This is a genomic window from Pseudonocardia sp. ICBG1293, from assembly GCF_020131355.1.
Lineage (GTDB): Bacteria > Actinomycetota > Actinomycetes > Mycobacteriales > Pseudonocardiaceae > Pseudonocardia.
On sequence record NZ_JAHLEL010000044.1, the window covers coordinates 1 to 57,671 of the forward strand.

51 protein-coding genes (1 of these 51 running past the window's edge) are annotated in these 57,671 nt (G+C 73.7%); 28 read left to right on the top strand and 23 right to left on the bottom strand.

Translation table 11 applies throughout. From position 1 onward, the window contains the following. From KPF47_RS20030 to KPF47_RS20045, 4 genes are all read left to right on the top strand, one after another. The coding region (locus tag KPF47_RS20030) for a L,D-transpeptidase (protein WP_224390257.1) at nucleotides 1–575 on the top strand (575 nt) is incomplete at its 5' end. 135 nt (nucleotides 576–710) lie between these two features. Further along, entirely contained in the window at nucleotides 711–1,151 is a 441-nt protein-coding gene (locus KPF47_RS20035; RefSeq protein ID WP_224386205.1) for a tautomerase family protein, read from the top strand. Nucleotides 1,152–1,228: 77 nt separating this feature from the next. Further along, nucleotides 1,229–1,846 (top strand): TetR/AcrR family transcriptional regulator, encoded by a 618-nt coding sequence (locus tag KPF47_RS20040; protein WP_224386206.1) that lies wholly within the window; start codon nucleotides 1,229–1,231, stop codon nucleotides 1,844–1,846. Between the two features lie 89 nt (nucleotides 1,847–1,935). Continuing rightward, nucleotides 1,936–3,720, top strand: coding sequence for an MFS transporter (locus tag KPF47_RS20045; protein WP_224386207.1), 1,785 nt, complete (start codon nucleotides 1,936–1,938; stop codon nucleotides 3,718–3,720). Between the two features lie 213 nt (nucleotides 3,721–3,933). Here KPF47_RS20045 and KPF47_RS20050 read toward each other — a convergent pair whose 3' ends face one another. After that, nucleotides 3,934–5,538 (bottom strand): AMP-binding protein, encoded by a 1,605-nt coding sequence (locus KPF47_RS20050; RefSeq protein WP_224386208.1) that lies wholly within the window; start codon nucleotides 5,536–5,538, stop codon nucleotides 3,934–3,936. 228 nt (nucleotides 5,539–5,766) lie between these two features. On the opposite strand from KPF47_RS20050, the gene KPF47_RS20055 reads away from it, so the two are divergent. Next, a complete protein-coding gene (locus tag KPF47_RS20055; RefSeq protein WP_224390252.1) occupies nucleotides 5,767–7,104 on the top strand; it encodes an acyl-CoA dehydrogenase family protein in 1,338 nt (445 codons plus the stop codon). Nucleotides 7,105–7,108: 4 nt separating this feature from the next. Here the strand turns inward: KPF47_RS20055 and KPF47_RS20060 are convergent, their stop codons facing one another. Together KPF47_RS20060 and KPF47_RS20065 are read right to left on the bottom strand one after the other, a co-directional pair. Beyond that, nucleotides 7,109–7,600 (bottom strand): MarR family winged helix-turn-helix transcriptional regulator, encoded by a 492-nt coding sequence (locus tag KPF47_RS20060; protein WP_224390253.1) that lies wholly within the window; start codon nucleotides 7,598–7,600, stop codon nucleotides 7,109–7,111. A 45-nt stretch (nucleotides 7,601–7,645) separates the two neighbouring features. Further along, on the bottom strand, nucleotides 7,646–8,416 hold the full coding sequence (locus KPF47_RS20065) for an enoyl-CoA hydratase-related protein (protein ID WP_224390254.1): 771 nt from the start codon (nucleotides 8,414–8,416) through the stop codon (nucleotides 7,646–7,648). 52 nt (nucleotides 8,417–8,468) lie between these two features. Here KPF47_RS20065 and KPF47_RS20070 point away from each other — a divergent pair, with 52 nt between their 5' ends. From KPF47_RS20070 to KPF47_RS20080, 3 genes are all read left to right on the top strand, one after another. After that, nucleotides 8,469–9,608 carry an MBL fold metallo-hydrolase gene (locus KPF47_RS20070; RefSeq protein ID WP_224390255.1) on the top strand — a complete coding sequence of 380 codons (1,140 nt, stop codon included), beginning with the start codon at nucleotides 8,469–8,471 and terminating at the stop codon, nucleotides 9,606–9,608. 218 nt (nucleotides 9,609–9,826) lie between these two features. Beyond that, nucleotides 9,827–10,171, top strand: coding sequence for an Lsr2 family protein (locus KPF47_RS20075; protein ID WP_224390258.1), 345 nt, complete (start codon nucleotides 9,827–9,829; stop codon nucleotides 10,169–10,171). A gap of 96 nt (nucleotides 10,172–10,267) precedes the next feature. Continuing rightward, entirely contained in the window at nucleotides 10,268–11,803 is a 1,536-nt protein-coding gene (locus KPF47_RS20080; protein ID WP_224390259.1) for an acyl-CoA synthetase, read from the top strand. A gap of 105 nt (nucleotides 11,804–11,908) precedes the next feature. Here the strand turns inward: KPF47_RS20080 and KPF47_RS20085 are convergent, their stop codons facing one another. Continuing rightward, nucleotides 11,909–13,195: an MFS transporter gene (locus tag KPF47_RS20085; RefSeq protein WP_224390260.1), complete on the bottom strand. Its 1,287-nt coding sequence runs from the start codon at nucleotides 13,193–13,195 to the stop codon at nucleotides 11,909–11,911. A 113-nt stretch (nucleotides 13,196–13,308) separates the two neighbouring features. Between KPF47_RS20085 and KPF47_RS20090 the strand changes: the two genes are divergently transcribed. Together KPF47_RS20090 and KPF47_RS20095 are read left to right on the top strand one after the other, a co-directional pair. Continuing rightward, entirely contained in the window at nucleotides 13,309–14,820 is a 1,512-nt protein-coding gene (locus KPF47_RS20090) for a long-chain-fatty-acid--CoA ligase (protein WP_255660142.1), read from the top strand. A 47-nt stretch (nucleotides 14,821–14,867) separates the two neighbouring features. Beyond that, complete coding sequence (locus KPF47_RS20095) at nucleotides 14,868–15,512, top strand: MOSC domain-containing protein (RefSeq protein ID WP_224390262.1); 645 nt, start codon at nucleotides 14,868–14,870, stop codon at nucleotides 15,510–15,512. Here the strand turns inward: KPF47_RS20095 and trpS are convergent. Continuing rightward, nucleotides 15,484–16,551: a tryptophan--tRNA ligase gene (gene trpS, locus KPF47_RS20100; protein ID WP_224390263.1), complete on the bottom strand. Its 1,068-nt coding sequence runs from the start codon at nucleotides 16,549–16,551 to the stop codon at nucleotides 15,484–15,486. The genes KPF47_RS20095 and trpS overlap by 29 nt on opposite strands. Nucleotides 16,552–16,735: 184 nt before the next feature. On the opposite strand from trpS, the gene KPF47_RS20105 reads away from it, so the two are divergent. From KPF47_RS20105 to KPF47_RS20125, 6 genes are all read left to right on the top strand, one after another. Next, nucleotides 16,736–17,884 carry a GTP-binding protein gene (locus tag KPF47_RS20105; RefSeq protein ID WP_224390264.1) on the top strand — a complete coding sequence of 383 codons (1,149 nt, stop codon included), beginning with the start codon at nucleotides 16,736–16,738 and terminating at the stop codon, nucleotides 17,882–17,884. A gap of 11 nt (nucleotides 17,885–17,895) precedes the next feature. Next, the gene (locus KPF47_RS20110; RefSeq protein ID WP_224390265.1) at nucleotides 17,896–19,332 is read left to right on the top strand and encodes an aspartate aminotransferase family protein; all 1,437 of its coding nucleotides are present in this window, start codon (nucleotides 17,896–17,898) and stop codon (nucleotides 19,330–19,332) included. A 106-nt stretch (nucleotides 19,333–19,438) separates the two neighbouring features. After that, nucleotides 19,439–20,428 (top strand): ABC transporter substrate-binding protein, encoded by a 990-nt coding sequence (locus tag KPF47_RS20115; protein WP_224390266.1) that lies wholly within the window; start codon nucleotides 19,439–19,441, stop codon nucleotides 20,426–20,428. A gap of 164 nt (nucleotides 20,429–20,592) precedes the next feature. After that, nucleotides 20,593–22,335 (top strand): ABC transporter ATP-binding protein, encoded by a 1,743-nt coding sequence (locus KPF47_RS20120; RefSeq protein WP_224390267.1) that lies wholly within the window; start codon nucleotides 20,593–20,595, stop codon nucleotides 22,333–22,335. Next, complete coding sequence (locus KPF47_RS40270; protein ID WP_308015440.1) at nucleotides 22,332–22,823, top strand: ABC transporter transmembrane domain-containing protein; 492 nt, start codon at nucleotides 22,332–22,334, stop codon at nucleotides 22,821–22,823. The genes KPF47_RS20120 and KPF47_RS40270 overlap by 4 nt, the downstream gene beginning before the upstream one ends. Beyond that, entirely contained in the window at nucleotides 22,760–24,133 is a 1,374-nt protein-coding gene (locus tag KPF47_RS20125; protein ID WP_308015441.1) for an ABC transporter ATP-binding protein, read from the top strand. Before KPF47_RS40270 ends, KPF47_RS20125 begins: the two co-directional genes overlap by 64 nt. A gap of 93 nt (nucleotides 24,134–24,226) precedes the next feature. On the opposite strand, the gene KPF47_RS20130 is transcribed toward KPF47_RS20125, so the two are convergent. Next, on the bottom strand, nucleotides 24,227–25,609 hold the full coding sequence (locus tag KPF47_RS20130; RefSeq protein ID WP_224390268.1) for a lysine N(6)-hydroxylase/L-ornithine N(5)-oxygenase family protein: 1,383 nt from the start codon (nucleotides 25,607–25,609) through the stop codon (nucleotides 24,227–24,229). A gap of 131 nt (nucleotides 25,610–25,740) precedes the next feature. Between KPF47_RS20130 and KPF47_RS20135 the strand changes: the two genes are divergently transcribed. After that, a complete protein-coding gene (locus KPF47_RS20135) occupies nucleotides 25,741–26,964 on the top strand; it encodes an IS701 family transposase (protein ID WP_374108783.1) in 1,224 nt (407 codons plus the stop codon). Between the two features lie 715 nt (nucleotides 26,965–27,679). After that, nucleotides 27,680–29,029, top strand: a complete 1,350-nt coding sequence (locus KPF47_RS20140) for a GGDEF domain-containing protein (RefSeq protein WP_224390269.1) — start codon at nucleotides 27,680–27,682, stop codon at nucleotides 29,027–29,029. Nucleotides 29,030–29,037: 8 nt separating this feature from the next. Here the strand turns inward: KPF47_RS20140 and KPF47_RS20145 are convergent, their stop codons facing one another. The 5 genes from KPF47_RS20145 to KPF47_RS20165 all read right to left on the bottom strand — a co-directional run bounded on the left by KPF47_RS20145 (nucleotide 29,038) and on the right by KPF47_RS20165 (nucleotide 33,580). Next, complete coding sequence (locus KPF47_RS20145; RefSeq protein WP_224390270.1) at nucleotides 29,038–29,667, bottom strand: TetR/AcrR family transcriptional regulator; 630 nt, start codon at nucleotides 29,665–29,667, stop codon at nucleotides 29,038–29,040. 32 nt (nucleotides 29,668–29,699) lie between these two features. Beyond that, nucleotides 29,700–30,851 carry an acyl-CoA dehydrogenase family protein gene (locus tag KPF47_RS20150; RefSeq protein ID WP_224390271.1) on the bottom strand — a complete coding sequence of 384 codons (1,152 nt, stop codon included), beginning with the start codon at nucleotides 30,849–30,851 and terminating at the stop codon, nucleotides 29,700–29,702. 30 nt (nucleotides 30,852–30,881) lie between these two features. After that, a complete protein-coding gene (locus tag KPF47_RS20155) occupies nucleotides 30,882–31,643 on the bottom strand; it encodes a 3-hydroxyacyl-CoA dehydrogenase (RefSeq protein ID WP_073574552.1) in 762 nt (253 codons plus the stop codon). Between the two features lie 35 nt (nucleotides 31,644–31,678). After that, a complete protein-coding gene (locus tag KPF47_RS20160) occupies nucleotides 31,679–32,827 on the bottom strand; it encodes an acetyl-CoA C-acyltransferase (RefSeq protein WP_224390272.1) in 1,149 nt (382 codons plus the stop codon). Between the two features lie 138 nt (nucleotides 32,828–32,965). Continuing rightward, on the bottom strand, nucleotides 32,966–33,580 hold the full coding sequence (locus KPF47_RS20165; protein WP_224390273.1) for a Pr6Pr family membrane protein: 615 nt from the start codon (nucleotides 33,578–33,580) through the stop codon (nucleotides 32,966–32,968). Nucleotides 33,581–33,713: 133 nt separating this feature from the next. Between KPF47_RS20165 and KPF47_RS20170 the strand changes: the two genes are divergently transcribed. Then, nucleotides 33,714–34,613 carry an SAM-dependent methyltransferase gene (locus tag KPF47_RS20170; RefSeq protein WP_224390274.1) on the top strand — a complete coding sequence of 300 codons (900 nt, stop codon included), beginning with the start codon at nucleotides 33,714–33,716 and terminating at the stop codon, nucleotides 34,611–34,613. Nucleotides 34,614–34,713: 100 nt separating this feature from the next. Here the strand turns inward: KPF47_RS20170 and KPF47_RS20175 are convergent, their stop codons facing one another. The 12 genes from KPF47_RS20175 to KPF47_RS20230 form a co-directional block, all read right to left on the bottom strand. Beyond that, nucleotides 34,714–36,087 (bottom strand): dicarboxylate/amino acid:cation symporter, encoded by a 1,374-nt coding sequence (locus KPF47_RS20175; protein ID WP_224390275.1) that lies wholly within the window; start codon nucleotides 36,085–36,087, stop codon nucleotides 34,714–34,716. Nucleotides 36,088–36,326: 239 nt separating this feature from the next. Beyond that, nucleotides 36,327–38,108 (bottom strand): acyl-CoA dehydrogenase, encoded by a 1,782-nt coding sequence (locus tag KPF47_RS20180; protein WP_224390276.1) that lies wholly within the window; start codon nucleotides 38,106–38,108, stop codon nucleotides 36,327–36,329. A 46-nt stretch (nucleotides 38,109–38,154) separates the two neighbouring features. After that, nucleotides 38,155–39,255: an FAD-dependent oxidoreductase gene (locus KPF47_RS20185; protein WP_224390277.1), complete on the bottom strand. Its 1,101-nt coding sequence runs from the start codon at nucleotides 39,253–39,255 to the stop codon at nucleotides 38,155–38,157. Continuing rightward, nucleotides 39,252–41,453: a hypothetical protein gene (locus KPF47_RS20190; protein ID WP_224390278.1), complete on the bottom strand. Its 2,202-nt coding sequence runs from the start codon at nucleotides 41,451–41,453 to the stop codon at nucleotides 39,252–39,254. Before KPF47_RS20190 ends, KPF47_RS20185 begins: the two co-directional genes overlap by 4 nt. Then, nucleotides 41,453–42,508: a 2,3-diaminopropionate biosynthesis protein SbnA gene (gene sbnA, locus KPF47_RS20195; RefSeq protein ID WP_224390279.1), complete on the bottom strand. Its 1,056-nt coding sequence runs from the start codon at nucleotides 42,506–42,508 to the stop codon at nucleotides 41,453–41,455. The genes KPF47_RS20190 and sbnA overlap by 1 nt, the downstream gene beginning before the upstream one ends. 31 nt (nucleotides 42,509–42,539) lie before the next feature. Beyond that, entirely contained in the window at nucleotides 42,540–43,580 is a 1,041-nt protein-coding gene (sbnB, locus tag KPF47_RS20200) for a 2,3-diaminopropionate biosynthesis protein SbnB (protein ID WP_224390280.1), read from the bottom strand. After that, the gene (locus tag KPF47_RS20205) at nucleotides 43,577–44,506 is read right to left on the bottom strand and encodes a TauD/TfdA family dioxygenase (protein WP_224390909.1); all 930 of its coding nucleotides are present in this window, start codon (nucleotides 44,504–44,506) and stop codon (nucleotides 43,577–43,579) included. Before KPF47_RS20205 ends, sbnB begins: the two co-directional genes overlap by 4 nt. Nucleotides 44,507–44,574: 68 nt before the next feature. Further along, nucleotides 44,575–45,774 carry a non-ribosomal peptide synthetase gene (locus KPF47_RS20210; protein WP_308015442.1) on the bottom strand — a complete coding sequence of 400 codons (1,200 nt, stop codon included), beginning with the start codon at nucleotides 45,772–45,774 and terminating at the stop codon, nucleotides 44,575–44,577. A 119-nt stretch (nucleotides 45,775–45,893) separates the two neighbouring features. Continuing rightward, entirely contained in the window at nucleotides 45,894–46,487 is a 594-nt protein-coding gene (locus KPF47_RS20215; RefSeq protein ID WP_224390281.1) for a tetratricopeptide repeat protein, read from the bottom strand. A gap of 187 nt (nucleotides 46,488–46,674) precedes the next feature. After that, a complete protein-coding gene (locus tag KPF47_RS20220) occupies nucleotides 46,675–47,532 on the bottom strand; it encodes an IS5 family transposase (protein WP_224389877.1) in 858 nt (285 codons plus the stop codon). A gap of 41 nt (nucleotides 47,533–47,573) precedes the next feature. Further along, complete coding sequence (locus KPF47_RS20225) at nucleotides 47,574–48,104, bottom strand: helix-turn-helix transcriptional regulator (RefSeq protein ID WP_224390283.1); 531 nt, start codon at nucleotides 48,102–48,104, stop codon at nucleotides 47,574–47,576. Nucleotides 48,105–48,339: 235 nt separating this feature from the next. Continuing rightward, entirely contained in the window at nucleotides 48,340–48,702 is a 363-nt protein-coding gene (locus tag KPF47_RS20230; protein WP_224390285.1) for a GntR family transcriptional regulator, read from the bottom strand. Nucleotides 48,703–48,818: 116 nt separating this feature from the next. Here KPF47_RS20230 and KPF47_RS20235 point away from each other — a divergent pair, with 116 nt between their 5' ends. The 9 genes from KPF47_RS20235 to KPF47_RS20275 form a co-directional block, all read left to right on the top strand. Then, nucleotides 48,819–49,025, top strand: a complete 207-nt coding sequence (locus KPF47_RS20235; protein ID WP_224390287.1) for a helix-turn-helix domain-containing protein — start codon at nucleotides 48,819–48,821, stop codon at nucleotides 49,023–49,025. Beyond that, complete coding sequence (locus KPF47_RS20240; RefSeq protein ID WP_224390289.1) at nucleotides 49,025–49,381, top strand: hypothetical protein; 357 nt, start codon at nucleotides 49,025–49,027, stop codon at nucleotides 49,379–49,381. Before KPF47_RS20235 ends, KPF47_RS20240 begins: the two co-directional genes overlap by 1 nt. Next, a complete protein-coding gene (locus KPF47_RS20245) occupies nucleotides 49,378–49,656 on the top strand; it encodes a hypothetical protein (RefSeq protein ID WP_224390291.1) in 279 nt (92 codons plus the stop codon). The genes KPF47_RS20240 and KPF47_RS20245 overlap by 4 nt, the downstream gene beginning before the upstream one ends. A 338-nt stretch (nucleotides 49,657–49,994) precedes the next feature. Further along, on the top strand, nucleotides 49,995–51,200 hold the full coding sequence (locus KPF47_RS20250) for a hypothetical protein (protein WP_224390293.1): 1,206 nt from the start codon (nucleotides 49,995–49,997) through the stop codon (nucleotides 51,198–51,200). Between the two features lie 27 nt (nucleotides 51,201–51,227). After that, complete coding sequence (locus KPF47_RS40275; RefSeq protein WP_224390295.1) at nucleotides 51,228–53,582, top strand: FtsK/SpoIIIE domain-containing protein; 2,355 nt, start codon at nucleotides 51,228–51,230, stop codon at nucleotides 53,580–53,582. A gap of 489 nt (nucleotides 53,583–54,071) precedes the next feature. After that, entirely contained in the window at nucleotides 54,072–54,980 is a 909-nt protein-coding gene (locus tag KPF47_RS20260) for a bifunctional DNA primase/polymerase (protein WP_224390297.1), read from the top strand. Then, nucleotides 54,977–56,266, top strand: a complete 1,290-nt coding sequence (locus KPF47_RS20265) for a DUF3631 domain-containing protein (RefSeq protein WP_224390299.1) — start codon at nucleotides 54,977–54,979, stop codon at nucleotides 56,264–56,266. Before KPF47_RS20260 ends, KPF47_RS20265 begins: the two co-directional genes overlap by 4 nt. Continuing rightward, nucleotides 56,263–56,475 (top strand): helix-turn-helix domain-containing protein, encoded by a 213-nt coding sequence (locus KPF47_RS20270; RefSeq protein WP_308015443.1) that lies wholly within the window; start codon nucleotides 56,263–56,265, stop codon nucleotides 56,473–56,475. Before KPF47_RS20265 ends, KPF47_RS20270 begins: the two co-directional genes overlap by 4 nt. Next, nucleotides 56,475–57,671, top strand: partial view of a site-specific integrase gene (locus KPF47_RS20275; protein ID WP_224390301.1) — the 5' portion only. 21 nt of this gene lie beyond the right edge of the window; only the first 1,197 of its 1,218 coding nucleotides appear in the window; it begins with the start codon at nucleotides 56,475–56,477; its stop codon lies beyond the right edge, outside the window. Before KPF47_RS20270 ends, KPF47_RS20275 begins: the two co-directional genes overlap by 1 nt.

Sequence of the window (57,671 nt, forward strand, 5' to 3'; positions counted from 1 at the left end):
CCTACTGGCCCGCGCACACGCGGGTCCACGTGCGGGGTGCGCTGCGCGGGCTCGACCTGGGCGGGGGCACCTACGTGACCGACGACCTGGACCGGACCTTCACCGTCGGGCGCAGCCAGGTCGTGAAGGCCGACACCCGCAGCCACGCGATCGTCGTCGTCCGCGACGGCGCGGAGGTCGCCCGCTACGACGCCTCCTACGGGCTGGAGTCCGACCCTCGCCGGGTGACCCGCTCGGGGGTGCACGTGGTGATGGCCAAGTCGGAGAAGGTGCTGATGAGCAACCCCGACTACGGCTACGTCGACGAGCCGCAGTTCTGGGCGGTCCGGATCTCCAACAACGGCGAGTTCATCCACGCCAACCCCGCCTCGTCGTGGGCCCAGGGCAACCGCAACGTCAGCCACGGCTGCATCAACCTGTCCACACGGGACGCGAAGGAGTTCTTCGCGAGCGCCGTGTTCGGCGACCCGGTCGAGGTGACCGGCAGCTCGCAGCCGCTGACCGCGGCCGACGGCGACCTCTACGACTGGTCGATCCCCTGGGACGAGTGGCGCTCGCTGAGCGCACTGTCCTGACCCCCGCACGCGGACGAGCGCTCCCGGGAGCCGGGCCGCCCGACGACAGCGCGGCACGTCGTGACGGACCGTCTGGTCCGGGACCGATCGGTCCGTTAAGCTCCCCGGGACCCTGCAACGACGGAAAGGCCTCCCATGCCCCTCTGGACCGTCCACCACAGCGCCGACTGCCTCGACCCCGACGACCGGCGGATCCTGGCCGAGGGCATCACCGGCATCTACTCGATGCTGCCGCCGTTCTACGTCGGCGTGGTGTTCCAGGCCGCCGAACCCGGTGCGCTGTTCATCGGCGGGGTCCCCCGGGAGCGGTCCGTGCGGATCCAGGTGGACCACATCGCCCGGACCCTGCCCGACGCGTCCGCGCGCGACCGCCTGATCGGCCGGGTCCGCGACCTGCTGACCCCCTTCATGGCCGAGCGGTCGCTGGACTGGGAGCTCCACGTCGACGAGACCTCCCGGGAGCTCTGGCTCATCCAGGGGCTGCGCCCGCCGGGGCCGGGGACCCCCGGCGAGCGCCTGTGGGCCGAGCGCGGCGCGCCGGTCCCCCTCGACGACGTCGTCACGAGCGGTCCCTGATGCCGGCTCCCGGGGCCGGACCGGCCACTTCCGGCACGACGCCACGAACGGACCGATCGGTCCGCTATCATCGCCGGATGGCTCGCACGCCCGCCCCGGGCACCCGGGAACGCATCCTCGCGACCGCGTCGCGGTTGTTCTACGCGCACGGGGTCCGCGCGGTCGGGATGAACCGGATCATCAGCGAGGCCGGCACCGGGAAGAACCTGCTCTACCAGCACTTCACCACCAAGGACGACCTGGTCGCGGGCTACCTCGGCCGGGTCCGTGAGCGCCGGGTGGACGCGATCCACCGGGCCCTCGACGCGGCGGGCGACGACCCGCGCGACCGGCTCGTGGCCCTGGTCGGCGAGCTCGGCGACCTGGTGACCCGCACGGGCTCGCGGGGGTGCGCCTTCCGCAACTACCTCGTCGAGTTCCCCGACGACTCCCCCGCCGGTTCCACGGACGGCGCGGACACCTCCGTCGGGGCCGGCACACCGGCCACCCTCGCCCGGGAACACCTGGCGGAGGTACGCGCGGTCATCGACGGACTGGTCGGGGAGCTCGGGACCGACGACCCCGACCGGCTCGCCGACGAGCTCTGCCTGGTCGTCGACGGGCTGTTCATGCAGGCCGCCCACCGCGACCCGGACGGTCTCCGGCGCGGCGCCGACACCGCCGTGCGCCTCACCCGGCGCCTCGTCGGGGCCTGACCACCCGCCCCGTCGCCCGGTGCCGCCCGGCCCGCCCGCCCTGCCCGCCCGTCGGACCGGACCGATCAGTCCGTATCGAGAGGACCGCCATGCCCGCCCCCCGGCCCGGTGTCGTCCTGCTGATCACGTCGGCGGCGGCGTTCCTGTCGAGCCTCGACCTGTTCATCGTCAACATCGCCTTCCCCGACATCCGCGCCTCGTTCCCCGGCACCGACCTCGGGCAGATGTCGTGGATCCTCAACGGCTACACCGTGGTGTTCGCGGCGTTCCTCGCCCTCGCCGGGCGGCTCGCCGACCGCTTCGGGCACAAGCGGGTCTTCCTGGTCGGGCTCGCCGTGTTCACCCTCGCCTCGGTCGCCTGCGCGGTGGCGCCGAGCGTGGTGCTGCTGGTCGCGGCGCGGGCGGTGCAGGCCGTGGGAGCGGCCTTCGTCATGCCCACCTCGCTGTCGCTGCTGCTCGCCGCGTACCCGGCCGAGCACCGCAGCCGCGCCGTCGGCGCGTGGGCCTCGATCGGCGCCGTCGCCGCGGCGCTCGGTCCGCCCCTGGGCGGGCTGCTCGTGCAGGCGTCGTGGCACTGGGTGTTCCTGGTGAACGTGCCGATCGGGCTCGCGGCGCTGCTGGCCGGGGCGCGGGCGCTGCGCGAGTCCGACGTCGCACGGACCGGGATGCCCGACCTGCTCGGCGCACTGGCCCTGATCCTGGGCATCGGCGCGCTCGCCTACGCCCTGGTCCGCGCCCCGGACGACGGGTGGCTCTCGGCGGAGGTCCTCACCGCCACCGGGATCGCGGTCCTCGGGCTGGTCGCGGTCGTGCTGCGGTCGCGACGGCACGCCGTCCCGGCCCTGGACCTCGCCGTCGTCCGGGTGCCGGCCGTCGGCCTCGCCGCGCTGACGATGGTGGCCTTCACCTGCGGGTTCGCCGGGATGCTGGTCGTCAACGTGCTCTACCTGACCGGGACCTGGGGCTGGACGGCGCAGCTCGCGGGCCTGGCGCTCGCGCCCGGGCCGATGGTCGTGGTCGTCGTCTCGCGGCTCGCCGGGCGGCTGTCGGCGCGGATCGGGATCGGTGCGACGGCGGCGCTCGGCGCCCTGGCCTTCGCGGCCGGGCCGGTCTGGTGGCTGCTCCACCTGGGCCGCACGCCCGACTACGGCGTGGGCATGCTCCCCGGGCAGCTGCTCACCGGGCTCGGCGTCGGGCTGATCCTGCCCACGCTCTCGTCCGTGGTCGGCTCCGCGCTGCCCGCCCCGCAGTGGGGCTCGGGCTCGTCGCTGATCAACACCGCCCGGCAGGTCGGGTCGGTGCTGGGCGTGGCCCTGCTCGTCTCGGTGATCGGTGCGCACACCACCGGGCTGCCGTCGGAGTTCGGCTCGGTCCGGGCCGGATGGGTGCTCCTGACGGGGTCGGCCGTGGTCGCCGCGCTCCTCGCACTCGTGCTCGCCGCCGCCGAACGACGGCCGGCTCCGGCGACCGGGGGCGCGGACACCACGGGCGACGCCGCCGTCGACCCCGCGGCCGGGACCGCCGTGGGCGCCGCCGTGGACGCCCGCGTCGCGGTGGCCGCCCACGCCGACGGCCGGACACCCGGTACCTCGCCGGTGGTGCGTGGCATCGTCCGGGACGGCCGGGGTCGGCCGCTGGCCGGTGCGGTCGGCACGGTGATCGACGCCGGCGGCGCCGAGCTGGCCCGGGCGGTGACCGGACCCGACGGGCGGCTCGCCGTCCCGGTGGACGGCTCCCGGGTGGCGCCGGGGACGCACGTGGTCCTCGTGGTCACCGAGGCGGGTCATCACCCGCGTGCCCACCGGGTGCCACTGGGTGGTGAGGCGGCCCTGTCGCTGGTGCGGCGGGACGCGCCGGCGGCCGACCCGCTCTGACCCGGTCCCGGTCCGGCCTCCCGGGGGACCGGTCCGGCCTCCCCGGGGGGACCGGTCCGGGGGCGTCGACGCGGGCGCGCGGGGCGCCTGCGTCGCCGGCACCGCGCGTCGCTGTGAGGGCCCGTGGCGCACAGCCGGTGTCCGCGGCGCCGGGCCGGTCCGTTCCGGTCCCGCGCAGCACCGGCGGGACCGCCGCGGGGGGCCGCGGCGCGGCTACCGGATCCGGCGCTCCTCCCCCGCCCACGCCTCGTCGCGCAGGACGAACTTCTGGATCTTCCCGGTCGAGGTCTTCGGGAGTTCGGCGAAGGTGACCCGCTTCGGTGCCTTGAACCGCGCCAGCCGGCCCCGGACGTGCTCGACGATCTCGTCCTCGGTGGCGCTCGCCCCCTCGCGCAGGGTCACCCAGGCCGCGGGGACCTCGCCCCACCGCTCGTCCGGGACGGCGATCACCGCGACCTCCAGGACGGCCAGGTGGTCGGCGATGGCCTGTTCCACCTCGACGCTGGCGATGTTCTCCCCGCCGGAGATGATCACGTCCTTGGAGCGGTCGCGGAGCTCGACGTAGCCGTCGGGGTGCATGACGCCGATGTCCCCGGTGCGGAACCAGCCGTCCGGCGCGGCGTCGCGGGTGGCCTGGTCGTCGTCCAGGTAGCCGAGCATGACGTTGTTGCCGCGCAGCGCGATCTGCCCGGTGGTCCGCCCGTCGCCCGGGACGTCGGCGCCGTCGGCGTCGATCACCCGGACGGCGCAGGCGATCATGTTCCCGACGCCCTGCCGGGCCTTCATCCGCGCCCGCGCGTCGGCGTCGAGGTCGTTCCACTCCGGGCGCCAGTCGCAGATCATCGCCGGACCGAAGGTCTCGGTGAGCCCGTAGAGGTGGGTCACCTCGAACCCGAGCTCGGCCATCCGGCGCAGGATGGCCGGGCTCGGCGGCGCTCCCCCGGTCGCGACGGCCACCGGCGTCTCCACCGGCCCGGCCTCCGGGGCGTAGGCGATCATCGACAGCACGGTCGGGGCCCCGTTGAGGTGGGTGACACCCTGCTCGCGCACGAGCTGCCAGATCCGGGACGGTTCGACCTTCGGCAGGCAGACGTGCGTGGCGGCGGCCGCGGTGACCGCCCACGGGAAGCACCAGCCGTTGCAGTGGAACATCGGCAGCGTCCACAGGTGCACCGACGACGCGGTCAGCCCGGTGTGCCCGACCATCGCCAGTGCCTGCAGGTAGGCACCCCGGTGGTGGTACATCACGCCCTTCGGGTTCCCGGTGGTCCCGGACGTGTAGTTGATCGACAGCAGGCCGCGCTCGTCGCCCGGCCGCACCGCGGTGGGCTCCCCCTGCTCGACGAGGCGCTCGTAGTCCGGGCCGACCCGCACGGTGTGCGGCGGGGTGTCGAGGCGGGCGGTGACCTCGGCGACGAGGTCGTCGAACACCGGGTCGGCCACCAGCACCGAGGCGCGGGAGTGCTCCAGGATGTAGGCGACCTCGCCCGCCGACAGCCGGGTGTTGACCGCGACCAGCGCCGCGCCCGACCAGGGGACCGCGTGCGCCGCCTCCAGCCCGACGTGGGTGTTCGGCACGAGCACCGCGACCGGGCGCCCGCCGTGCAGCGCGGCGAGCGAGCCCGCCAGTCGCCGGCAGCGGTCCCGGAACTCGGTGTAGGTGAACCGCAGGTCACCGTCGACGACCGCGACCCGGTCCCCGTGCGCCGCCGCGGCCCGGTCGAGGAACGCCGTGGGCGTCAGCGGCTCGTAGGACAGGTCCACCAGATCGGCCGGGACACCCGCCGGGTGGGTGGGGACGGGAGCCTCGTCGGTCATCCCCCGAGCCTCCCCGGCGACGCGGACCGGCGCAATCGCCGCGTCGGCCCGGTGGTCCGCCGCCGCACGTCGATCCGCCGCCCGCTCAGTGATCCGATCCCCGCCCGGTGATCCGCTCCCTGCGTGCGTCCGGACGCACCCGGGGAGCGGATCACCGCGCGCACCGTCGATCACCGGCCGGTCGGCGGCCGGACGGCGGCCGGACGGCGGCCCTGTCGCCGTGGCTCGGTGCTGGGTTACGTTCGCCGTGGCAACGAGGCTCGTCGGGAGGCGGACGCGATGGCGTGGGACTTCAGCACCGATCCGGAGTTCGAGGAGAAGCTGAAGTGGATGCGCGGCTTCGTCCGCGACGAGATCATCCCGCTGGAGACGCTCGACCTGGACCGGGAGACCTTCGCCCGGATCACCGCCCCGCTCCAGGAGCAGGTCAAGGAGCAGGGCCTGTGGGCGGCGCACCTGCCCCCGGAGCTCGGCGGCGGCGGGTTCGGGCAGGTCTCGCTCGGGCTGATGCACGAGATCCTGGGCCAGTGCCGCTACGCGCCGGGTGTGTTCGGCAACCAGGCGCCCGACTCGGGCAACGCCGAGCTGCTCGCGATCGGCGGATCGCCGGAGCAGAAGGAGCGCTGGATGCACCCGCTGCTGCGCGGCGAGCTGCGGTCCTGCTTCTCGATGACCGAGCCCGGCGCCGGCGCGGACCCGACGATGCTGTCCACCCGGGCCGTGCGCGACGGCGACGACTACGTCATCAATGGCCACAAGTGGTTCTCCTCGAACGCCACCGGCTCGGACTTCCTCATCGCGATGGTGGTGACCGACCCGGACGCACCGCCGTACCAGCGCGCGTCGATGATCATCGTCCCGACCGACACCCCCGGACTCGACGTCGCCCGCGACATCCCGGTGATGGACCACCCCGAGATCGGCGGCGAGATCTACGGTGGTCACGCCGAGGTCCTCTACCGCGACGTCCGGGTGCCGGCGACGAACCTCGTCGGCAGCCCCGGTGACGGTTTCCGGCTCGCCCAGCAGCGGCTCGGCCCGGGACGCATCCACCACGCCATGCGCTGGCTCGGCCAGTCCCGGCGGGCGTTCGACATGCTCTGCGAGCGCGCCGTGTCGAGGACGGCGAGCGGGACCCGCCTCGCGGACAAGCAGATGGTGCAGGACATGGTCGCGCAGTCGGCGGCGGACATGGCCGCGGCGCGGCTGCTGACCCTGCACGCCGCGTGGACGATGGACCAGGTCGGCGCGTCGAACGCCCGGATCGAGATCGGGATGATCAAGTACTGGGGCGCGAAGGTGCTGCACGACGTGATCGACCGCGCCATCCAGGTGCACGGCTCACTGGGCTTCTCCGGGGACCTGCCGCTAGAGCAGATGTACCGGGCGGCCCGCGCGGCACGCATCTACGACGGCCCCGACGAGGTGCACAAGGAGTCCGTCGCGCGGCGGATCCTGCGCGGCTACACCCCGGTCGAGGTCCCGACCGAGCACATCCCGACCCGCACCGAGGCCGCGCGGCGCAGGTTCGCGGAGTACCTCGACACCGCCGCGGCGAACGCCTGACGACTCAGGCCGGGGTCGACCTCGGCTCCGGTCCGGCGGCGAGGTCGGCGCGGTAGTCCGCGACCAGCGCGTTCATCGCGGTGAGGAAACGGGCCACCGCGGCGAGCTCGTCGTCGTCGAACCCGGCGAGCGCCGCGTCCATCCGGGCGCCCAGCGGGCCGAAGAACGCCCCGCCCACCTCGGCGGCGTTCTCGGCCTGACGCAGGGTCACCCGCCGTCGGTCGGTGGACTCGCGGCTGCGCCGCACGTGCCCGGCGCGCTCCAGCCGGTCGACCAGTGCGGTCGTCGCGCCGGTGGACAGGCCGAGCCGGGCGCCCAGCACCCCCGGGGTCAGCGGCTCCCCCGCCGAGTCCGCGCGCATCACCGCGAGCAGCGCGTGCAGGTCGGTGGGGTGCAGCCGGTGCCGGCCCGCGAACTCCTGGCCGAGCAGCTCGGCCTCGCCTGCGTAGTCCTGCAGCAGCGCGACCAGGTCCTCGCGTCGCGTCCGGGCAGGCATGCCGGGGAGCCTAGTCGCCGAGCGCCGGCGCGCGCCGGGGACGGGTCAGCGCCCGGTCCAGCGTGGCGGGCGCTTCTCCAGGAACGCCGCGATCCCCTCCGCCCGGTCCGCCGACCGGTCGATCGCCGCCGAGGCGATCCCGGTGGCGTTCCAGCCGCGCTCGTCCGGTTCGGACACCACGCGCTCCAGCGCACGCAGCGACACCGACACCGCCAGCGGCGAGTTCTCGCACACCACGTCGGCGAGCTCCAGGGCAGCGCCCTCCGCCCGTCCCGGCTCGACCAGCTCGGTCACCAGACCCAGGGTGTACGCGCGTTCGGCGTCCAGCGGGCGCCCGGTCACCAGCAGCTGCTTGGCGACGTTGAGCGGCAGCGGCCGCGGCGCGCGGAACAGCGCCCCGCAGTTCGCGACCAGGCCGCGGGCGACCTCCGGCAGCCCGAAGCGCGCGGTCGTCGACGCGACGACCATGTCGCAGGCCAGCACGATCTCGAAGCCACCGCCGTAGGCGACGCCCTCGACCGCGGCGATCAGCGGACGTCGCCGGTCGCGCCGGACCACGCCGTAGTTCCCGCCGCGGGGGGTGGGACCGCCCGAGCCCGCGGCCAGGTCGGTGCCCGCACTGAAGGCCGTCGCGCCCCCGGCCAGCACTCCGCACCAGAGGTCGGGGTCGTCGTCGAGGGTGTTGAGAGCCTCGTCGAGCCCCGCGGTCATCGCCGCGTCGACGGCGTTGCGCTTGTCCGGCCGGGTCATCCGGATCAGGAGCACGTGCCCGTGCCGCTCGGTGGTCACCCGGGTCCCCGCCATGCCGTCGGTCACGATCGTGACTGTAGGTGGGGAGCGGGCGCGGGGCGTTCGTAGTGTGGTGATCGTGTCCCGCAGCAAGCGCGTCCCGTCCGCGGCCGTCCTGTCCGTCCCGCTGGTCCTGACCGGTGCCCTCGCCGGTCTCGGGCTGCACGTCCGCCGCAACATGGGGGCCCGCGCGAGCGAGCTGCGCCGGATCGCGTCCGCCTCGCCGAACGCCGTCGACGGGCTGTTCGCCAACACCGAACCGGGGCTGCCGCGGGCCAAGGCCTCGGCCCGGATGATCCTCAACATGCTGGTCGGCCGCCGGTCCCGGGGCATCGCTCCCGCCCCGGTGCCGATCGCGCCGCCGCAGCGGCCCGGCACGCCCGCCGGGCTGGCGGTGACCTGGCTGGGCCACGCCGGGGTGCTGCTCGAGATCGACGGCCGCCGGGTGCTGGTCGACCCGGTCTGGTCGGAGTACGCCTCCCCGGTGCCGCGCTTCGGGCCACGCCGGCTGCACCCGCCGGTGGCGCCGCTGGCCGAGCTCGGGGCCCCCGACGTCGTCGTGATCAGCCACGACCACTACGACCACCTCGACCGCCCGACGGTCACCGCGCTGGCCCGGGGGACCTCCGCGGTGTTCGTCGGGCCGCTCGGGGTGGGCGCGCACCTGCGCTCCTGGGGCGTGCCGGGGCACCGGGTCGTCGAGCGCGACTGGGAGGGCGTGGTCTCGGTCGCCGGGCTGGAGCTGACGTGCCTGGAGACCCGGCACTTCTCCGGGCGGGGGCTGCGCCGCAACACGACGTTGTGGGCCGCCTGGAAGGTCGCCGGGCCGCAGCACACCGCCTACCTGGGCGGGGACACCGGGGCGACCCGGGCGCACGCGCGCACCGGGGCCGCGCACGGCCCGTTCGATCTGACGGTGCTGCCGATCGGCGCCTACGCCGACCTGTGGCCCGACATCCACGCCGATCCGGAGCAGGCGGTCACCGCACACCGCGAGCTCGGCGGCCGGGTGATGCTGCCGATCCACTGGGCCACGTTCGACCTGGGCTTCCACCCGTGGGACGAGCCCGCCGAGCGGGCCCGCAAGGCCGCGGCCGACCAGGACGTGGTCCTGGCGCTGCCGCGGCCGGGCGAGCGCATCGACCTGACCGGGGTCACGACGGTCGACGACGCGCGCGCCGTGGTCCCCACCGAGCCGTGGTGGCCGACCGTCCGCTGATTCGCCGCACGTTCCCGCTGGCCCTTTCCGCCCATTCCCGTCGCCCGGACGACGTATCCCCCGACCGGAAACGCCGGCGCCGGACTATTTCCGGGCAGGGGTTCGACAGGTCGGTTCGGCATCCTTTATTCTTCTGCCCGAAGAATCGGTTCCGGCCCCGACCGGTCGATTCCTGTCTCCGGCCGGTCCGGCGATTCCCCCGTGGAAGGAATGACGACGTGGCGCAGCAGACGACCATCACCCTGGTCGACGACCTGGATGGCACCGAGGCCGACGAGCAGGTGGAGTTCTCCGTCGACGGCCGCGCCTACGAGATCGACCTGTCCACGAAGAATGCCGAGAAGCTGCGGGAATCGTTGGCGCCCTACGTCGCCGCCGCCCGGCGGGCGTCCGGCCGGCGCAGTGCCCCTTCCAGCTCCTCGTCGTCGAACGGATCCAGCGCCTCGGAACGCGCCGCGAACCGCGCCGTGCGGGAATGGGCGGTGGCCCAGGGCATGAAGATCTCCGAGCGCGGGCGTATCCCGTCGTCGGTTCTCGAGGCCTATCAGAACGCGGCCTCCTGACCGCTGCCGCCGCCGTGGTCGCACCGGGTGGCAGGATCGGCCCGCATGCAGACGTGCGCCGGGCGATCCGCGGCGCGCACCGACGGAGAGGCCCCGATGTACCCAGGCACCCACGCCGCCACGACCCCCGACAAGCCGGCCGTGATCATGGGGGGCTCGGGCGAGACCCTGACCTTCCGTGAGCTGGAGGAGGGCTCGGCCCGGCTCGCGAACCACCTGCGGGCGGCCGGGCTGCAGCGGGGCGACGTCGTGGCGCTCGTCGCGGAGAACACCCCACGGGTCTACGAGGTCTACTGGGCGGCCCAGCGCTCGGGCCTCTACATCACCGCGGTGAACCACCACCTCTCCGCGCCGGAGGCGGCCTACATCGTGCGGGACTGCGGCGCGAAGGCGCTCGTCGTCTCGGCCGGTGTGGCCGGGCTGGCCGCGGCGATCGAGGACCACGTCGACACCCCGGTCCGGCTGGCGTTCGGCGGTGAGATCCCGGGGGCGTCGCGGTACGCCGACTACGACGAGACCCTGGCCCCGGTGTCCGCCGAGCCGCCCGCCGACCAGCCCCGCGGCGCGGACATGCTCTACTCCTCGGGCACCACCGGGCGCCCCAAGGGCATCAAGCCGACGCTGCCCGACCGCCGGGTCGACGAGCCGGGCGACACCTACCAGGCCCTGTTCGGGCCGATGTACGGGTTCGACACCGACACCGTCTACCTGAACCCGGCGCCGCTCTACCACGCCGCGCCCCTGCGGTTCACCGCCACGGTGCAGGCGCTGGGCGGGACCGTCGTGGTGATGGAGCGGTTCGACCCGGAGAAGGCGCTCGCGCTGATCGCACAGCACTCGGTGACCCACTCGCAGTGGGTGCCGACGATGTTCGTGCGGATGCTCAAGCTCCCCGAGCAGGTCCGCGCCTCCTACGACGTGTCCTCGATGCGGGTCGCGATCCACGCGGCCGCCCCGTGCCCGGTGGACGTCAAGCAGGCGATGATCGACTGGTGGGGCCCGGTCCTGCACGAGTACTACGCCGCGACCGAGTCGAACGGCATCACCTTCATCGACTCCGAGCAGTGGGCCGAGCGTCCCGGCTCGGTCGGGCGTGCCGGGCTCGGCACCATCCGGATCGCCGACGACACCGGCGCCGTGCTGGGCCCCGGCGAGATCGGGACCGTCTACTTCGAACGCGACGTCCGCCCGTTCGAGTACCACAACGACCCGGGCAGGACCCTGGCCGCGACCCACCCCGACCACGAGACCTGGACCACCACCGGGGACCTGGGCTTCCTGGACGAGGACGGGTACCTGTTCCTCACCGACCGCAAGGCATTCATGATCATCTCCGGTGGGGTGAACATCTACCCGCAGGAGGTCGAGGACGCCCTGGCCCTGCACCCGAAGGTGCTCGACGTCGCCGTCATCGGGGTGCCCGACGACGAGATGGGCGAGAAGGTCAAGGCCGTCGTCCAGCCCCCGGAGGGCGTCGAGGCCGGGCCGGAGCTGGAGCGCGAGCTGATCGAGTTCGTGCGGGAACGGATCGCGCACTACAAGGCGCCCTCGTCGGTGGACTTCACCGACTTCCTGCCGCGCACCCCCACCGGCAAGCTGGTCAAGCGGGAGCTCCGCGACCGCTACGTGTGACGCGCGCCCTCCGGGCCGCTCCGGGGGTGTCGGTCCCCCGGCCGGGAGCGCCGCGGGACCGACACCGCCGGGCACCCGGGACGGGGGCTCGGCGGTGCGGGTGGGTCAGGAGCTGCGGCGGGCGTAGCGGGCGCGGGTCCACGCGGCCACCAGCGCCAGCGGCACCGAGGCGACCAGGGCGGCGGCGAACAGCGGGGCGAAACGCCCGGCGTCGGCGAGCGGGGCGCCCAGTGCGGTCCCGGCCGAGCTGCCCAGGAACAGCACCGTCGCGAACAGCGCGACGGCGGTCGCCCGGGCCTGCGGGACGACCTCGGTCGCCCAGGTCTGCAGGGTCGAGTGCAGGAACGCCCCCGCCCCGCCCAGGCAGAGACCGGCCGCGGCGACCGTGACCGGGTGCACGGCGACCAGCGGGAAGACCCACGCGACGACGAGGAACCCACCACCGGTGCCGGCCAGCGCGGCCGGACCGAGCCGACCGACCAGGCGTCGCACGACCCGGGAGAACAGCACCGCACCGACGCCGTAGCCACCGGCGGCGAGCCCGGCCAGCGCGGCCGAGCTGCCTCCGGCCTGCAGCGACGGCGCGAGGTAGGTCAGCACGCCGAGCACGACGGCGCCCTCGACGAAGGCGAGCAGCAGCACCAGCCGCGCCCAGCCGTTCCCGGCGACGGTCGCCAGCGGGCGGACCACGGCGGCGGAGAACCCCCGCGAGGTCGACCGGGCGCCGTCGGGTTCGGGCAGCGCCCGCAGCGCGACGAACAGGACCGCGCAGCCCGCCGCCGTCACCCCGAGGACCGCGCGCCAGCCGGCCAGGTCGGCGAGCAGGCCCGCGCCGGCCGTCGCGACGGCGGTGCCGAGTGCGGTCGCGGCGAGCAGGTCCGACAACGGCCGCTGCCGGACCGCCGCCGGCCAGGTGTCGCCGACGTAGACCAGCGCCGCCGGGATCAGGGCCGCCGTGCAGGCGCCGGTGAGCACCCGGGCGACGACCAGCACCCCGAGGGTCGGGGCGAGCACCGAGGCGATCCCGCCCAGCACCGCACCGACCAGGGCCACCCGCATCACCCGGACCCGGCCGATCCGGTCGGACAGCACGCCCCACACGACCTGCATGAGGCCGTAGGCGAGGAAGTACCCCCCGGCCGCGCCGGCCGCCGCGGCCAGCGGCGCCGAGAAGGACGCGGCGATCGGCACCAGCAGCGGTGCGATGGCGAACCGGTCGACGGTGCTCGTCAGCGAGGCCAGCTGCAGCAGCCGGAGCCGACGGGTTCCGTCGCGGACCGCACCCCCGGCGTCGCCGCCGCCGGTGTCGCGGGCTCCGGTGCCGCCGCCGTCGGGATCGTCGCCGTCGGGATCGCTGCGGTCGGCGTCGCCGCCGCCGGGGGTCGTGCTCACCGCGTGAGCCTGCACGGCGGGGTGTGATCTTGCCCCACCGGGGTGGGCGGGACCACAGTGGCGGTGCAGTCGAGGCTCGGGAGGCACCGGTGGGCACGATCACGGGACACGGGATGACGGCGGCCGACGTCGTCGCGCGGCACGCACGGACCACACCGGACGGCCCTGCGCTGGCCGACCCGCGGTCGGCGCGGACCTGGGCGCAGCTCGACGACCGGGTGTCCCGGCTGGCGGGCGTGCTGGCCGACCGCGGCGTCGACCGCGGGGACCGGGTCGCGGTGCTCGGGCTCAACTCCGTCGAGCTGGTCGAGGGCTACCTCGCGGTGCTGCGCCGCGGGGCGATCTGCGTGCCGCTGAACTTCCGGCTCACCGCGGGTGAGATCGCCTACCAGCTGACCGACTGCACCCCGACCGCCGTGCTGTGCGACGACGGGTTCGCCGCGACCGTGCGGACCGCGCGCGAGCAGGCCCCCTCGGTGCGGACGGTGCTCACCCTCGGCTCGGACCTGGACGCCCTGCTCGCCGACGCCGACCCGGGCTCCTGGGGCGACGACGTCGCCGACGACGAGCCCGCCTACATCATGTACACCTCGGGCACGACCGGCCGTCCCAAGGGTGCGGTGCTGACCCACCGCAACCTGCTGCTGCACGCGTTCCTGTCGATCACCCACCTGGGCACCGCGGGCGACGACCGGGTCTCGCTGTCCGGGGCGCCGCTGTTCCACATCGCCGGGCTGTCCGGGATGCTCCCCACCCTGATCGCGGGCGGCCGGGTGATCATCCCGCCGTCGGGCGGCTTCGACCCGGTCGCGACCCTCGACACCCTGGAACGGGAGCGGGTGTCGTCGTGCTTCTTCGTCCCGGCCCAGTGGCAGGCGATCTGTGCGGTGCCGGGCATCGCGCAGCGGGACCTGTCGGCGCTGCGCCGGATCACCTGGGGCGCGGCACCGGCGTCGACGACCCTGATCCGCACGATGATCGACACGTTCCCGCAGGCCACCGTGGTGACGGCGTTCGGGCAGACCGAGTGCAGCCCGATCACCTGCGTGCTGCGCGGGGAGGACTCGGTGCGCAAGATCGGCTCGGTGGGGACGCCGATGGTCGGCGTCGAGGTGCGGGTGGTCGACGCCGACATGAACGACGTGCCCCGCGGCGAGGTCGGTGAGATCGTCTACCGCGGCCCGACCGTGATGCGCGGGTACTGGGGCCGTCCGGAGGCGACGGCCGAGGCGTTCCGCGGGGGCTGGTTCCACTCCGGTGACCTGGTACGCGAGGACCCGGACGGCTACTTCTACGTCGTCGACCGCGCCAAGGACATGATCATCTCCGGCGGGGAGAACGTGTCCAGCGCCGAGGTCGAGGAGGTGCTGGCCGCGCACCCGGGCGTCGTCGACGTCGCGGTCGTCGGGGTGCCCGACCCGCGCTGGGGCGAGACGCCGCTCGCGGTGGTCGTCCCCGCCGACCCGGCCGCTCCCCCGGACCTGGACGCGCTCACCGCGTGGTGCGCCGACCGGCTGGCCCGCTACAAGCGGCCGACCCGGCTCGCGCTGGTGGAGACGCTGCCGCGCAACCCGTCGGGGAAGGTCCTCAAGACCGAGCTGCGGCGGGCCCACGGGGCGGGGTGAGGCGAACCCGCTCGCGTCGGCGGTGGTGACGGGCCTACGGTCGGCGGGTGTCCGTCGTGGAGTCCGTGAACACCGGGGTGGCCCGCCCGATCCTCGCCAAGGCCGGGGCCTCGGGCATCGACAAGCGGCCGGTGTCCGGCGCGGTCCGGGTGGAGGTCCCCGCGCCGGCGGCGAGCGCGCTGGCCGGCGACACGATCTGCGACGCCGACCACCACGGCGGCCCGGACCAGGCCGTCTACGCCTACGCCCGGGAGGACCTCGAGTTCTTCGTCCCGGAGCTGGGCCCGCTGCGGGCGGGGATGTTCGGCGAGAACCTCACCACCCGCGGCGTCGACGTGTGCGGTGCGGAGCTGGGCGAGCGGTGGCGGGTCGGCGGGGTACTGCTGCAGGTGACGGCCCCGCGGATCCCGTGCCGCACCTTCGCCGCGCACCTGGAGCGGGCGGGCTGGGTGAAGCGGTTCACCGTGGCCGCCCGCCCCGGCGCCTACCTGCGGGTGCTGTCGTCCGGCGCGGTCCGCGCCGGGGACGTCGTGAGCGTCGAGCACCGGCCCGGACACGGCGTCACCGTCGCCGACGCGTTCCGGGCGCTGCTCGCCGAACCCGCCCGCCTCCCGGACCTGCTGGCCGCGGGTGAGCACCTGCTGCCGCGGATCCGGGAGACGGTCACCCGGCGGACCGCATCCCGGTCCTGACCCGCCCGTAGCGCAACCCCATCGCCGTGCGGACCTCGTCGAGGGTCTCGTCGGCCAGGGCGTTCGCGCGGGCGTTGCCGCGGGCCAGCACGTCGTCGACCAGACCGGGGTCGCGGGCGAGCTCGGCGCGGCGCGCGCGGTGCCCGGCGAGGTGGTCGTTGACGGCGTCGACGGTGAGCCGCTTCAGCGCCGCGGCACCGTCGAGTCCCTCGGCCAGCTCGTGCGGGTCCCGTCCCAGGCACACCGCCGCGGTGGAGAGCAGCCCGTACACCCCGGGCCTGCGGTCGGGGTCGACGGTGATCCGGCGCTCGGAGTCGGTGCGGGCACGGCGCACGATCGCCGCCGTCGCGTCGGCGGTCGCGCCGAGCGGGATCGCGTTGCCGCGGGACTTGGACATCTTGTGCCCGTCCAGGCCGGGCAGGTCCGGGGTGTCGGTCAGCATCGGCTCGGGCGGGGTGAACACCGGCCCGTACCGCTCGGCGAAGCGCCGCGCCAGCACCCGGGTCAGCTCGATGTGCGGCAGCTGGTCCCGGCCGACCGGGACGAGGTCGGCCCGGCAGGACAGGATGTCGGCGGCCTGGTGCACCGGGTAGGTGAGCAGCAGTCCCGACAGCGCCCGCCCGGACGCCGCGTGCTCGGCCTTCACCGTCGGGTTGCGGTGCAGCTCGGCCTCGGTGACCAGTGACAGGAACGGCAGCATCAGCTGGTTCAGCGCCGGCACCGCGGAGTGGGCGAACACCGTGGTGCGGTCCGGGTCGAGACCGGCGGCGAGCTGGTCGAGGACCGCACCGCGGACGTACTCCTCCAGCCGGTCGGCGACGTCGCGGTCGGTGATGACCTGGTAGTCGGCGAGGATCACGAGGACGTCCACACCGGAACGCTGCAGCCGGACGCGTTCGGCGATCGTGCCCACGAGGTGCCCCAGGTGCAGCGGACCGGTCGGTCGCTCCCCGGTCAGCACCAGGTGCGCGGACGGGTCGGCGGCGACGGCGGCGCGCAGCGCGGGCATGCGGGCGACGGTGGCGGCGAAGGAATCCATGACAGCTCCTGGAGAACGGGAGCTGCACGCGCCACACCACGGACCTCCGGGCTGCTCGTGCAGCCCGGGGGGAAGGACGACGTGCGTCTACGCGGCTGCGGGGAGCAGCCGCCACCAGACCGGACGGGAGGTGCGCACGGGGGCAGCTTACCCCTTCATTATCGACAATGGCTATCGTGAAGGCATGGCCGACCGTCGCGTTCCCGTCACGATCCTGTCCGGCTTCCTCGGCGCGGGGAAGACGACGTTGCTGGAGCACCTGCTCGCCGGCCGGGACGGGCGGCGGATCGCCGTCGTCGTCAACGACATGAGCGAGGTCAACATCGACGGCGCCCAGGTCCGGTTGCAGCGCGGCCGGGAGAAGCTGGTCGAGCTCACCAACGGCTGCATCTGCTGCACCCTGCGCGAGGACCTGCTGACCACGGTCGGCGAGCTGGCCGCCGAGGGCCGCTACGACCACGTCGTCGTCGAGTCGACCGGCATCTCCGAGCCGATGCCGGTGGCCGCGACGTTCGAGTGGACCTTCGACGACGGCACCGCGCTGTCCGACGTGGCGCGGCTCGACACGATGGTCACCGTCGTCGACGCCTCCACCTTCGAGCGCCTGCTGACCACCGAGGACTCCCTGGCCGACCGGGAGCTGCAGGCCGCGCCGGGCGACGAGCGGACCCTGTCGGACCTGCTCGCCGACCAGGTCGAGTTCGCGGACCTGCTGGTGGTGAACAAGACCGACCTCGTCGCGCCGCACGCACTGGGCCGCATCGAGGCCCTGCTGTCGCGGATGAACCCGGGCGCGCGCCGGATCCGCGCGGTCCGCGGGCAGGTACCGGTCGCCGCACTGCTCGACACCCACCGCTACGACCCGGCGGCAGCGTCCGCGACGCCCGGCTGGGCCCAGGAGCTCAACGGCAGCCACACCCCCGAGCCCGAGCCCGAGGAGTACGGGATCGCGAGCGTGACCTGGCGGGCCGGGCGCCCCTTCCACCCCGCCCGGCTGCTCGACGCCCTCACCGAGTGGCCCGGGCTGCTGCGCAGCAAGGGGTTCTGCTGGCTGGCGACCCGTCCCGACATCGCCGGCATGTGGTCGCAGGCGGGCCCGAACATGGCCCTGGACCCGGCGGCACCGTGGTCGTCGTTCGACGGGCCCCGCGGCCAGGAGATCGTGTTCATCGGGCTCGGTCTGACCCGGGACGCGGTCACCGCACGTCTCGACCGGGCCCTGCTCACCGACGACGAGCTGCTCGCCGGCCCCGGCACCTGGCGCACCCTGCCCGACCCGCTGCCCGCCTGGGACCTCGACGACGTGCACGAGCACGCATCCGTGGCGGGGTAGCGTCCCGGCGCGTGCCCGACCTCACCCCGGACGAGTTCCGCGCCCTCGGCCACCTGTTCGTCGACGCCGTCGCCGACGCCCGCGCCGGCATCGAAGGCCACCCGGTCCGCGACGCCGTCGAGCCCGGCACCGTGCGGGCCCGCTTCGCCCGCGAGGCGAACGAGGACCCCGAGCCGCTCGCGGCGTTCCCGTCGCTGGTCGAGGCCGTGACCGGCGACGCCGACACCCGCTGGCAGCACCCGGGGTTCCACGCGTACTTCCCGGCCAACGCCTCGCTGACCTCGCTGCTCGGCGAGCTGCTGTCCGGCGGTGCCGGGACCCAGGGGATGCTGTGGTCGACCTCGCCGGCCTGCACCGAGGTGGAGCAGGCGGTCACCGACCAGCTGGCCAGGGCACTCGGACTGGACGAGACGTTCACCCACGACGGCGGCGGGGGCGGCGCGATCCAGGACTCGGCGTCCTCGGCGGCGCTGGTCGCACTGACCGCCGCGCTGCACCGGGCCGCCCCGGACCCGGGGACCGGCTGGCGGGTGCGCGGGGTGACCGGGCGGGAGCGGGTCTACGTCACCGCCGAGACGCACTCCTCGCTGGCCAAGGCGGTCCGGGTGGCCGGGCTCGGCGCGGACGGGCTGCGGACCGTCGCGTGCACCCCGGGTACCCGCGGGATGGACCCCGCCGCGCTGGCCGACACCCTCGCCGCGGACGCCGCCGCCGGGCTGGTCCCGGTGCTGGTCTGCGCGACCGTCGGCACGACCTCGACCGGGTCGAGCGACCCGGTGGCGGCACTCGTCGCCGCGGCGGCGCCGTACCGGGCCTGGGTGCACGTCGACGCCGCGTGGGCCGGCGTGGCCGCGCTCTGCCCGGAGCACCGCTGGGTGCTCGACGGCGTCAACCCGGGCCCGGGACGCGGTGTCGACTCGTTCTGCACCGACGCGCACAAGTGGCTGCTCACCGCCTTCGACGCCTCGCTGCTCTGGGTGCGCGACGCCCGCGCGCTGCCGGCTGCGCTGTCGATCACCCCGCCCTACCTGCGCGACGCGCGCTCCGACTCCGGCGCCGTCGTGGACTTCCGGGACTGGCAGGTGCCGCTGGGGCGGCGGTTCCGGGCGCTGAAGCTGTGGGCGGTGCTGCACGGCCAGGGACTGCCCGGGCTGCGGTCACATCTGCGCGGGCACGTCGCGCTCGCGGCCGAGCTGGCCGACCGGATCCGGGCGCACGCGGACCTGGAGCTGGCGTGCGCGCCGGTCCTGTCGCTGGTGTGCCTGCGCTCGCGCGCCGGCGACGCCGCGACGACCGCGCTGCGGGAGCGGGCCGACGCCGACGGCCGGGTGCTGCTCAGCGGCACCGAGGTCGACGGGCACCCGGTGGTGCGGGTGGCCTTCGGTGGGGTCACGACCACCCGGGAGCACCTCGACGTCGTGTGGGATGTCCTGTCTGCCCGATCGTGACCGGTATGGGTAAGGTTCGCCTGTCCACCCGGAAGGGTGCACTGCCCTGTTCCCCCGGCGCCCGGTGCACCCCGCCCGCACGGGTCCCGTCGAAAGGACCGCCCCCATGCCCCGACCCCTGCTCCGCGCGCTCGCCGCGTGCGTGGTCCTGGTGCTGGCACTCGCCGGCTGCTCCTCCGGGGCCTCCGACGACGCGGCACCACCCGCACCCGCCGGGGACGCCCCCGCCGGGGCGTTCCCGGTCACCCTGACCCACGCCTTCGGGGAGACGACGATCCCCGCCGCACCGCAGCGGGTGGTGACCGTCGGCTTCAACGACGCCGACTTCGCCCTCGCCCTCGGGGTGACGCCGGTCGGGGTCCGGGAGAACATCGGCGACTACGACTACGCGCAGCGCCCCTGGGCGCAGGAGGCACTCGGCGGGACGCAGCCGCAGCTGCTCACCGGGGCGGAGATCCCCGTGGAGCAGGTCGCCGCGCTGAACCCCGATCTGATCCTCGGCGTCTACTCCTTCATGGACCAGGCGACCTACACCGCGCTGTCGCAGATCGCGCCGACCGTCGCCCAGGGCACCCCGGACGGCACGAACGCCGCCGGCTGGGAGGAGCAGACCCGCATCACCGGGCCGGCCACCGGCCGCACCGAGCAGGCCGAGCAGGTCATCGCCGCGACCCGCGCGAAGTTCGACGAGGCGAAGGCGGCCCACCCCGACTTCGCGGGAAAGAACCTGAAGATGGACTTCTTCATCGAGGGCGTCCCCTACGACATGGGTACCGACGACCTGCGCGCCCAGATCTTCGCCGGCCTCGGCTTCACCGTGCGTCCCGACACGCAGACCCTGTCCCTCGAACGACAGGGCGACCTGGACGGCGACGTGCTGGTGGTCCTGGGCCGCTCGCGCGCGGAGTCCGAGGCCGACCCGGTCTTCCGCGCGATCCCGGCGGTCCAGCAGGGCCGGGTCGCCTACCTCGGGCCGTTCGAGACCGAGTTCGCCGCCGCGCTGGGCTACTCCAGCCCGCTGTCGCTGCCCTACGCCATCGACGCCGTCGTGCCGCAGCTCGACGCCGCACTGCAGGGCCGCGCCCCGGGCAACTGACGCCGGCCGCTGCCGGGGTGGACGCGCCCGCTCGTCGTCCACCCCGGCAGCCCCTCCGTGACCGGGTCCGGGTCCGGGTGGAGCCGACGCCCGGTGCGACCCGGCGCCGGCCCCACACACCCACCGTCATGATCGCGACGCGGTGGTGAGGTTAGCCTCCCTTCATGACCGAGCACACGGGCACCGGTGACACACGGGTCACCGCACGGGAGGTGGTCCGCAGCACGATCAGGTCGTTCCGCGGCCGGGTCGCGGCGGCGACCGTCCTGCTGTGCGGGCACCAGGTGGGTGAGGCGCTGGTACCGGTCCTGGTCGGCGTCGTGATCGACCGCGCGGTCACCACCGGCGACACGGGCAGCCTGGTGCTCTGGCTGCTGGTGCTGGCCGCGGACTTCGCGATGCTGTCCTACAGCTACCGGTTCGGCGCCCGCCAGGCCCTGCACGCCGACCTGCGGGCCGACGCCGGGCTGCGCACCCGGGTAGCGGCCCGGCTGCTGGACCACCGCGGCGGCGCCGAGACCGGCCGGCTGCCCGGCTCCCTCACCTCGATCGCCGTCGCCGACGCCAAGCGCGTCGCCATGATGAACTTCTGGATCCCCACCGCGGCGGCGGCCGTGGCCGCGCTCGTGGTCGCCGCCGTCGCGCTGCTGCGGATCTCGCTCCCGCTGGGTCTGCTCATCCTGCTCGGCACGCCGCCGCTGCTGTGGCTGATCGGCCGGGTCGGACGGCCGCTGGAGCGGCGCAGCGGTGCCGAGCAGGAACGGGCCGCGCGGGCGGCGGGGACCGCGGCCGACCTCGTGTCCGGTGTCCGGGTCCTCAAGGGGCTGGACGCCGGACCCGCCGCGGCCGAGCAGTACGCGGCGAGCAGCCGCACCGCGCTCGGCGCCACCCTGCGGGCGACCCGCGCCGAGGCCGGGTTCCTCGGCACCGTCCAGCTCGCGAACGGCCTGTTCCTCGCGGTCATCGCGCTGGTGGGTGGCCTGCTCGCGCTCGACGGGTCGATCACCGTCGGCAACCTGGTGTCGGCGGTCGGGCTCGCCCAGTTCCTGGTGGGGCCGCTGCAGACCCTCGGCGTCGCCGGGGCACGCCTGGCCCAGGCACGGGCCTCGGCCGGGCGGATCGCGGAGGTCCTCTCCGCGCCCCCCGCCGTCGGACCGGGCGGGGACACCCCCGGCTCCGGTCCCACCGAGGACCCGGCCGGCGCGCGGCCGGCGCTCGCGCTCACCGGGCTGCGGCACGGCCCGCTCGACGGCCTCGACCTCGCGGTCCCGCCCGGCCAGCTGCTCGGTGTGGTGGTCCCCGACCCCTCCGCGGCGACCGCGCTCGCCCGCTGCCTGGCCCGCGACGTCGCCCCGGAATCGGGGCGGATCCTGCTCGACGGCTCCGGCGTCGACGACCTCCCGCCGGCCGCCACCCGGGCCACCCTGCTCGTCGCCGCCCACGACGCGCACCTGTTCACCGGCACCGTCCTGGACAACGTCACCGCCGCGACCCGCGACGGCGCCCCGGCGTCCGCCACGGTCGCGGCGATGGCCGCCGCCCGCGCCGACCAGGCCGTCGAGGCCCTGCCCCGGGGCGCCGACACCCCGGTGGCCTCGCGCGGCAGCTCGCTGTCGGGCGGGCAGCGCCAGCGGGTCGCGCTGGCGAGGGCGCTGGCCGCCGACCCCCCGGTGCTCGTGCTGCACGACCCCACGACCGCCGTCGACGCCGTCACCGAGACCGAGATCGCGGCGCGGCTGCGCGAGCACCGCGCCGACCGGACGACCGTGCTCCTCACGACCAGCCCGGCGCTGCTCGCGGTCACCGACCGCGTGGTGGTGCTGCGCGAGGGCCGGGTCGTCGCGGACGCGACGCACACCGAGCTGATGACCGACGACGCCGACTACCGCAGGGTGGTGACCGGATGACCACCGGGACCGAACCGTCCGGGCCGCGCCTGCTTCCCGTCGCCGACGGCCGCCGCACCCGCGCCGTCCTCGGTGAGCTGCTGCGCCCGCGGCGCGGTACCGCCGTCGCCGCGCTCGTCGCGCTGGTCGCCGGGGCGGCGGTGAGCCTGGTCGCGGCACCGCTGCTGGGCCGGATCGTCGACCTCGCCGCCCGCGGGGCCCAGCCGTCCGCGCTGACCGCGCCGGTCGCGACCCTGGCCGGGGTCGCGGTCGTGCAGGGCGCGCTCGCCTTCGCCGGGATCGCGTTGATCGCCCGGGTCGGCGAGACGATGCTCGCCCGGCTGCGGGAACGCTTCGTCGCCCGGGCACTGGACCTGCCGCTGGACACCCTGGAACGGGCCGGGTCCGGCGACCTCACCTCCCGCGTCACCGACGACGTCCGGTCGTGGGCGAGGCGGTGCGCGAGGCGCTGCCCGAGTTCGCCAGGGCCGCGCTGGTCATCGGCCTGACCCTGGTCGCACTCGCCGCCCTGGACTGGCGGTTCCTGCTCGGCGCGCTGCTGGCGGTGCCGATCCAGGTGGTCACCGCGCGCTGGTTCCTGCGCCGTTCCGGGCCGCTCTACGACGCCGAGCGCATCGCGGGCGGCGCCCAGCAGCAGCAGCAGCAGCTGCTCGACACCGCGGCCGGGGTGGGCACGGTGCGGGCGTTCCGCCTCACCGAGGACCACCTCGACCGGGTCCGCGCCCGGGCCGAGGCCGTCGCCGGGATCGGACAGCGGCTCGTGGTGCTGCAGACCCGCTTCTTCGGCCGGCTCAACGCCGGTGAGGTGCTCGGGCTGTGCGGGGTGCTGGTCGCCGGGTTCGTGCTGGTCGGCAACGGCAGCACCACGATCGGTACGGCGAGCGCGGCGGCGCTGTACTTCATCAACCTGTTCACCCCGATCAACATCATGCTGTTCCAGCTCGACGCCGCCCAGTCCGCGGTGGCCGGGCTGCGGCGCATCGTCGGCGTCGCCGAGATCGACCCGCCCGCCCCGCCCGCGGACCCGGCCGTTCCCGCCGATGCCCGGGTACGGGTGCGCGGCCTGACCCACTCCTACGTCGACGGCCACCCGGCGCTGTCCGGTGTCGACCTCGACCTCGCCCCCGGCGCCCGCGTCGCGCTGGTCGGCACCAGCGGTGCGGGCAAGTCCACGCTGGCCAAGCTCGTCGCCGGCATGCACACCCCGGACGCCGGGGTCGTCGAGATCGGCGGCGTGCCGCTGGAGCGGATCGACCGTCGCGGCGGGCGACCGCCGGTCGTCCTGGTGACCCAGGAGGTGCACGTGTTCGCCGGGCCGCTCGCCGAGGACCTGCGCCTGGCCCGCCCGGACGCGACCGACGACGAGCTGCGCGCCGCCCTGGCCACGGTCGGTGCGACCCCGTGGGTGGACCGGCTCCCCGACGGTCTGGACACCGTCGTCGGCGACAGCGGGCACGCCCTGAGCGTCGTGCAGTCCCAGCAGCTCGCGCTGGCCCGGATGGTGCTGGCCGACCCGCCGGTCGTGATCCTCGACGAGGCCACCGCCGAGGCGGGCAGCGCCGGCGCGGCGGAGCTGGAACGCGCCGCCGACGCCGCGCTGGCCGGTCGCACGGCCGTCGTCGTGGCCCACCGGCTCAGCCAGGTCGCCGACGCCGACCACGTGCTGGTGCTCGACGCCGGGCGGACCGCGGAGTCCGGGACGCACGCCGAGCTGGTCGCCTCCGGCGGCCGGTTCGCCGCGTTGTGGCAGGCCTGGACGGGTCTGCGTGGCCGGCCCGTCGCCGGCGGGGACCGCTGAGGAGCCGACCGACGCGGAGGGTGCCCCGGGGGGCCACGGGTCCCGCGGGCACGGATTTCCCCGGGACCGGCGGGACGGGGTGCGGCGCGGCGCTCAGACGACGACGGGTGTCGGCGCCGTCGAGGGCAACGAGGCACCGGTCAGCGAGGCCACGACCTCGCCGGAGCGCACCGCGATGTTGGACAGCAGCGTCGAGGTGATCCCGTGCGTGTGCTCGGTCGGTCCCTGCAGGTAGAAGCCGGCCCGCACCGGCGTGCCGTCGGCCAGCGCGGTGGTGCCGAGCCGGTAGTCGCGCCGGACGTCCAGCCGACCACGGGCGTCGCGGGCGCAGGCCTCGTCCAGGCCGCCGGACAGCAACCACAGCGGGTCGGCGGGGCGGTAGCCGGTCGCGTAGACCACCGCGTCCGCGGTGATGACCTCACGCGAACCGTCGATCAGCGACTCCACCGCCAACTCCACCCGGTCCCCGACATCCACCACATCGGCCACCCGCGACACGTTCCGGAAACGCAACCGCTCGGTCCCCGCGACCCGCTCGTGATAGTGCGTCCGGTACAGACCCTCGATCAACTCCGGATCGACCACCGAGTAGTTCGTGTTCGCGTGATAACCCAGGATCCGGTCCTTCACCTCCTCCGGCGCGGCGAAGAAATCGTCCACCGCCCCCGGATCGAAGATCCGGTTGGCAAACGACGTGTCATCAGCAGGGCTGTAGCCGTAACGGGCGAACACCGCATGCACCTCCGCACCCGGGAACGTACGGTGCAGATGCTCCACGGTCTCCGCAGCACTCTGCCCCGCACCGACCACGGCGAACCGGGACGGCGCGGACCCGGCCATCCCGCCGGTGCGGAACAGCAGATCGCGGTTGTGCCAGACGCGGCCGCCTGCGGTGATGCCGCGCGGCAGGACGGGCGTGAGCCCGCAGGCGAGGACCACGTTGCGGGCACGCAGCCGCTCCACCCGCTCCCCCGTGCGGACGACCACGTCGACCAGGTCCACGCCGTCCTCGCCGCGGACCGGCTCGATCCCGGCGACCTCGCTGCCGTAGCCGACCGTCACCGCCGATCCGGCGGCCGCGCCGATCTCGCCGACCCGCGCCGCGGCCCACTCCAGGTAGTCGTGGAACTCGCGGCGGGTGGGGAACGACGAGCCGTAGTTGATGAAGTCCGCCAGCCGGTCCCGGTCGTGCAGATAGGACAGGAAGGACAACCCGCTCGTCGGGTTCCGCAGCGTGACCAGGTCCTTCAGGTGCGAGACCTGCATGGTCGCATCCTCGAGCAGCATCCCGCGGTGCCAGCCGAACCGCTCCTGGCGCTCCACGAACCGGGCGCTCACCCGCGCGTCGGCCGGGACCGACGCGTTGTGCTCGAGCAGGGCGATGGCGATGCCGAGGTTCGACGGCCCGAACCCGACCCCCACCACGTCGAGTACCTCCGGGGTGGAGTGGGGGTGCGCGTTCGCGGGGTTCGCCATCACGGTCCTTTCGTTGCTTCGGCACGCCTCAGATAAGGCGAGGCTAACTGCAACACGACGGGGGATGACCCGCCTAGTACTCCAGCCGCAGTTTGTGATGTTGATGTGCGCTAAGCTTCGATCTTGTGCAGGTGGAGGAGGATCTCGAGGCGTGGGCCGGTGGCCTGGATGGGCTGTTCGGGCTGGTGGCGGGCCGGTTCTTCCGGACGGAACCGCGGCGTCGGGCGCGGGCGTATGTGCGGGGGTTGTTGGCGCCGTTGGCGGGGAAGAACGGGTGGACGCTGGCCGAGGTCGCCGGTGACACGACTCCGGATGGGATGCAGCGGCTGCTCAACTCCGCGACCTGGGATGTCGACGGTGTCCGTGATGACCTGCGGGATTACGTCGTCGAGCACCTCGGCGAGTCCGGTGGGGTGCTGATCGTCGATGAGACCGGGTTCCTGAAGAAGGGGACGAAGTCGGCGGGGGTGCAGCGCCAGTACTCGGGCACTGCCGGGCGGGTGGAGAACTGCCAGCTCGGAGTCTTCTGTGCCTATGCCACGAGCAAGGGCCGGACGTTGATCGACCGCGAGCTCTACCTGCCCAAGTCCTGGACCGGTGATCGGGAACGCTGCCGAGCCGCGGCGGTGCCTGAGGAGATCGAGTTCGCCACCAAGGCCACGCTGGCCAAGGAAATGCTCGGCCGTGCCCTCGATGCCGGGGTTCCCGCAGGATGGGTGACCGCGGACGAGGCATACGGGCAGGACTACAAGTTCCGCACCTGGTGCGAGCAGCGCCGGATCGGCTACGTCGTCGCGGTTCCGCGCAGCCAGTCCGTCCCGTTGTCCCTGGACGCCGACATCTGTCAGATCAGCGGCTCACGACGGGCCGACGACCTGGTCGCCCGCGCTCCCGGACGGGCGTGGAAGCGCCGCTCAGCCGGTCCGGGTGTGAAGGGAGAACGCTTCTACGACTGGGCCGTGGCCTCGCTGTATCCGCCCGAGAACGCCCCGGCCGGATGGGGCCGATGGCTACTGGTCCGACGTCAGATCCTCACCGACACACAGCTCTCCGCCGGCGAGGAGCCCGATCTGGCCTACTACCTGTGCGCCGGCCCGCCCGGCACCACCGACGACGATCTCATCCGCGTCGCCGGCACGCGGTGGGCGATCGAGGAGTGCTTCCAGACCGCGAAGAACGAGGTCGGGCTCGACCACTATCAAGTGCGGCGTTACGACGCCTGGTACCGCCACGTCACCCTGGCTATTCTCGCCCACGCCTACCTCTCGGTCACCGCGGCGATCGCCCCAAAAGACCTGATCACGGGCTCATCCCGCTCACCCTCGCCGAGATCCGACGTCTCCTGGCACCTCTGATCCACATTCCCACCCAGGCGCCGTGCTGGGCCTGGTCGACCTGGCGACGTCGCCACCAACACCGAGCCCGCGAAAGCCACTATCGACGACGAAGACAGCTCAGCTAACGAAGTGCGGCTGGAGTACTAGGGGGTGATCGACGGGCCCCGGCCGGACCAGGTCGTCACCCCTGGTCAGCGCCCGGACGTGACGCAGGTGTCACCCGTTGGGAGTAGAGGACACGACGCTCCGTGCGCATCCCGCGACGGTGTCGCGTCATCCGTCCGTGCGTTGCTGCCGCCGGAACCGGGGAGCCCCCGGGAGCGGGCACACGAGGACACCGGTCACGGGTGACGTACCGGCGTGGCGGACGGGGCGACGGCGGTGCCGCGCGGGACGTGCCCGTCCCGCGCGACACCGGTGGTGGTTCACCAGTCCCAGTTGCGCACGAGCGATCCCCCCTCGACCGGAGTGCTTCTCCCCGTCCCGGAACGAACGCCGCTGCGCTCCGAACGTGCGGACGCACGACGCGCTCCACGATCGAGTGATGACGCCGCCAGCGTAAGCGACGGACAACGCTGCGTCACGATTTAACGTAAATCTGAGGCGTTCGTCGTGGGTTCGGATCCGCTGGGCGCGGATTCCGGCCATCGGAGCGACGGTGGGGAAGCCTTGCTTTACCCGCGGGTAGCCTCGGTGCGATCTCCCGAACGCAGCCGAGGAACAGGCAGGCGATGTGATCTCCGGCCCGGTGGCACCGCGCGCGACGGGGCGTCGCCGGCCCGCGCCGGACGCCCGGTCGCTGCGAGGTCTGCCGCTGCGCCCGTTGCTGCTGGTCCTGGTCGTGGAGGCCGCCGCGGTCACCGCGGTCGGCACCGGGATCGTGGCGACGACGGCCCCGACCCGCACCGAGGTGCTGCTGTGCGGGCTGCTGGTGCTGGTCGCCGCGGCGCACACCGAGCTGTCGGTCGGTGCCGAGCGCCTGCGGCGCCGGATCGCCGAGACCCGCTACATCAACATGACCTCGGTGTGGACGTTCGCCGCCGCGCTGCTGCTGCCGCCCGGGCTCGCGACCGTCGTCGTCGCGGTCGTCTACCTGCACCTCTACCTGCGGGTGGCCCGCCCGAGCGGCACCCCGCCGCACCGCCAGGTCTACAGCGCCGCCACCGTGCTGCTGGCCGTGCACACCGTCGCCGGGCTGCTCGCACTGGTCGACGGCCGGACCGGAGCGCTCGCGACCCCGCAGAACGCGGCCCTGGTCCTGGGTGCGCTGGTCGCCTACACCGCGGTGAACACGCTGTTGGTCGTGTCGGTGCTGCGGCTCACCGCACCGGGATCGCGGTTCCTCGCGATCCTGCTGGGCGGCGACATCGGCCTGGAGCTCGCGACGCTGTCGATCGGCGGGCTGGTCGCGGTCGTGCTCGCCAACACCTCGCCCTGGTTCGCGCTGCTCGCGGTGCTGCCGCTGCTCGTCGTCGAGCAGACCACCCTGGTGCGCCAGCTCGAGGCGCAGGTCGACACGGACGCGAAGACCGGGCTGCTCAACCCGGCGGCCTGGCGGTGGCGCAGCCGCCAGATGCTCGAACGCGACGCGCGCACCGACCGGGCCGCCGCCGTCCTCATCCTCGACCTCGACCACTTCAAGGCGGTCAACGACCGGCACGGCCACCTGGCGGGCGACGACGTGCTGCAGGCGGTGGCCGACGTCCTCACCGCCGAGGTGCGTGACCACGACCTGGCCGGCCGGTTCGGCGGCGAGGAGTTCGTGGTCACGCTCGGCGGGATGCGCGCCGACGACGATCCCGCCGCCCGGGCCCGCGAGGTCGCCGAGCGGATCCGGCGTGGTGTGCGCGCGCTCGAGGTCGACACCACGACCGCCGGGCGGGTCGCGGGGCTGTCGGTGTCGGTCGGCGTCGCGACGACGCCGGACCACGGCAGCGACCTCGACGGGCTGCTCGCCGCCGCGGACGCCGCGCTGTACGAGGCCAAGCGCGCGGGCCGCGACCGGGTGGCGGTCCGGCGGCCCGCGCCACCGCCCGTCGGCGACCCGGCGACGCCGCCGTTCGGGCTGAGCTACGGCACCTGAGGGCCGGCTCAGGTCCCGAGCAGGACCCGGGCCAGGTCCTTCCACTGGGGCAGCATCGGATCGCTGCCCGGGTCGCGTGGGTCGAAGGTGTAGGTCAGCGAGGTGCCGCGCATCGAGGTGAGCAGCAGGTCGCGCAGCTGCTTGAACCGCGGGCGGCCGGCGAGCTCGTCGCCGAACATGCGGGCCATCGACGCGCGGATCGCCGCGCCGAGCCGCTTCTCCTCCGGGCGCAGTGCCTCGGCGATCTCGTGGTTCGACCGGGCCGCGGTCCACAGCTCGACCGCCGCCCAGAAGTGCGGCTCGGAGAAGCTCTCCCACAGCAGCTCGATGACCCGGTCGGCGCGCTCGAACAGACCGACCGGCTCGGCCTCCAGGACACGGCGCACCCGTTCCTCGGTGTCGGCGACCCGTTTGACCGCGAGGTGCTGCGCCGCGGCGACCAGCAGCCGGTCGCGGCTCGGGAAGTGGTGCAGCAGCCGGCCGCGCGAGACGTCGGCGGCCGACTGGATGGTCAGCGTCGTGGACCCGGAGTAGCCGCCGTCGATCAGGCAGGCGACGGCGGCGTCCAGGATCCGGGCGCGGCTGTCCTCCGACCGCTGCGCCCGGCTCCGGACCGCCGGAGGGTGTTCGGTGCTCATGATGTGCTCATGATCGCCTGTCGGTCATCGGCTCAGAGTCCCAGACCCCGGCCGATCACCTCCTTCATGATCTCGGTCGTGCCGCCGTAGATCCGGGTGATGCGCGCGTCGACGTAGGCCTTGGAGACCGGGTACTCGCTCATGTAGCCGTAGCCGCCGTGCAGCTGCAGGCAGCGGTCGGCGACCCGGCCCTGCAGCTCGGTGCACCAGTACTTCGCCTTCGACGCGTCGACCGCGGTCAGCTCGCCGGCGTTCAGCGCGCGCACGCAGTCGTCGACGTAGTGCTCGGCGAGGTCGATCTCGGTGTCCATCTCGGCCAGGGCGAACCTGGAGTTCTGGAACGAGCCGACCGGCGAGCCGAAGGCCTTGCGCTCCTTGACGTAGGCCAGCGTCCCGTTCAGCGTGGCGCGCGCCGCGGCCACCCCGGCCACCGCGATCGACAGCCGCTCCTGGGGCAGCTTCTCGACCAGCTGGACGAAGCCCTTCCCCTCCTCGGGCCCGAGGAGGTTCTTCACCGGCACCGTCACGTCGGTGAACGACAGCTCGGCGGTGTCCTGGGCGTGCATCCCCAGCTTGTCGAGGTTGCGGCCCCGCTCGAAGCCCTCCATCCCGCGCTCGAGCACCAGCAGGCTCATGCCCTTGTGCTTCTGCGACGGGTCGGTCTTGACCGCGACGACGATCAGGTCGGCGTTGATCCCGTTGGTGATGAAGGTCTTCGCGCCGTTGACGACGTAGTGGTCGCCGTCGCGGACGGCGGTCGTCGACATCGACGCCAGGTCCGAGCCGATGCCCGGCTCGGTCATGGCGATGGCGAGGATCGTCTCTCCCGCCACCACACCCGGCAGCCAGCGCTGCTTCTGCTCGTCGGAGCCGTAGGTGAGCAGGTAGGGCAGCACGATGTCGTTGTGCAGGGTCAGGCCGAGACCCGCCCCGGCGGCGCCGACCCGCAGCAGCTCCTCGCTGATGACGGCGTTGAAGCGGAAGTCCCGCACCCCGCCGCCGCCGTACTCCTCGGGCGCGTCGATCCCCAGGAAGCCGTTCGCGCCGGCGGTGGTGAACAGCTCCCGGGAGACGGCGCCGTCACGTTCCCACTGCGCCTCGTGCGGGACGATCTCCTTCTCGACGAAGGCGCGGAACGCCTCCCGGAAGTCCTCGTGGTCGGACTCGTAGAGCGTGCGCTTCACGGCGCCGCCTCCCCTCGGGTGGTGGTGTGACTAGCGGGGCTGCATCCGGATGGCGCCGTCGAGCCGGATCGTCTCGCCGTTGAGCATCGGGTTCTCCACGATGTGCGCGGCGAGCTTGCCGTACTCGGCGGGCTGCCCCAGCCGCGACGGGTGCGGCACCTGCTTGCCCAGCGAGGTCTTGACGTCCTCGGGCAGCCCGGCCAGCAGCGGGGTCTCGAACAGGCCCGGGGCGATGGTGCAGACCCGGATGCCGAGGTCGGCCAGGTCGCGGGCGATCGGCAGGGTCATGCCGACGATGCCGCCCTTGGACGCGGAGTACGCGGCCTGCCCGATCTGCCCCTCGAACGCCGCGACCGAGGCGGTGTTGATGATGACTCCGCGGTCGCCGTCGACCGGCTCGGACTTCGCGATCCGCTCGGCGGCAAGCCGGATCACGTTGAACGTGCCGATCAGGTTGACGGTGACGACCTTGGTGAACCCGTCCAGTGGGAACGGGCCCTTCTTACCGTAGGTCTTGATGCCGTTGCCGATGCCGGCGCAGTTGACCGCGACGCGGACCGCACCGAGCTCTTCGGCGGCGTCGAGGGCGGCGGTCACCTGCTGCTCGTCCGTGACGTCGGCGGCGACGAAGCGGACGTTCTCCCCCAGCTTGTCGGCGACGGCCTCACCCTGCGACGACGGCAGGTCGATGATCAGGACCTTGGCGCCGAGCTCCACGAACTTCTCCGTGGTGGCCAGGCCCAGGCCGGACGCACCGCCGGTGACGACGGCGACGGAACCGTTGATGTCCATGTTCTGTCTGTTTCCTTCCGGGCGGGGAACGGGTGTCAGAGCAGCTCGATGATGGTGGCGTTGGCCTGGCCGCCGCCCTCGCACATCGTCTGCAGGCCGTAGCGGATGCCGTTGTCGCGCATGTGGTGGATCAGGGTGGTCATGATCCGGGCGCCGGAGCCGCCGAGCGGGTGGCCGAGCGCGATCGCGCCGCCGTGGGGGTTGAGGCGCTCGGCGACCGAGGCGTCGCCGCCCGCGATGTCCGCCAGCCAGGCCAGCGGCACCGGGGCGAACGCCTCGTTGACCTCGAACGCACCGATGTCGTCGAGCGAGAGTCCGGAGCGCTTCAGCACCTTCTCCGTCGCCGGGATCGGGGCGGTCAGCATGATCACCGGGTCGGCGCCGGCCAGCACCGCGGTGTGCACGCGGGCGACCGGGGTGAGGCCCAGCTCGCGGGCCTTCTCGCTGGTCGTCATGAGCAGTGCGGCGGAGCCGTCGGAGATCTGCGAGGAGTTGCCGGCGTGGACGACCCCGCCCTGGTCGGCCTCCTTGAACACCGTCTTCAGCTGGGCCAGGCCCTCCAGGGTGCCGCCGCGGCGGACACCCTCGTCGGCGGTGACTCCGGCGACCGGGGCGATCTGGCCGTCGAAGCGGCCGTCGTCCTGTGCGGCGGCGGCACGGGAGTGCGACAGCAGCGCGAACTCGTCGAGCTGCGTGCGGGAGAAGCCCCACTTCTCGGCGATCATCTCCGCGCCCACGCCCTGGTTCGGCGAGACGCCGTAGCGGGCGCGGAAGTCGTCGCCGAGCGGGTCCGCGTCACCCTTCGAGGAGCCCATCGGGACCCGGGTCATGGACTCGACGCCGCCGGCGACGGCCACGTCGTACTGCCCGGCGATCAGGCCCGCCGCGACGAAGTGCACCGACTGCTGGCTGGACCCGCACTGGCGGTCGACGGTGACCCCGGTGACGGTCTCGGGGAACCCGGCGGCCAGGGCCGCGTTGCGGGCGATGTCGAAGGTCTGCTCGCCGGACTGGGACACGCAGCCCCACACGACGTCCTCGATCTCGGCGGGGTCGACCCCGGTCCGCTCGACCAGGCTGCGCAGCACGTGCGCCGACAGATCGGTGGGGTGGATGCCGGCGAGTCCACCCCTGCGCTTGCCGACCGGGCTGCGCACGGCCTCGACGATGACTGCGTCTCGCACGGTCTCGCTCCTTCGCGACGGACGGGCGGCACCCGGGACGGTGCCGTCGGCTCGTCGACGACGGTAGCAGCAAACAGTCAGCGTTGACTGTCACGGATCCGTGCGACGCCGCTCACGCCGGCACGGGTTCGACGTCGCTCACGCCCGCACGGGGACGCGGGACCCGGCCCGCCCGGCCAGCAGGACCAGGTACCCCAGGGCCAGGAACCCGGCCGCCAGCCGGAGGACGTTCCAGGCCAGCCCGCCCGCACCGACGGCGTCCGGGTCGAGGAAGTAGTACGGCGCCCGCCGGCCCGCCCCGTTGAGCACGGCCAGCGCCAGTCCGAGGTACGCGGCCGGGAACAGCAGCCACACCGGTGGGTGCCACCAGCGCAGCCCGCCGCGACCGGGCCGGACGAGGACCCAGTCGGCCAGCGCCAGCACCGGCACGACGATGTGCAGCAGCACGTTCGCCGGGGTGAAACCCATCGAGCGCCCGGACAGGAACAGCAGCCAGACCAGGCCGGCGACCAGCAGGTAGACCACGACCGCGCCGCGGAGCGCGGGCCGCGCGTCGTACCGGCGGCCCAGCAGGGTCCAGGCGTAGAAGGCCGCGGCGAGCAGGTTGGCCTGGTAGGTGAAGGTCGTCAGACGCCAGGCCACGCCACTGCGCGAGCTCAGCTCGACCACGACCAGGGCCGCCAGCACGCAGGCGACGACCGCCCCGCGCAGGACGACGGCGGTGGGGACCCTGCGGGGCGCCGGGAGGTGCACGGGGGATCAACGCCGGGAGCCGCCCGCCGGGTTCCCGGGATCCGGACGGGTGATCCCGGTCATGCCGCGGCGCGCCGTTGCGTCGTGTACCGCACCATGATCGTGAGCATTGCTCACGTCATGGGGAGGATCGATGTCCGGAGTACCGCACGGCAACGTCCCGGCCGGAGGCAACAGCGTCGCCGGCGGGTGGGACGTCACCCGCAGCGTCGGCGCGACCGCGCTGGCCGTCGCCGCGGCCCGCGCCGCCGAGGCCGAGCGCCCCGACCCGCTGGTGGTCGACCCGTACGCGCGCGCCCTCGTCGACGCCGCCGCGCCGGGGGTCCCGCTCCCCCGCGGTGCCGACGACGGCGGCGACGGCTGGCGGGCGCTGGTGGACATGATGGCCGTCCGCACCCGGGTGCTCGACGCGGCGCTGCTGGCGGCGGCCGCGGACGGGGTGCGGCAGGTCGTCGTCCCGGCGGCCGGGCTCGACGCGCGCCCCTACCGCCTGGCCTGGCCGGACGGCACGGCGGTGTACGAGATCGACCAGCCCGAGGTGCTGGCCCACAAGCAGCGGGTCCTCGGTGACACCGCACCGCGGGCGCGGCGGGTCGCCGTGCCCTGCGACCTGCGCGACGACTGGCCGGACGCACTGCGCGGGTCCGGTTTCGACCCCGGCCGCCCGACCGCGTGGCTGGTGGAGGGCCTGCTGCCCTACCTGCCCCCGGAGGCGGAGGCGGACCTGCTCGCCCGGGTCGACGAGCTGTCCGCACCGGGCAGCCGGGTCGCCCTGGAGGCGGTGGACCTGGCCGTCGCCGACGAGTACCTGCACACCGACGGGGTCCGGGCGATGGCCGCGACGATGGGCAGCGACCTGGCGCAGCTGTGGGACACCCGGCGCCGCCCCGCGCCGGCGTCGGTGCTGCGCGCGGCGGGGTGGGACGTGCGGGAGCGGACCCTCGGCGAGCTGGGTGCGGGCTTCGGCCGGGAGCTCGCGGGTCCGGTCGGGACGGTGGTCGCGCACGCCCTGGTGGTCGAGGCGGCCCGCTGACCCGGGGCGGGACGCGCGCCGGCCCGCCGTCCGCCCGACGGGCGCGGTACGGCGGGCCGGGGGCGGCCGGCCCCGGGGGCAGACCTCCCGGGGGTGACGGTCAGACCGAGGTGGTGCGTCCGGCGCCGGACGCGTCCTCCTGCGGCGTGGTCACCGTGTCCTGCGCGGCGACGGGCTCGGCCTGGGCCGGGGCGCTCGCGTCCCCGCGGTCGAGGATGCCCTCCTGCGCGGCGACCAGCGTCGGCACGGTGATCTGCCCGGCGACGTTGGTCGCGGTGCGCATCATGTCCAGGATCGGGTCGATCCCGATGACCACGGCGATACCGGCGGCGATCACCGCGGGCGGCATCCCGATCGCGGCCAGGGTCAGCGTCAGCATGGTGAACCAGCCGGTGGTCCCGGCCGTCGCGAGCGCGCCGAACACGGCGACCGCCGCGATCACCACGTACTGCCAGGCGGCGAGCTGGATCCCCGAGACGTGCGCGATGAAGATCGTCGCCAGGGCCGGGTAGACGGCGGCGCAGCCGTCCATCTTGGTGGTGGTGGCCAGTGGGACGGCGAACCCGGCGTAGTTGCGGTCGACGCCCAGGTCGATCGCGGCCTGCCGGGACAGCGGCAGCGTCGCGCCGGACGAGCGGGACACGAAGGCGAACTGCAGCACCGGCCAGGTGGTGCCGAAGAAGCGGCGCGGGCCGATACCGGCCACGAACTTCAGCAGCAGCGGGTAGACGCCGAACAGCACGATCGCGCAGCCGAGGTAGACGGTGACGATGAGCCCGGCCAGCGAGGAGACGACACCGCTGCCGTAGGTGGCGAACGCGTTGCCGATCAGGCCGAGCACGCCGATCGGGGCGAGCACGACGATCCAGCGGATGATCGTGAGCACGACCTCGAAGGCCGAGCGGGAGAACGCGACGAACGGCTCGGCCTTCTCCCCCAGCGCGTAGGCGGCGGCACCGACCAGCAGCGCGGCGAGCACGACCTGCAGCACGTTGTCGTCGGCGAAGGCCGCGACCGGGTTGTCCGGCACCAGGTTCGACAGCAGCGCCTGCCAGGATCCGGCGGTGCGCTCGCCGACGGCCTCGACGTCGGCCGGGTCGGCGGCGATCGTGACGCCCTGACCGGGCCGCCCGATCAGCCCGATCGCGATGCCGATCAGCACCGCGACCAGTGAGGTCCCGGCGAACCAGGCGACGGTGCGCCCGCCCAGCCGGGCCGCGGTGCGTCCGCCGCCGAGGTCGCGCAGACTGACGATGCCGACGACGATCGCGAGGAAGACCAGCGGTGCGACGGTGAACTGCAGCAGCCCGGTGAACAGGCTGCCGACGGTGTCCAGCGTGGACGCCAGCCCCGCGGAGCCGGTGACCCGGGCGGTCAGCCCGAGCAGGGCACCGAGCACGAGCCCGGTGACGGTGAGCAGAGCGAACACGCGCGGGCGCTGCCAGGCGCGCGCGGCACGGACGACGAGTGACACGGGGTCCCCCCAGGGGATGCGGTACGGGCGTGGGCGGCGGTCAGCGCCGACAGCCCGTCGTGGCACGACGGCACAGGTCGATCACCCGCCGGCTCACCAGCCACACACCCGTCCCCCGCACAGGTGACTGCAACACCCCCGTCCGCCGCATTCTTCCCGCCGGACGGGCGTACCGAGCGTGATCCCACAGGACGGTCGTCACACCGGTGGGGCGACCGCGCGGTCCGCGGCGGGCCGGGTCAGAGCCAGGCGTCGCGGACGTCGAGGGTGGTCCGGTCCAGCGACGCCAGCAGGTCCAGCTGCGGGCCGGTGCGGGGCAGCTCGTGACGCACGAAGTAGCGGGCCGCGGCGCGCTTGCCGTCGTGGAGGTCGCCGTCGCGACCGTCGGCGGCGAGCGCCTGCTCCAGCCAGATCCAGGCGAGCACGACGTGGCCGACCGCCTCCAGGTAGACCGAGGAGTGCGCGACGGCGAGGGCCGGATCGTCCTGGCCGTGCACGACACCGGTCACCTCGACGACCCGGTCCGCCGCGGCCGCGACGGCGTCGGCGTGCGCGGCGAGCTCCCCGCCTGCGGCGCGGGCCCGCCCGACGGTGGTCCCGATCGTCTCCCGCAGCAGGGTGAGCCCGGCGCCGCCCTGCATGACGACCTTGCGGCCGAGCAGGTCCAGGCCCTGGATGCCGTGGGTGCCCTCGTGGATCGGGTTGAGCCGGTTGTCCCGGTAGAGCTGCTCGACGTCGTGGTCGCGGGTGTAGCCGTAGCCGCCGTGGATCTGGATGGCGAGGTCGTTGGCGTGCAGGCACCACTGCGACGGCCAGCTCTTGGCGACCGGGGTGAGCACCTCCAGCAGCAGGTGCGCGCGACGGCGCTCCTCCTCCGTGGGGGCGGTGCGCTCCTCGTCGAGCAGCCGCCCGCAGTAGAGGTTCAGCGCGAGCGCGCCCTCCACGTAGGACTTGCTCGCGAGCAGCATGCGGCGCACGTCGGTGTGCTCGACCAGCGGCACCTGCGGCGCGGCCGGGTCCTTCGCCCCGGCGGTGCGGCCCTGGGTGCGGGTGCGGGCGTAGTCGAGCGCGAGCAGATATCCGGCGTAGCCGAGAGCGGTGGCACCCGCGCCGACCCCGACCCTGGCCTCGTTCATCATGTGGAACATCTGGGCCAGCCCGGTGTGCGGCTCCCCCACCAGGTAGCCGACCGCGCCGGCCTCGCCGCCCGGTGTGGCCCGGCCCTCGCCGAAGTTCAGCACGGTGTTGACGGTGCCGCGGTAGCCCATCTTGTGGTTCAGCCCGGCGAGGGCGACATCGTTGCGCTCCCCGTTCTCCAGCACCCGTGGCACGACGAACAGCGAGATGCCCTTCACCCCCGCCGGTCCGCCGGGGATCTTCGCCAGCACCAGGTGGACGATGTTCTCCCCCAGCTCGTGCTCGCCGCCGGAGATCCACATCTTGGTGCCGGTGAGCCGGTGGGTGCCGTCCTCGCGCGGCTCGGCGCGGGTGGTGACGTCGGCCAGCGACGACCCGGCCTGCGGCTCGGACAGGCACATGGTGCCGAAGTAGCGACCCTCGACCATCGGCCGGACCCAGGTCTGCACCTGCTCCTCGCTGCCGTGGGTGAGCAGCAGGTTGGCCGCGGCGACGGTCAGCATCGGGTACGCGGCGGTCGCGACGTTGCCGGCGTGCAGCCACACGAAACACGCCTGGACGACGACGGCGGGCAGCGCCATCCCGCCGACCCGCGCGTCCAGCCCGGCGCCGACGATGCCGGTGTCGGCCAGCACCTTCAACGCGGCACGGACCTCGTCGGGCAGGGTGACGCGCTCGCCGTCGAACTCCGGCTCGCGGGTGTCGGAGACCTTGCGGTGCGGCGCGAAGTGCTCGGTGGCGACCTGCGCGGCGAGGTCGACGACCGCGTCGATGGTGTCGCGGTCGTGCTCGGCGTAGCGCTCACGCGCGCACAGCTCGTCCACCCGCAGCCAGTCGTGGAGCAGGAAGTCGAGATCGGCACGGGAGATCAGCGGCGCTGGCACACCACCCACGATCGCACCCCGGGCCCGTTCCGGGGAAGCCGGCGGCTCATCCGCCGACGGCGAGTGCCGGGGCGAACGCGGGTGAGCGGGACCGGCCGGTCCGGACGAGGTCGGCGACGAGCTCCCCGACGGCCGGGGCGTACTTGAACCCCTGGCCGGAGAACCCGCCGAGGGTCACGGTCCGCGGCGCCCCCGCGGTGAGGGCGACGACCCCGCGGCGCTGCCGGGTGTACCCCTCGACGTAGGTCTCCAGCCGGGCCGGCCGGGCGGACATCCCGTCGAGCCGGGCCGCGACCGCATCGGCCCAGTCCCGGGTGTAGCCGGCCTCGACCGGCGGGTGGTGGTCGGCAGGCGAGTGGACGCGCGGCTGCGGCTGCTGGTGGTTGATCTTGATGGTGGCCCCGTCGACGGTGGGGAAGAACGTGTGCGCGGGCGCCGCGGTGTGCACGCCCGGCGGGAAGGCGGCGGGGGCGAACAGGGCCGGGTCGCGCACCCCGAACCAGCTCAGCACGACACGACGCTGCTCGATCCCGGCGACGCCCGGGACGAGGCCGTCGCCGTGCCCGGTGGCGACCACAACGCTGTCGGCGACGGTCTCCCCGTCGACGGTGTGCAGCACGGCCCGGCCGCGGCGGGTGCCGATGCCGAGGACGGTGACCTCCTCGCGGACCCCCGCCCCGGCCCGGCGGGCCTGCGCGACGAGCCCGCGGGTCGCGGCGCCCGCGTCGAGCAGCCCGCCGCCCGGATCGAGCACGGCGACCTCGTCCGCCCCGAGGACGTGGGCGGGCCAGCGGGCCGCGGCCGCGGCGGCGCCGAACACCGTGGTGCGGCCCGGCAGCGCGACCGCCCGGACCCGCGCGTCGTCACGGGTGCCCACGGTGAGCGCGCCACAGGCGGTGAACGGCGCGCCGGGCACCCCGGTCCACAGCTCGCGGCTGCGGTCGAGCAGGCGGACGTGGTCCGGTCCGGTCGCGACGGCGGTGCGGAAGATCCGCGTCTCGCCGCCGGACCCGCCGTCGGGGTGCCCGACGCGGCCGGCCTCCAGCCCGACGCAGGACACCCCGGCGCGGGCCAGTGCGAGCAGCGACGCCGCGCCGAGCACACCCAGCCCGACGACGGCGCACTCGACCGACCCGGCCCCCGTCACGGGTGCGGGGAACGGGTGCGGGCGTCCACGGGCAACGGCACGCGGGCCGGGTCCCGGGACAGGCGCCCCGGCCAGACCAGGCAGAGCAGCGGCGGGGCGCCGACCGCCCGCAGCGCGGCGACGGCCGTCGCGACGTCCTCGGCGGTCGTCCCGGCGGTCTCGACGGCGAGCACGCTCGGCCCGCCGTCGCGCAGCCCGCGCAGGTCCTCGTGCGCGAGCCGCGGCACCCGCAGTGCCTGCACGACCGGCACACCGGGAGCGACGGTCGTCGCCGGCGCACCGGGGGTGAGGTCGCGGTACCCGCACCGGTCCCCGACCAGTGCCGCCGCCTTGACCAGCTCGGACGCGACGTCACAGGCGGGTTCGCGGGTCAGCTGGACGACCGTGAGGCGCTCGGCCCCGCGCAGCAGGTCCCGGTAGGCCCCGGCCAGCCGCGGCACCGCGTCCGGGGCCGAGCCCGGTGCGAGCACCGGGATGTCGAGACGGGCCCGGAGCCGGTCCTCGGGATGGGCCTCGGGCAGCAGCCCACGACCGCGACGCACCGCCGGCACCCCGAGCGCGGCCAGCAGCAGTGCGACCCCGCCGCCGATCCCGGCCGCTCCCCCGGCCCACTGCGCGGCGGGCACCTCGGGGGCCGCGACCGGCTCCGGCCCGTCGACGACCACGGTGACCTGACCGGTGCGGTCGGCCAGCGTGCGACCGAGCTGGTCGGCGACCGGGTCGGTCGCGGTGCCACCCGAGTTGCCGGTGCCCTCCGCCTGGGCCTGGGCCGCACGCCGGTCGATCTCGGCCCGCAGCGGCTGGGTCCCGCCGGTCGTGACGGCGGCGTCGAGGGCACCGATGCGCTCGCGCAGCGCGGTGACCGCGTCGGCGGCCAGTGCGGATGCGGCCGCGTCGTCGGTGCCGGTGGCCCGGACGGCGACCACCCCCGGTTCGGGTGCGGTGAGCACGAGCCGCCCGGCGACGTCGGTGACACCGGTCCCGGTCAGCTCGGCGACGCGGTCGGTGAAGGCCGCGCTGCCCGCCGCGGCGAGCGCGCGGGTGGTCGCGGGCCCGGGGTCCGCGGTGCCGACCGAACCGACCTGCACCGACGTCGTCGCGACGGTGGGGGGAGGGAACAGCGCGGCCAGGCCCGCGGCGCCCGCGGCGGCGAGCAGCACGGCTCCCGCGACGGGGGCACGGCGCCGGCGCAGCGACGCGCCGATCTCGCGCAGGGGCCCGTTGCGGTCCACCCGGGGCGGGGCGGCAGCGGGTGCCGGTCGCCCGGCCGGCGGCGCCGGACGCAGGGGTGCGACCGGGGCCCGGTCCGGGCCCGCGGGCCGGGTGGCCGGGGCCGCGGGCACCCGCGGGAGCGCGGACGTCCCCGGGGACACCGCGGGCGGCGCCGTCGGGGGACGCGACGGGGGGACCGGCCGGGACGGGGCCGGCGCCCCAGGGGCCGGGGCGGCGCCCGCCCCCGCCGACGGCCCGTCGACGCCGACCGGTGTCGAGGCCGGACCGGCGGCCGGGGCCCGCTCGTCGTCCCGCCCCGCCGTCGGGACCGCGGTCGGGACCGGGGTGTCGGCGCGGGCCGAGACCGGGAGCCACGTCGGGGTCGCGGTCCGGTGCGCCCCGGCACGCGGCTCGACGCCGACGGGCTTACCGGTGCCGCCGGTCGGCACCGGCGGCACCGGCGGCACGGGCGGCACGGCGCCGCCGTGGTCCGGCGCGTCCGGGACGGGCCCGGCGCCGGTGTGCGGTCGTGTCCGCACGGTGTCCTCCGCCCCGGAGGACCCGGAGGCCCCGGAGGACCCCGGGATGCCCTGGTCGGTCCGTGTCGCCGCGCCCGGCGGCGCCAGCAGTCCCCGTCGCCGGGTGCGGGAGGGCTCCGGCGCACCGGGGCGTGGCGGACCGGCCCCCTCGGCACCGGACGACGGGCCGGTGGTGTCACGGCCCTCGACGCCGTCGGCGGACCGGACGGCCGCCGACGGGGCGGGGGCCCCGCCGGCCCGCGGCGGCGCCGCCGGGTCGGCGCGCGGGAGCGCCGTCGTCACCGACACGTCGTCGGCGGTCCGCGGGCCGGGACCGGTCGGCTCCCGGGGTGTGTCCTCGCGCCGGTAGGGAGTCGGCCGTGCCGGGGTCGCCCCGGCCACCGTCCCCGCCGGGGCCTCGCGGCGCGGCGGGACCAGCGGGGCCCGCGGGGTCCGGGTGCGGGCCATCAGCGGGTCCCCGCGACCAGGGCAGGACCACCCGGGAGGATCTCGGTGACCACACCCCCCGGCACGGCCGCGGCGAGGCCTGCCGGGCGGGGCCAGGGCATCCCGGCCGCCGTCTCCGGGCCGAAGTGCTCGGCCAGCCATGCGGGCCGGTAGACGGTGTCGAGGTAGCGCTCCCCCAGGTCCGGGGCCAGCGCGACGGCCGTGGTCGTCGCGTCGCCGTGGCGGCGCAGCCAGGCCGCCGCCCCCGCCACGACGGTGCCCGTCGACCCCCCGAACAGGAACCCGCGGCGGGCCAGCGCGTGGCACGCCTGCAGGGTGTCGGGCTCGGCGACGTGCACGACGTCGTCGATGTAGGACTCGTCGAGCAGCTCGGGCCGGACGCTGGTGCCCAGCCCCGGGATCATCCGGGGCGTGGGCCGGTCGCCGAAGGTCACCGAGCCTGCCGCGTCGACCGCGACCACCCGGACCGGCCGCGGCCGGGACCGGAAGTACCGCGCGCAGCCCATCAGGGTGCCGGTAGTACCCGCCCCGACGAAGACCACGTCGAGCTCCGGGAAGGCCGCCTCGATCTCCGGCCCGGTGGTGACCAGGTGCGAGCCCTGGTTCTCCGGGTTGGCGTACTGGTTGAGCCAGACATAGCGGTCGTCGCCGGCGACCAGCGAGCGGACCAGCGCGATCCGGGTGGCCAGGAACCCCCCGGCGGCGTCCGGGGTGTCGACGACGCGGACGTCGGCGCCGAGCGCCTCCATCAGCCGGTGGGTCGCCGGGTTGCAGCGTGGGTCGGTGATGCAGACGAACCGGTAGCCCCGGCTCACCGCGATCATCGCGAGTGCGACGCCGAGGTTGCCCGAGGAGGACTCCACGAGCACCGAACCGGGACGCAGCAGGCCGCGCCGCTCGGCGTCGGTGACCATGCCGAGTGCGGCCTTGAGCTTCACCGAGCCGGCGAAGTTGAAGCCCTCGCACTTGAGGTAGAGCGACAGTCCGAGGACCCCGGTCAGGTCGACGTACAGGTCGTCGGTGTTGAAGTCTTCGGGTGCGGAGATGACGGTCATCGTCGACCCCTCGTGTACCAGTGGTGGCGGCTCAGCCGTGCCGGCTCAGCTCGTGGAAGAAGTCGTCGACGGTGTGCAGGTCGCCGGCGCGGGCGACCTCGGCGTGGACGAACCGGCCGACGGCGAGGTCGAGGACCCCGAGGCCGAACGGGGAGAACACGACCGTGCGGTCGGTGGGGACGGTCAGGGTGCCGTCGAGCACCTGGTCCAGGGTCCCGTCGACGAAGTCGCGGTTCCCGGTGGCCTGCTCGGCCAGGTGCGGGGAGGTGTCGGCCTTGAGGCAGTGCTCGACGTCGTCGAGGACGTTGAACGCGCTGAGCACGATCTCGGCCGACAGGTCGCGCAGCGACACGTTCAGCACCAGCGGGTGGTGGTCGAACCAGGCCGGGTCGTGCACGTGCGGGGTGCCCGCCACGGTCGCGAAGACCACCAGGTCGCTGTCGCGGACCAGCGACTCGGCCGAGTCGTGGATCCGGACCTCACCCGGTGCGGTGCGCCGGACGTGGCCGCGGAAGCCCTCGGCGGAGTCGGCGGACAGGTCGAACACGCCGACCTCGTCGAACGTCCAGCCGGTCCCGACTAGGAACTGGTGGATGTAGCGGGCGATCAGCCCGGTGCCGACGAACCCGACGCGACGCGGGCGGTCCCGGTCCCGCGACAGCCGGTCGGCCGCCGAGGCCGCCGACGCCGCCGTCCGGGTCGCCGAGATGATCGAGCTCTCCAGGCAGGCGTACGGGTAGCCGGTGAGCGGGTCGTTGAGGATCAGCACGGCCGAGGCCCTGGGGACCCCCCTGGCGACGTTCTCCGGGAAGCTGGAGATCCACTTGATGCCGTCGACGCCGGTCTGTCCACCGGAGCCGCCCAGCGAGGCGGGCAGCGCGATGATCCGCGACGACGGCCGGTCCGGGAACCGCAGGAAGTACGACGGCGGGTTCACCGTGCCACCGGCGCCGTGCACCCGGTAGGTGTCCTCCACCAGCTCGACGAGCTCCTTCTCGCGCCCACCCAGCGCCCGCGCCACCTGGGCGCCGGGGATCACGGAGAAGGCGGGGACGGATGCGGCCGGGTTCATCGGGCTCCCTCGAAGGCGGGGACGGCGACGCCGTCGATCATGGCGACCACGACGTGGCGGTCGCCGGTGTAGGGGTCGCGGCCGTGCGCGAACCGCAGGTTGTCGACGACGAGCAGGTCGCCGTCCTGCCAGGGCTCGCGCAGCGCGTGCCGGTCGTGCACGGCGTTGATCTCGTCGACGACCTCCTCCGGCACCGGCGAGCCGTCGCCGAAGCGGGTGGTGAACGGCAGGCCGTCCGGGCCGTGCATCTCCAGCAGGAACTCCCGGACCTCGGGGTCCATCGCGAACTCCGACAGGAACGCGATCTGGTTGAACCAGACCCGCTGCCCGGTGACCGGGTGCATCAGCACGCCGTGGCGGCGCTGCCGGGTGCGCAGCCCGCCGTCGGGCGTCCACTCGGTGGTGATGGCCGCGGCCCGGCAGTAGCGCTCGACGGCGTCCCGGTCGGTGGTGCCGAACGCCTGCTCCCAGGAGGCGCCGATGTCGTCGCCGTAGGAGCGGGTGAGGATCCAGCCGTCGCGCTCGACGCGGTCGACGAGTGCGGGCGGCAGGTCCGCCGCGACCCGGCTGGTGTCGACCAGCGGCGTCGCACCGCCGGTCTCGGGGGCCCGCAGGCAGGCGAACAGCAGCGTGGCGGGCGTCTCCAGGACGTAGGACAGCTCGTGGTGGGCGCACATCGCCTGGCGGGCGGGCCACGGGGTGGCCGAGTAGACGCCGTCGGACAGCAGGGTCCTGGCGGCGAACGCCTCGCGCTCGACGTAGCTGCCGGTCCCCAGCCGGGCGGCCACACCGGCGACGTCGGCGACGGTGCGCAGACCCAGCCCGCGGACCAGGACGACGCCGTGGTCGTCGAGCAGGTCGCGCAGTGCGTCGCCGTGGCGCTCGGTCCAGCCGGCGGCGTCGCCGCCGGGTCCCGCGTCGAGGATGGGGGGGTCGTCCGGGGTGCGGGCGCACTCCCAGCAGTGATCCGGTCATGTCTCCCCCTGTGTGGTGGTCAGTGCTCGCCCGGGAGCAGTCCGGCGAGGTCGGTCAGGACGGGGTGGTCGAGCACCTGGCGGACCGTGACGGCCCGGCCGAGCGCGATCACGAGCTTCACCGCGGACAGCGAGCTGCCCCCCAGCTCGGCGAAGTCGTCGTGCACGCCCACCGATCCGGCGGGCAGGTCGAGCACCCGGGTGACCGCGTCGACGACGCGGCGCTGGGCCGCGCTGAGCCCGCCGTCGGCCGGGCCGGACGGGACCGGTGCCGTGGCGGCCTGCGCTGCCGCCTCGGTGGCGCGGGCGGTGAGGGCCTTGCGGTCGATCTTGCCGTTGGCGGTGACCGGCAGCGGGTCGAGCCGGTGGACCGTCGGCGGCACCATGTAGGCGGGCAGGCTGCGGCCCAGCCGGGACCGGACCTCGGCCGCGTCGGGGCCGTCGCCCGCGTGGTAGGCCACCAGCTGCGGCCCACCCGCGGTCGCCGCCACGACGACGCAGGCGTCGCGGACGCCGGGCACCGCCAGGAGCGCGTTCTCGATCTCGCCGATCTCGATCCGGAACCCGCGGATCTTGACCTGGTTGTCGCGGCGGCCGAGGAACTCCAGCTGCCCGTCCGGACGCCAGCGGCCGTGGTCGCCGCTGCGGTAGAGCCGCTCCCCGGGGCGGTACGGGTCGGAGCCGAACGCGGCGGCGGTGCGGTCGGGGTCGTTGACGTAGCCGCGCCCGACGCACACCCCGGAGAACACGATCTCCCCGGGGGCCCCGAGCGGGACCGGTGCCAGGTCGGCGTCGACGACGTAGACCCGCACCCCCGGCACCGGCGCGCCGAGCGGGACCCGGCCGTCCTCGGGAGCGGAGCGCAGCACGGCGTGGTTGGTGTCGTCGGAGGTCTCGGTCAGCCCGTAGGCGTTGACCAGAGGCACACCGGGCAGCACCCGGAACCAGCGCTGCACGAGCTCGGTCTTGAGCGCCTCCCCGGTCGCGGACACCATCCGCAGGTCGGGCAGCGCGGTGGGGTGCTCCTCGAGGTAGGTGAGCACGACCTCCAGGTAGCTGGGCACCAGCTGGGCCACGGTGACCCGGGACCGCACCAGGGTGTCGACGAAGCGGCGGACGTCGAGGATCACGTCCTGCTCGACGAGCAGGGTCCGCCCGCCCGCCAGCGGGCCCGCGACGAGCTGCCACAGCGAGATGTCGAAGGAGTGATCCGGCCCCACCGTGACCAGCGACGACCGGATCGCACACCCCTGTGAGCTGCTGAAAGTCGGTCAACGGTTGTCACCGTTGGTCGGCGCTGTCGGGCGTCCCACGGCCTGGGGACGGCCTGGAGATCGGTCTAGCTGGGCCGCTGAAGGCTGCGGATCTGCTCCAGGTAGGCCGTGGCCTCCTGCTCGCCGGTGTATCGATCTGCGAGCACCTGGCCCAGGTCGCGAGCGACCATCGCCAGGCTCGGCAGGGACTGCCGTGGGCCGTCGAGCGCGCGTCGCCCGTGAATCAGCGCTTCGTCCAGGTCGCCGTCTCGTGCTGCTGCGACGCCGAGGGTGATGCGAGCTTCCGCGATTCGCATCGGCCAACGCTCGCGATTATCGAAATCGGTTCCGGCTCGGATGACCTCTTCAGATAGCTCCCGTGCCCGATCGTTGTCGCCGACATGGCGATAGCAGTCCATAGCGCAGAAATCGTACTTAGATGGATCGACGACGAAATGATTCTGGATGTTGTCTGGGCAGGGCAGTGCGTCGAGCTGTTTGCGGCCGATATCGAGTGCCTGTTCCATCTCTCGACGCTTACCCATTCGCGCATAAGCTTTCGCTTCCTGGGCGATGAGTTGCACTCCGACGCTGTGGTTGCCGCTTGCTCCGCGGCCAGCTTCGGCGGCGGCGATGACGCCGCGGTAGTCCCCGTTCGTCAGCGCGAACCACGCTTTCATCTCGTGTGCCCACCCCAGAATGCCCGGGGTCTCGGACTCTGTGCCGAGGCGTAGCGCTGCCTGGCGCGTTGCCTCTGCGGCCTGGCGATGCCCTGTGTCGTACTCGAGACAGCCAACGAGAAGAGCCAGCCAACCGGCAAGTTCCAACGTCTCTCGCCGCTAGCTAAGAGCGTCCGGCGATTGATGGTTATCGGAGTCGACGGGTCGTGGGTCGGGTTGTCCAGCGGTAGCGGCTGCGGGCACGGTTGATCAGCCGGCGGATCACGGTGAGCGCGGCGGCGAGGTCGAGGTAGAACTCGACGATGATCTTCCGGCGATCGGTGAACCGGCGCAGCTTGCCGTAGCCGTTCATCCAGGAATGGGTGCGCTCGACCGGCCACCGCTTACCGACCTGGATCGGGGCGGGCCGGCCCTTGGTGGCGATCTGTGCGTCGAACCCGAGTCGTTCGAGCAGATCGCGGGTCTTGCCTGAGTCATAGCCCCGGTCCAGGTGCAGGCACGGTCGCTCGGGCAGCGGCCCGATCATGTCGTAGATCCCGATCAGGGTCGGTTTCAGCAACGGCGAGTCGTGGTCATTGGCGCGGGCGCTGATCAGGTGCAGCGGGATCCCCGCACCGTCGCAGACCACGGAGCGTTTGGTGCCCTGTTTGCCCCGGTCGACCGGGTTACAGCCGGCGACCTCGCCACCGCAGGGAGCCTTGGTGATCGCTCCGTCGGCAGACAGATCGTCGAGGTCGAGACCGATCATCTGGTCATAGCCGGCCAGCGCGGCCCGAAGGACCTGCTCCCCGACGCCGGCGGCGGCCCACTGGGCGAGACGGCGGCGGATCGTGCGGTCCGAGCAGCCGGGGGTGGCAATGCGTTCGTAGCCGCTGCCGTGCACCAACGCCGCGAGCACGTGCTCGAACACCAGGCGGTCGGGGATACGGCGGCGGTGACATCCCCACGGATGGGCCGGGTCGAACTCCGGGCGCCGCTCTGCCTCGATCAGGGCAGCGAACTCGACCCAGAGGGGGTCGATCAGCGATTCTGGCAATAGAGGCACGGACCCTCCAGGCGACCATCAGGACATCAGCAATCCCATGATCACTTGCAGGTCCGTGTCTCTACCAACACCGACACACGGCCACCTCTACTGCCGGACGCTCTAAGGGTGAGTCGTCGGTCCTGTAGTTCGACCAAACGGCGAAGCCACTGTCGACCCTCGACGATCAAGTCGTTCGGATTGCTGCTTGCGTATTCTGAGCACAGGCGCTCTACCGTGATTCGTAAGGCATCGAGTGTTGCCGAGTTGATGTCCGAAATATTGATTCGGCTGACGATTTCGAGAGTGTCCATGCCTGAGCTGGCTATCAGATCGACCGTGGTCGGCTTGTTCTCAGGTGGAAACAATGAGGCAGTCGCGGTGCCGAGGGTTGCGGCAATGATGGGAGCGTAATGCGGTCCGGGCTTGTTCTCGCCGAGTTCCCACGCCTTCCAACGACGCTCCAGGTGCTGGGCGTCGGGTAGCGCGTTTTCGGAGTGTCTGCGCATTTCTTCCGCGGCGGCAGCCTGTGACCATCCGCGAGATTCCCGCATCGCGCGGATGCGCTTCGCCCAGCTCGGTCGGTCGGTCATGGTCCCGGATTCCCCTCGTCCATCGCCAACGCCTCAAGTGTGGCATCCGAGCGGTCGTCAGGTGGTCGATCTCGGATCTTGGTGATGCGGTGCGGCGGGGGTGATATCACCCCCGCACTGTGGTCCTCACCTGTGACAACACTGTGGCGGCGGCGCCTGACGAACCAGTGTTGTCGCCGTGAACACAGCGACTACAGCGGCCACGGGCGCGGCAGGTGATGGGTGGCAATCAGCCTCAGGAGAGGCGCCGCTCCACGGCCTCCAGGCGCTCGCTGAGGCTTCTCACGGCGGCGGCAAGGTCGGCGACCGTGGGAATGGCCTCTACGTCCTGTTCTGTGCGTACGAACGAGCCCTGGCCGTGGCGGATGACGATCAAGCCTTCGTTGCGCAGCTCGGCGAACGCTCGCTTCACGACGCCGGGGGAGACGCCGAGCAGCGAGGCTGCCTCGCTGTAGGACGGTAGGGGATCGCCAGGGGCGACCTCGCCGGACTTGATCTGTCGCCGGTAGGTCTCGGCCACCTGCTGATAGGGCGGGCGGGAGTCGTCTGGGTCCGATCTCTGCACGTCAAGAACGGTACAGGCTGCCAGGTCTGCCATCTCCGACAAGACAGAGTCTACTCAGTCGACTGAGTTTGCTACCTTCTCTCTTGTTCCCCTCGTCGCCGCTTTCCCGGCGCCGCGGGGCCCAGGTCCAGGACAACCACGGAGGAACAATGAACATCGACAGGGGTCGGATGTATCGGGTCAGCGCCGTCGCCGACATGCTCGACGTGTCGCCATCGACTGTGTATCGGGCAGTCGAAAGCGGAGCCCTTCCGGTTCTGCGGTTCGGCAAGGCCGTCCGAGTGCCGGGTCATGCGCTGGCTGCTTGGCTCGACGAGCGGATCGCTGTCGCCGCAGTTCAGGGTGGCGAGAAGTGATGCGGGTCGTGGATGCGCACCGGCGTCGGGTGCTGGATCAGGTGCGGGGCGAGTTCCGGCACCGGCTCGGGGCCGGGGCGGCCCTGGTGGTGCTGACCGGGGTGCTCGTGGTCCTCGCCCTCGGCGCGGCTGGCCCGCTGGATGGTGTGGCCGGGGTGTTGGCGTGGGTCGCGGTCGGGGTGGCCGGGATGGAGGCGGCTGAGGCGTGGAGTGGCGCGCTGGTGGAGTGGCGGGAGTGGCGTCGTCTGCGTTCTAACGACGGCTATCTGTCGGCGGTGGTGGAGGTTGTGTCGGCGCAGGATCGGGCGGAGCTGGTCCTGCTCGGTGTCGAGGAGCCCCCGGCGGGTGTGCGGTGAGCGCCCGCCCGGCGGCTGGTGTGGAGCGTGCGGCGGCGAAGGCGTCCCAGGAGCGTCCGGTGCGCCTGGTCCGGCCCGGGTGGTGGGTCTACTCCTACGGGCCCGCAGATGGCGGGTGGGCGCAGGTGGTCGGGATCGAGTGGCTGCCACAGGGACGGGTCGCGGTGGAGCTGCGCCATCTCGACGGCGGTGCCGGTGTGGTGGAGACCTCGCGGTCGGCGCCGATGTCGTATCTGACCGAGGCCACGGCACGCCGGGTCGGGATCTGCCGGTGATGTCGGTGGGGCGGGTCGTGCGCATCGAGCGCTGACCCCCCGGGTGCGGGCGGGTCGGGACCGGACGGGCGCACCCACATGATCCACATAGGACAGACGATCAGAGAGCGGGGTAGGGCGATGGGTTGGTTGTCGAGTACGGCCAAGGGTGGTGCCTGGGCGGGCCGGTCGGTGGTCGCGAACGAGCTGGCAGCGGCGGAGCACCGTCGTCACCACCGGCGGGGCCGTCACACCGAGGAGGCGGCGGGGCCGGTGCACTGCCGGTCCTGCGGCTGCCGGGTGCGGTCGGGCATGGGTGATGTGTGCTCGCGGCCGCGGTGCATGAAGGCGGCCGTCCGATGAGCACCGGCACGTGGGCGGAGCGTCGGCGTGATGACCGTGCGGCGGCGGCGGAGCTGGCGCGTCGTGACGCCGACGCCGCTGCGGAGCGGGCGTTGCATGCGGAGGCGGTGCGGGCGGAGATCGCCGAGCGGCGCCGCACCGAGCAGACCACCCGGGACCAGGCCGCGCGGGCGGCGCGGGTCGAGCAGATCCGCCGGGCCCGGGCTGAGCGTCGGAAGCGGGCGGTGGCCCGGCGGGAGGCGGTCGGGGCGTGGGCAGCTCGGCACCGGGTCGACCTGCTCATCTACCCCCTGGCGGTGGCGTCGGCGGTGATGGCGGTCCCGGCGATGGCCGCCTACGGCATCGCCGTCTACGGGTCCTGGACCGGCGCGGTGCTGCCGGTGCTGTCGGAGCTGGGGATGTGGGCGTTCGCCCTGGCGGTGCAGTCGCGGCGCCGCACGCACCCGGGCGCTCCGTTGTGGGCGTTGCAGGTCGGGGTGTGGGCGTTCGCGGCGGTGGCGGCGGGGCTGAACGTCGCCCACGGTCTCGACGGCGGCGTGAGCACCGGGCTGGTGATGGGTGTGGTGTCGGTGGCCGGGGTGATCGCCCACCAGTTGGTGACCGCCGGAGCCCGCCCGGCCCGCCGGGCGGGCACGGTCCGGGCCGCCGAGCGCAAGCTGCGCGCGGCTCGGCGGGCGGCGTTACGGGCCGCGGTCGCCGAGATCGACACCGACGGCGACGCCCGCCTGGTCCACGCCCCCGGCGTCTACCGGGTGCGTCGTGACCGGCTCGGTCGTGCCCATCTGGCCCCGCACACCACCCCGGGGCTGGCTGTCGACGACGACAGCGGGGACCTGGCTGCGGAGGTGTCGGCGTGGCTGGCCGAGCAGACCCCGGGCCTGTCGAGCGTCCCGGTCCCGTCCGCTGACGACCTCGTGGGAGGGACCGGGGACCAGCGCGACGACGACCGGCCGGACGGTCACGGTGTCGCGACGCTGGACCGCCCGGCCGGGGGCCGTGACGGCGGGCACGGCCGCCGACGCCCGCGGAAGGCGACCCGCCCGCGGGCCCGCTCGATGGATGTCCTGCGCGCCGAGCTGGCCGCTGCGGTGGCGGCGGGGGAGGTCGATCCGTCGTCGGCGGAGTCGATCCGCACCGGCCTGCGCTGCGCCCCTGCCAGGGCGCGGGCGCTGCGTGACGAGCACCGAACCAACCAGTCCTGACCTGTGATGATCGAGGGGAATCGACCCGTGAACCACAACCCGCACGACACTGACCACACCGGACACCACACCGGGCACGACACCGAGACGATCGAGGGCCCGGCCGTCCGGCCGGCCACCGCACCCGGTGAGCACGGGCGGCGCCCGCCGCCACGCCCGCACCGCACCCCACCATCCGACATCCCGCCCACCGACGGACCCGTCGACGAGGCCGAGCCGCTGGTCGTGGCGGGCGAGATCGTCGACGACCCCGCTACCGACCAGGTGCCCGCTGGGACTGTGGAGGCGCGCCCCGGGACGGCGCTGGTGCGGGTGGCTCGACAGGCCCCGGCCCGCGCCTACAGCGTCTCGCGCGCGGTGGTGGTGCACCCGAGGACGAAGGCGGTGGCCAAGGGCGGGGTGCGCAACCTCTGGTACCCGCTGCTCGGCGCGGGGGTTGCCTACGGGTACTGGCGCGACGCCCACGGCGCCTCGCGGTATGAGCGCCAGATGCGCCGCGCCGAGCTGGCGGGGGATCAGGAAGGGCTCTTGGAGTGGGAGGCCCGTGACGTCGCGGAGAAGCAGCGCCGCCACAGCCAGGTCATGGACTGGGTCCGGTCCCCGCCGGACCTGCTGCGCGCCCTCGGGGCGGGAGTCCTGGGCGTGCTTGGGCTGCTGCTCGGGCTCGGGATCCTGCTCGCGTTCGGCCACCGCGACATCACGATGGTCATCGCCCCGCTGATCGCGGTGGTCGATCTGGTGATGTGGGTGTCGTGGTTCCTCGCCGTCTACGGCGCCACCCTGCTGCTCGCCGCCACCGCCGCCGGGATCGTGCTGTTGTGGCACCTGGGCCGGTCACGCTGTGAGCTGCCCGCGTGGGTCGCCCCGGGCGAGCCGGAGGAGTCCCGCCGCGACGTGATCCCCGACGAGCGGGCCGTGATCAACGCGCTGCGGAACATGAACATCCCGGCCCTCAACAGGAAGTTCCGGGAGGGCTGGGCGCCGCGCTGGGTGATGCCGCCGACCCATGACGGGAAGGGCTGGCACTGCCAACTGTTGCTGCCCGAGGGCGTCACCGTGGAGATGATCAACAACAACAAGCCGGTCCTGGCGCACAACCTGCTGCGCCTGCCGGTCGAGGTGTGGCCCACCGAGCCCCGCGACAAGCCCGGGGTGATGGACCTGTGGACCGCCGACCAGGGCTCGCTGACCAAGCCCGTCGCCCCCTGGCCTCTCCTGTCCGAGGGGACGGCGGATTACTTCCGCGGTGTGCCGGTCGGCGTGGACCCTCGCGGGAAGCTCGTGCTCGGTCGGTTGTTCGCGGCGAACTGGGGTGTGGCCGGGATGATGGGGTCGGGCAAGTCGACCCTGATCATCACCGCGTTGCTCGGCGCGATCCTGGACCCGCTGGTCGAAGTCGACGTGTACTGCATGGCCGTCAACGCCGACTACGACCCCCTCAAGCCGCGCCTGCGCACGTTGTTCGTGTCCGACGACCCGGAGCAGATCCCCACCGTGCTGGACGCGCTCAAGGCCCTGATGTCGGAGCTGTCCGAGCGGGGCCGGAAGTTGCAGGCTGCGGGTGAGCCGAAGCTGACCCGGGCCCTGGCCGAGGCCGACCCGACGATGCGGCCGCGGGTGGTGGTGATCGACGAGTGCCAGGAACTGTTCGTCTCCTCCGTCGGTGAGGAGGCCGCGGAGCTGGTCGAGAAGATCGTCGCGAAGGCCCGTAAGTACGGGGTCACGCTGATCTTCGCCACTCCCGTCCCGTCCGCGGACAGCCTGCCGCGCAAGGTCGCGAAGGTGCTGTCGAACCGGGCGTGCTTCGCCATCGCCGACCACCAGGGCAACGACGCGATCCTGGGCACCGGCAAGCACCGCGCCGGAATCTCCGCGACCACGCTGCGCCCGATGACCGTGGACTCCGACGGGTCGGTGGACATGGGGGACCTCGGTACTGCGATGACCAGTGGGTTCACCCCGGCCGACGGGTTGATGCGCTGCTTCTACGTCGCCCGCGGCAACGGCGTCGACGACGTCACCCCCGTCGTGAAGCGCGCACTCGGTATCCGCGCCGACGCCGGACTCACCACCGCCGGGGCCCAGACGCCGGAGCCGGTCGCCGGGCGGGACCTGCTCGACGACCTCGCCCAGGTCCTGGCCGAGGCCGGGGCGAAGCGGATGCGCACCCAGGAAACGCTCGCGCTGCTGGCCGCGCTGGACCGCGCCCACTACGGGTCCTGGACCTTCGAGCGCCTGGCCGAGGAGCTGCCCGACGGCGCCAAGCCCTACAAGACCGGCGGCACCATGCAGGTCGCCGCCGCCCGGATCACCGAGGCCATCAACGACCGCGCCACCGACGGCGACACCGAGCCGGTCACTGATGGTGACGCTCTGGGGTGAGGGGTCCGGCCCCGGGAACCCGGGGACCGGTCAGGGAGGCAGGGAGTTCTCCCTGACCGGGTCCCTGCCCACTCCCTCCCCGGCCTGATCAGCAACGACACGGGTTGAGGGACCCGAGGGACCCACCCCGCGCGACCAGCGCAAACAGCACCCATCCCGGGATCGAGGCACCACCCGGTGCCTCCCTCCCCGGCCACACCCATGCCGAAAACAGGAGCAGCAATGTTCACACAGAGTCACCACCACGGCCGTCACCACAGTCACGTTCACGGAGGTTCGCGATGAGGTTCCGCGCCCGCAAGACGTTCCGACTCGGCCCCTGCGGGCCACGGTCACCCAGTCCGGCCGCTGGTCGTTCGCCATCGTCGTCGGCCCGGTCACCCACAACCTGACCCGCCGCACGACCTCGATCGACCCGCCGGGCCCCGGCGGGTTCCACCACCAGCACCGCCCCCGCACCCGCCGCACCCGGCGCGACGGGGGCCAGCGGTGAACGCCGCCGACCGGGCCCGGCTGGCGGGGTGGCTCGACCTCGCCGCCCGCGGCTGGGCGCTGTTCCCGGTCCTACCCGCCCGCAAGCAACCCGCCATCCCCGCGTGGGAGTCCCGCGCCACCACCAACCCGGAGACCATCGTGGACTACTTCACCACCCACCCCCACCACAACGCCGGGATCGCCTGCGGCCCCTCCCGGCTCTACGTCATCGACTGCGACACCCCCAAGCCGACCGACACCGACCAGACCCGCGACGGGCACGACGTCCTCACCGCCCTGGCCGCCGGACGCGGCGGGCTGCCCGACACCTGGACCGTCACCACGCCGTCCGGTGGGCGGCACCTGTACTTCCGCGCCCCGACCGTCCGGCTCGGCAACACCGCCCGCACGTTGGGACCGATGCTCGACAGTCGCGGGCACGGCGGGCAGGTCCTCGCCCCCGGCAGCCGCCTCCCCAACGGTGTCTACGAACTCGCCGACGACACCGACCCGCCACCCTTGCCGGGGTGGTTGGGCTGGCACCTGTCGGTTCGTGGCTCTGCGGCCGTCTCAGGGCCTCGTGTGAGCCCCTGCACGACGCCGCGGGACCACAGCGCCTACGTGGCCGCGATCGTCCGGGCCGAGCTGCAGCGCGTCGCTGGGGCCGGGCGCGGGGGCCACAACGCCGCGGTGTTCACCGCCGCCCGCGCCCTGGGGCAGCTCGTCGGCGCGGGAGTGCTGGACGAGCACCAGGCCGCCGCCGACCTGACCGCTGCGGCCGACCACATCGTGGACGGGCCGTGCGACTGCACGCACGGCGACATCGCCGCCACCATCGCCTCCGGGCTCGGCTACGGCGCCCGCCGACCCCGCCGACTCCCCGCCCTGTCGAGCACCACCACCGAAGGGCGGCGGACGGCATGAGCGCCAACGAGACCCCCGAGACCATCGACGGAGCGGACCTGCTCGACCGCGTCGAAGCCGCAGTCCTGCGCTACGTCTCCCTGCCCTCGCCCGCTGCGGTGGTCGGGATCGTGCTGTGGATCGCCGCGACCCATGCCCAACCCGCCTGGGCCCACGCCCCACGGCTGGTGATCCGGGCCCCGGAGAAGCGCTGCGGCAAGTCACGCCTGCTCGACGTCGTCGAGGCCCTGTGCTGGGCCCCGTTCATCACCGTCAACTCCAGCCCGGCCGCGGTGTACCGGTCGGTCACCGACGACCCGCCCACCCTGCTCGTCGACGAAGCCGACACCATCTTCGGACCCAAAGCCGACGGCAACGAGGACCTGCGCGGGCTGCTCAACGCCGGACACCAGCGCAACCGCCCCGCCAAGCGCTACGACGTCGCCACCAACCAGGTCCAGTCCATCCCGACCTTCGCGATAGCCGCCCTGGCCGGGATCGGGCTCATGCCCGACACCATCGAGGACCGCGCCGTCATCGTCCGGATGCGCCGCCGCGCCCCCGGCGAGACCGTCGACCCCTACCGCCACCGCCGCGACCGACCCGCCCTCCGAGCCCTGGCCGCCGAACTCAACACATGGCTGCGCGCCAACCTCACCGTCCTGGAGACCGCCGAGCCCGCCATGCCCGTCGAGGACCGGGCCGCCGACACCTGGGAACCCCTGTTCGTCGTCGCCGAGCACGCCGGTGGGCACTGGCCCGCCCGCGCCCACGACGCCGTACTCGCGCTCCAGGCCGAGGCCGACGAGGCCGCGACCGACCAGGCCAGCGACCGCGTCCGGCTCCTGCTCGACGCCCACAAGGCGTTCGCCGACGCCACCGCCATCCCCACCGCCCTGCTGCTGCGGCGCCTGCGCGAGGACACCGAGGCCCCCTGGGGCGAGTACGGGCCCGCCGGACTCACCGCCCGCCGACTCGGCGTCCTGCTCGTCGAATACGGCATCCGCTCCGCCACCATCCGGTTCACCGAGGGACAGGCCAAGGGCTACCACCGCGCCGACTTCCTCGACCCCTGGTCCCGCTACACCCCGCACCTGCTCGACCCCGCCCCCGACCAGGACGCCAGGGGGACCCGTCCCATCCGTACCAACCTCGAATCCCCAGGTCACAGCGGTACGGATAGAAACCCTGGTACGGAACGACCCGTACCACCCCACCGACCCGTACCAGGCCTGACCAGCGAAAACGACGTTGGTACGGATGGGACGGGTAACCCGCCTCAGCTGCGCGTCGTGGGTGACCGGTGAGCGGCCCGGACGCGTCGAGGACGCGGGCGACGATCGAGCCGTTGTGGACGCCTGACGACGTGGCGCAGTACCTGGGCATCCCGGTGCAAACGCTCTATCAGTGGCGACGGAAGCGCACCGGCCCGCCTTGCCGTCGACTCGGGCGCCACCTTCGGTACGACCCCACCGCGGTTCGTGAATGGTTTGTCGACTGTAAGGGGGCGGCCTGATGGGTCACATTCAGGACCGTTGGTGGCGAGACGGCATCAGCGATATTGGTCGCCCGGTTCGCGAACGGACGAAGCTCTACGGAGTCGGTCTGCGCTACAAGGTTCGGTACCTCGATCCGAATGGTGCGGAGAAATCTAAGTCATTCCCCGACAGGCAGAAGGGAGCTGCCGAAGCCTTCTTGCACGAGATGGAAAGCGACAAGAACAAGGGCACCTACCTCGATCCGACTGCCGGTCGAATCTCTTTTCGCAAGTTCGCGGATCAATGGCTGTCGGCGCAGACATTTGACGAGTCGACGCGGGCGGGCGTGGAGACGCGATTGCGCGTGCACGTCTACCCGTACTTCGGTGACGTCGAGTTGCGCGCGATCGGTCCGGCCGCGGTGCAGAGCTGGGGGCGAAAGCTCCAGCAACGCGGCTTGGCCGAGACCTACCGGCGGACCATCTTCGCGAACGTCTCGGCGGTCTTCACCGCCGCGGTCGACGACGAGCGACTCCGTCGCAATCCATGCGCGGCTCGTTCGGTGACGCGGCCGAGGGGGGAGTATCCGAAGATCGCTCCGTGGACGCCGGAAGGCGTCGTGGGTGTGCGAGCAAGCCTGGGGGAGAGGTATCGACTGGCTCTCGCGTTCGGGGCCGGATGTGGGCTTCGACAGGGAGAGGCATTCGGTGTCGGGCTCGACGATGTTCGAGGTGACGTTCTACGAGTGGCTCGACAGGTCAAGCTCGTCGGTGGCCGGTTCGTTTTTGCCCCGCCGAAGCACGGGAAGGAGCGTGAGGTGCCACTACCGGAAAGTGTCGCGACCGCCTTTCGAGTGCATATCGCGAAGTATCCACCGCTTTCTATGACGTTGCCGTGGCGATCTCTCGATGGTGATGCGGTGACCGTTCCACTTCTCACCTGGACCAGGGAGCGTGGTCCGTGCAATCGGAACTCGTTTAATCATCACGTATGGAAACCGGCTCTACGGGCGTCAGGTATCGCCGAGCCGAAGCGTTCTGACGGGTTCCACGCGCTGCGCCACTTCTACGCGTCCGTCCTGCTCGACGGTGGGGAGTCCATCAAGGCGTTGTCCGAGTATCTGGGCCACGCCGACCCCGGCTTCACGCTGCGGACGTACACCCATCTGATGCCGTCGTCCGCCGCACGGACCAGGCGGGCGGTGGACGCCGTCCTAGCGGCCGGGAACGACGAC

Bases quoted from the DNA above. Each gene is read 5' to 3' on its own strand.
- KPF47_RS20035 (WP_224386205.1), top strand. From the start codon at position 711: ATGCCCCTCTGGACCGTCCACCACAGCGCCGACTGCCTCGACCCCGAC.
- KPF47_RS20040 (WP_224386206.1), top strand. From the start codon at position 1,229: ATGGCTCGCACGCCCGCCCCGGGCACCCGGGAACGCATCCTCGCGACC.
- KPF47_RS20045 (WP_224386207.1), top strand. From the start codon at position 1,936: ATGCCCGCCCCCCGGCCCGGTGTCGTCCTGCTGATCACGTCGGCGGCG.
- KPF47_RS20050 (WP_224386208.1), bottom strand. From the start codon at position 5,538: ATGACCGACGAGGCTCCCGTCCCCACCCACCCGGCGGGTGTCCCGGCC.
- KPF47_RS20060 (WP_224390253.1), bottom strand. From the start codon at position 7,600: ATGCCTGCCCGGACGCGACGCGAGGACCTGGTCGCGCTGCTGCAGGAC.
- KPF47_RS20080 (WP_224390259.1), top strand. From the start codon at position 10,268: ATGTACCCAGGCACCCACGCCGCCACGACCCCCGACAAGCCGGCCGTG.
- KPF47_RS20090 (WP_255660142.1), top strand. From the start codon at position 13,309: ATGACGGCGGCCGACGTCGTCGCGCGGCACGCACGGACCACACCGGAC.
- trpS (WP_224390263.1), bottom strand. From the start codon at position 16,551: ATGGATTCCTTCGCCGCCACCGTCGCCCGCATGCCCGCGCTGCGCGCC.
- KPF47_RS20105 (WP_224390264.1), top strand. From the start codon at position 16,736: ATGGCCGACCGTCGCGTTCCCGTCACGATCCTGTCCGGCTTCCTCGGC.
- KPF47_RS20115 (WP_224390266.1), top strand. From the start codon at position 19,439: ATGCCCCGACCCCTGCTCCGCGCGCTCGCCGCGTGCGTGGTCCTGGTG.
- KPF47_RS20120 (WP_224390267.1), top strand. From the start codon at position 20,593: ATGACCGAGCACACGGGCACCGGTGACACACGGGTCACCGCACGGGAG.
- KPF47_RS40270 (WP_308015440.1), top strand. From the start codon at position 22,332: ATGACCACCGGGACCGAACCGTCCGGGCCGCGCCTGCTTCCCGTCGCC.
- KPF47_RS20130 (WP_224390268.1), bottom strand. From the start codon at position 25,609: ATGGCGAACCCCGCGAACGCGCACCCCCACTCCACCCCGGAGGTACTC.
- KPF47_RS20145 (WP_224390270.1), bottom strand. From the start codon at position 29,667: ATGAGCACCGAACACCCTCCGGCGGTCCGGAGCCGGGCGCAGCGGTCG.
- KPF47_RS20155 (WP_073574552.1), bottom strand. From the start codon at position 31,643: ATGGACATCAACGGTTCCGTCGCCGTCGTCACCGGCGGTGCGTCCGGC.
- KPF47_RS20170 (WP_224390274.1), top strand. From the start codon at position 33,714: ATGTCCGGAGTACCGCACGGCAACGTCCCGGCCGGAGGCAACAGCGTC.
- KPF47_RS20190 (WP_224390278.1), bottom strand. From the start codon at position 41,453: ATGGCCCGCACCCGGACCCCGCGGGCCCCGCTGGTCCCGCCGCGCCGC.
- sbnA (WP_224390279.1), bottom strand. From the start codon at position 42,508: ATGACCGTCATCTCCGCACCCGAAGACTTCAACACCGACGACCTGTAC.
- sbnB (WP_224390280.1), bottom strand. From the start codon at position 43,580: ATGAACCCGGCCGCATCCGTCCCCGCCTTCTCCGTGATCCCCGGCGCC.
- KPF47_RS20215 (WP_224390281.1), bottom strand. From the start codon at position 46,487: ATGAAAGCGTGGTTCGCGCTGACGAACGGGGACTACCGCGGCGTCATC.
- KPF47_RS20225 (WP_224390283.1), bottom strand. From the start codon at position 48,104: ATGACCGACCGACCGAGCTGGGCGAAGCGCATCCGCGCGATGCGGGAA.
- KPF47_RS20230 (WP_224390285.1), bottom strand. From the start codon at position 48,702: ATGGCAGACCTGGCAGCCTGTACCGTTCTTGACGTGCAGAGATCGGAC.
- KPF47_RS20235 (WP_224390287.1), top strand. From the start codon at position 48,819: ATGAACATCGACAGGGGTCGGATGTATCGGGTCAGCGCCGTCGCCGAC.
- KPF47_RS20240 (WP_224390289.1), top strand. From the start codon at position 49,025: ATGCGGGTCGTGGATGCGCACCGGCGTCGGGTGCTGGATCAGGTGCGG.
- KPF47_RS20250 (WP_224390293.1), top strand. From the start codon at position 49,995: ATGAGCACCGGCACGTGGGCGGAGCGTCGGCGTGATGACCGTGCGGCG.
- KPF47_RS20265 (WP_224390299.1), top strand. From the start codon at position 54,977: ATGAGCGCCAACGAGACCCCCGAGACCATCGACGGAGCGGACCTGCTC.